This is a genomic window from Chitinivibrionales bacterium, from assembly GCA_014728215.1.
Classification (GTDB): Bacteria; Fibrobacterota; Chitinivibrionia; order Chitinivibrionales; family WJKA01; genus WJKA01.
On the sequence record WJLZ01000086.1, the window covers coordinates 1 to 57,671 of the forward strand.

General features: G+C 47.3%; 46 protein-coding genes (1 of these 46 running past the window's edge). 20 read left to right on the forward strand and 26 right to left on the reverse strand.

What is annotated here, in order from left to right; translation table 11 throughout:
• Positions 1–49: 49 nt before the first annotated feature.
• Positions 50–622, forward strand: coding sequence for a hypothetical protein (locus GF401_06355; protein ID MBD3344666.1), 573 nt, complete (start codon positions 50–52; stop codon positions 620–622).
• Positions 622–1,476: a prephenate dehydratase gene (gene pheA, locus GF401_06360; protein ID MBD3344667.1), complete on the forward strand. Its 855-nt coding sequence runs from the start codon at positions 622–624 to the stop codon at positions 1,474–1,476. The genes GF401_06355 and pheA overlap by 1 nt, the downstream gene beginning before the upstream one ends.
• A gap of 27 nt (positions 1,477–1,503) precedes the next feature.
• Here pheA and GF401_06365 read toward each other — a convergent pair whose 3' ends face one another.
• On the reverse strand, positions 1,504–4,041 hold the full coding sequence (locus GF401_06365) for a hypothetical protein (protein MBD3344668.1): 2,538 nt from the start codon (positions 4,039–4,041) through the stop codon (positions 1,504–1,506).
• A 94-nt stretch (positions 4,042–4,135) separates the two neighbouring features.
• On the opposite strand from GF401_06365, the gene mtgA reads away from it, so the two are divergent.
• A complete protein-coding gene (mtgA, locus tag GF401_06370) occupies positions 4,136–5,005 on the forward strand; it encodes a monofunctional biosynthetic peptidoglycan transglycosylase (protein MBD3344669.1) in 870 nt (289 codons plus the stop codon).
• Positions 5,006–5,058: 53 nt separating this feature from the next.
• Here mtgA and GF401_06375 read toward each other — a convergent pair whose 3' ends face one another.
• From GF401_06375 to GF401_06385, 3 genes are read right to left on the reverse strand one after another with little or no spacing between them, the layout of a single operon-like run.
• Positions 5,059–8,151, reverse strand: a complete 3,093-nt coding sequence (locus tag GF401_06375) for an MMPL family transporter (GenBank protein ID MBD3344670.1) — start codon at positions 8,149–8,151, stop codon at positions 5,059–5,061.
• Positions 8,148–9,176 (reverse strand): efflux RND transporter periplasmic adaptor subunit, encoded by a 1,029-nt coding sequence (locus tag GF401_06380; GenBank protein MBD3344671.1) that lies wholly within the window; start codon positions 9,174–9,176, stop codon positions 8,148–8,150. The genes GF401_06375 and GF401_06380 overlap by 4 nt, the downstream gene beginning before the upstream one ends.
• Positions 9,177–9,183: 7 nt before the next feature.
• Positions 9,184–10,656, reverse strand: coding sequence for a hypothetical protein (locus GF401_06385; protein ID MBD3344672.1), 1,473 nt, complete (start codon positions 10,654–10,656; stop codon positions 9,184–9,186).
• Positions 10,657–10,923: 267 nt separating this feature from the next.
• On the opposite strand from GF401_06385, the gene GF401_06390 reads away from it, so the two are divergent.
• Both GF401_06390 and GF401_06395 read left to right on the forward strand, forming a co-directional pair.
• Positions 10,924–12,963, forward strand: a complete 2,040-nt coding sequence (locus tag GF401_06390) for a hypothetical protein (GenBank protein ID MBD3344673.1) — start codon at positions 10,924–10,926, stop codon at positions 12,961–12,963.
• An 83-nt stretch (positions 12,964–13,046) separates the two neighbouring features.
• Complete coding sequence (locus tag GF401_06395; protein MBD3344674.1) at positions 13,047–13,841, forward strand: hypothetical protein; 795 nt, start codon at positions 13,047–13,049, stop codon at positions 13,839–13,841.
• Between the two features lie 122 nt (positions 13,842–13,963).
• Here GF401_06395 and GF401_06400 read toward each other — a convergent pair whose 3' ends face one another.
• From GF401_06400 to GF401_06420, 5 genes are all read right to left on the reverse strand, one after another.
• A complete protein-coding gene (locus GF401_06400) occupies positions 13,964–14,317 on the reverse strand; it encodes a YraN family protein (protein ID MBD3344675.1) in 354 nt (117 codons plus the stop codon).
• Positions 14,318–14,354: 37 nt separating this feature from the next.
• Positions 14,355–15,473, reverse strand: coding sequence for a protein kinase (locus GF401_06405; GenBank protein ID MBD3344676.1), 1,119 nt, complete (start codon positions 15,471–15,473; stop codon positions 14,355–14,357).
• A gap of 31 nt (positions 15,474–15,504) precedes the next feature.
• Positions 15,505–17,679 carry an FHA domain-containing protein gene (locus GF401_06410; GenBank protein ID MBD3344677.1) on the reverse strand — a complete coding sequence of 725 codons (2,175 nt, stop codon included), beginning with the start codon at positions 17,677–17,679 and terminating at the stop codon, positions 15,505–15,507.
• Between the two features lie 68 nt (positions 17,680–17,747).
• A complete protein-coding gene (locus GF401_06415; GenBank protein ID MBD3344678.1) occupies positions 17,748–18,326 on the reverse strand; it encodes a guanylate kinase in 579 nt (192 codons plus the stop codon).
• Positions 18,327–18,389: 63 nt separating this feature from the next.
• Entirely contained in the window at positions 18,390–18,572 is a 183-nt protein-coding gene (locus GF401_06420) for a hypothetical protein (protein ID MBD3344679.1), read from the reverse strand.
• 228 nt (positions 18,573–18,800) lie between these two features.
• Here GF401_06420 and GF401_06425 point away from each other — a divergent pair, with 228 nt between their 5' ends.
• A complete protein-coding gene (locus GF401_06425; protein MBD3344680.1) occupies positions 18,801–19,343 on the forward strand; it encodes a hypothetical protein in 543 nt (180 codons plus the stop codon).
• Positions 19,344–19,399: 56 nt separating this feature from the next.
• On the opposite strand, the gene GF401_06430 is transcribed toward GF401_06425, so the two are convergent.
• A complete protein-coding gene (locus GF401_06430) occupies positions 19,400–21,655 on the reverse strand; it encodes a TonB-dependent receptor (protein ID MBD3344681.1) in 2,256 nt (751 codons plus the stop codon).
• A 266-nt stretch (positions 21,656–21,921) separates the two neighbouring features.
• Here GF401_06430 and rpmE point away from each other — a divergent pair, with 266 nt between their 5' ends.
• The 10 genes from rpmE (at position 21,922) to GF401_06480 (ending at position 33,829) form a co-directional block, all read left to right on the forward strand.
• Positions 21,922–22,134: a 50S ribosomal protein L31 gene (rpmE, locus tag GF401_06435; GenBank protein MBD3344682.1), complete on the forward strand. Its 213-nt coding sequence runs from the start codon at positions 21,922–21,924 to the stop codon at positions 22,132–22,134.
• A 169-nt stretch (positions 22,135–22,303) separates the two neighbouring features.
• The gene (locus GF401_06440) at positions 22,304–23,269 is read left to right on the forward strand and encodes a DUF1385 domain-containing protein (protein ID MBD3344683.1); all 966 of its coding nucleotides are present in this window, start codon (positions 22,304–22,306) and stop codon (positions 23,267–23,269) included.
• Complete coding sequence (gene prfA, locus GF401_06445; protein MBD3344684.1) at positions 23,266–24,336, forward strand: peptide chain release factor 1; 1,071 nt, start codon at positions 23,266–23,268, stop codon at positions 24,334–24,336. The genes GF401_06440 and prfA overlap by 4 nt, the downstream gene beginning before the upstream one ends.
• A 23-nt stretch (positions 24,337–24,359) precedes the next feature.
• A complete protein-coding gene (gene prmC / locus GF401_06450; GenBank protein MBD3344685.1) occupies positions 24,360–25,271 on the forward strand; it encodes a peptide chain release factor N(5)-glutamine methyltransferase in 912 nt (303 codons plus the stop codon).
• Positions 25,202–26,305 carry a tetraacyldisaccharide 4'-kinase gene (gene lpxK, locus GF401_06455; GenBank protein ID MBD3344686.1) on the forward strand — a complete coding sequence of 368 codons (1,104 nt, stop codon included), beginning with the start codon at positions 25,202–25,204 and terminating at the stop codon, positions 26,303–26,305. Before prmC ends, lpxK begins: the two co-directional genes overlap by 70 nt.
• A 49-nt stretch (positions 26,306–26,354) precedes the next feature.
• Positions 26,355–26,711, forward strand: coding sequence for a hypothetical protein (locus GF401_06460; protein ID MBD3344687.1), 357 nt, complete (start codon positions 26,355–26,357; stop codon positions 26,709–26,711).
• Between the two features lie 25 nt (positions 26,712–26,736).
• The gene (locus GF401_06465; GenBank protein MBD3344688.1) at positions 26,737–27,963 is read left to right on the forward strand and encodes a DUF4388 domain-containing protein; all 1,227 of its coding nucleotides are present in this window, start codon (positions 26,737–26,739) and stop codon (positions 27,961–27,963) included.
• Complete coding sequence (ruvX, locus tag GF401_06470; GenBank protein ID MBD3344689.1) at positions 27,944–28,351, forward strand: Holliday junction resolvase RuvX; 408 nt, start codon at positions 27,944–27,946, stop codon at positions 28,349–28,351. Before GF401_06465 ends, ruvX begins: the two co-directional genes overlap by 20 nt.
• Positions 28,351–29,091 carry a hypothetical protein gene (locus tag GF401_06475; protein ID MBD3344690.1) on the forward strand — a complete coding sequence of 247 codons (741 nt, stop codon included), beginning with the start codon at positions 28,351–28,353 and terminating at the stop codon, positions 29,089–29,091. The genes ruvX and GF401_06475 overlap by 1 nt, the downstream gene beginning before the upstream one ends.
• On the forward strand, positions 29,078–33,829 hold the full coding sequence (locus tag GF401_06480) for a hypothetical protein (protein ID MBD3344691.1): 4,752 nt from the start codon (positions 29,078–29,080) through the stop codon (positions 33,827–33,829). Before GF401_06475 ends, GF401_06480 begins: the two co-directional genes overlap by 14 nt.
• 33 nt (positions 33,830–33,862) lie before the next feature.
• On the opposite strand, the gene GF401_06485 is transcribed toward GF401_06480, so the two are convergent.
• From GF401_06485 to GF401_06545, 13 genes are all read right to left on the reverse strand, one after another.
• Positions 33,863–34,633: a 4Fe-4S ferredoxin gene (locus GF401_06485; protein ID MBD3344692.1), complete on the reverse strand. Its 771-nt coding sequence runs from the start codon at positions 34,631–34,633 to the stop codon at positions 33,863–33,865.
• Positions 34,634–34,661: 28 nt separating this feature from the next.
• Positions 34,662–34,961: a DUF1805 domain-containing protein gene (locus GF401_06490; protein MBD3344693.1), complete on the reverse strand. Its 300-nt coding sequence runs from the start codon at positions 34,959–34,961 to the stop codon at positions 34,662–34,664.
• 102 nt (positions 34,962–35,063) lie between these two features.
• Positions 35,064–39,641: a hypothetical protein gene (locus GF401_06495; protein ID MBD3344694.1), complete on the reverse strand. Its 4,578-nt coding sequence runs from the start codon at positions 39,639–39,641 to the stop codon at positions 35,064–35,066.
• Positions 39,577–40,047 carry a flagellar export protein FliJ gene (gene fliJ, locus GF401_06500; GenBank protein ID MBD3344695.1) on the reverse strand — a complete coding sequence of 157 codons (471 nt, stop codon included), beginning with the start codon at positions 40,045–40,047 and terminating at the stop codon, positions 39,577–39,579. Before fliJ ends, GF401_06495 begins: the two co-directional genes overlap by 65 nt.
• 61 nt (positions 40,048–40,108) lie before the next feature.
• Positions 40,109–41,425 carry a flagellar protein export ATPase FliI gene (gene fliI, locus GF401_06505; protein ID MBD3344696.1) on the reverse strand — a complete coding sequence of 439 codons (1,317 nt, stop codon included), beginning with the start codon at positions 41,423–41,425 and terminating at the stop codon, positions 40,109–40,111.
• A gap of 20 nt (positions 41,426–41,445) precedes the next feature.
• Positions 41,446–42,315, reverse strand: a complete 870-nt coding sequence (locus GF401_06510) for a hypothetical protein (protein MBD3344697.1) — start codon at positions 42,313–42,315, stop codon at positions 41,446–41,448.
• 11 nt (positions 42,316–42,326) lie between these two features.
• Positions 42,327–43,394 carry a flagellar motor switch protein FliG gene (gene fliG / locus GF401_06515; GenBank protein ID MBD3344698.1) on the reverse strand — a complete coding sequence of 356 codons (1,068 nt, stop codon included), beginning with the start codon at positions 43,392–43,394 and terminating at the stop codon, positions 42,327–42,329.
• A 142-nt stretch (positions 43,395–43,536) separates the two neighbouring features.
• The gene (fliF, locus tag GF401_06520; protein MBD3344699.1) at positions 43,537–45,069 is read right to left on the reverse strand and encodes a flagellar M-ring protein FliF; all 1,533 of its coding nucleotides are present in this window, start codon (positions 45,067–45,069) and stop codon (positions 43,537–43,539) included.
• Between the two features lie 117 nt (positions 45,070–45,186).
• Entirely contained in the window at positions 45,187–45,492 is a 306-nt protein-coding gene (gene fliE, locus GF401_06525) for a flagellar hook-basal body complex protein FliE (GenBank protein MBD3344700.1), read from the reverse strand.
• 117 nt (positions 45,493–45,609) lie between these two features.
• On the reverse strand, positions 45,610–45,873 hold the full coding sequence (locus GF401_06530) for a hypothetical protein (protein ID MBD3344701.1): 264 nt from the start codon (positions 45,871–45,873) through the stop codon (positions 45,610–45,612).
• A gap of 12 nt (positions 45,874–45,885) precedes the next feature.
• Positions 45,886–46,395: a flagellar basal body rod protein FlgC gene (flgC, locus tag GF401_06535; protein ID MBD3344702.1), complete on the reverse strand. Its 510-nt coding sequence runs from the start codon at positions 46,393–46,395 to the stop codon at positions 45,886–45,888.
• Between the two features lie 67 nt (positions 46,396–46,462).
• Positions 46,463–46,888, reverse strand: coding sequence for a flagellar basal body rod protein FlgB (flgB, locus tag GF401_06540; protein ID MBD3344703.1), 426 nt, complete (start codon positions 46,886–46,888; stop codon positions 46,463–46,465).
• A gap of 415 nt (positions 46,889–47,303) precedes the next feature.
• Entirely contained in the window at positions 47,304–48,173 is an 870-nt protein-coding gene (locus GF401_06545; GenBank protein ID MBD3344704.1) for a hypothetical protein, read from the reverse strand.
• Between the two features lie 224 nt (positions 48,174–48,397).
• On the opposite strand from GF401_06545, the gene GF401_06550 reads away from it, so the two are divergent.
• The 4 genes from GF401_06550 to GF401_06565 all read left to right on the forward strand — a co-directional run bounded on the left by GF401_06550 (position 48,398) and on the right by GF401_06565 (position 55,983).
• Positions 48,398–50,272, forward strand: coding sequence for a hypothetical protein (locus GF401_06550; protein ID MBD3344705.1), 1,875 nt, complete (start codon positions 48,398–48,400; stop codon positions 50,270–50,272).
• Positions 50,269–51,819, forward strand: a complete 1,551-nt coding sequence (locus GF401_06555; protein ID MBD3344706.1) for a hypothetical protein — start codon at positions 50,269–50,271, stop codon at positions 51,817–51,819. The genes GF401_06550 and GF401_06555 overlap by 4 nt, the downstream gene beginning before the upstream one ends.
• 151 nt (positions 51,820–51,970) lie before the next feature.
• On the forward strand, positions 51,971–53,098 hold the full coding sequence (locus tag GF401_06560) for a hypothetical protein (protein MBD3344707.1): 1,128 nt from the start codon (positions 51,971–51,973) through the stop codon (positions 53,096–53,098).
• Positions 53,099–53,391: 293 nt separating this feature from the next.
• On the forward strand, positions 53,392–55,983 hold the full coding sequence (locus GF401_06565) for a hypothetical protein (protein MBD3344708.1): 2,592 nt from the start codon (positions 53,392–53,394) through the stop codon (positions 55,981–55,983).
• A 101-nt stretch (positions 55,984–56,084) separates the two neighbouring features.
• Here the strand turns inward: GF401_06565 and GF401_06570 are convergent, their stop codons facing one another.
• The 3 genes in view from GF401_06570 to GF401_06580 are tightly spaced (each overlapping or abutting the next) and all read right to left on the reverse strand, a layout consistent with a single transcriptional unit that may run on beyond the window.
• Positions 56,085–56,570, reverse strand: coding sequence for a hydrogenase maturation protease (locus GF401_06570; GenBank protein ID MBD3344709.1), 486 nt, complete (start codon positions 56,568–56,570; stop codon positions 56,085–56,087).
• On the reverse strand, positions 56,539–57,276 hold the full coding sequence (locus tag GF401_06575; protein MBD3344710.1) for a 4Fe-4S dicluster domain-containing protein: 738 nt from the start codon (positions 57,274–57,276) through the stop codon (positions 56,539–56,541). The genes GF401_06570 and GF401_06575 overlap by 32 nt, the downstream gene beginning before the upstream one ends.
• Positions 57,273–57,671: the final stretch of a Ni/Fe hydrogenase subunit alpha gene (locus GF401_06580; protein ID MBD3344711.1), read on the reverse strand. The gene runs 1,008 nt beyond the window's last position; 399 of the gene's 1,407 nt are visible here — the last part of the coding sequence; its start codon lies beyond the right edge, outside the window; the stop codon is at positions 57,273–57,275. The genes GF401_06575 and GF401_06580 overlap by 4 nt, the downstream gene beginning before the upstream one ends.

Below are 57,671 nucleotides of genomic sequence, written 5' to 3' on the forward strand. Positions count from 1 at the left end.
CAGTTCATGGCCCCCAAGTGGCGTGAAGACACCTTATTGAAACTGGCCTATGCATTGGAGTCGTAACAGTATTTGCTTTCGGATTTCTATTCGACCTTTCTTTCATATGCTGGCTGTTGCGACGGTAGCAGGTGCCGTTTCAGGATGTTTGAGTCCGAATGTGCGATATACCCGTGGCTCGACCATCCCGCAGAAAGAGTCTCGGAACCGACAGGTTCCCCGGAACTTGGATTACCGGAAGCATTATAAAATTCCGCAGGATAAGCTCAAACGTATTGTCGACTCCTATCTCGGAACGCCCTACCGCCGGGGTGGAATGAGCCGCAAAGGAATGGACTGCTCCGGATTTGTCAATGTTGTTTTCAAGGAGCTGAACAGCGCGAAACTGCCTCGCACCTCCCGCGGACTTCGGAGGAGCGCCAAACCCGTTATTCAGGCCCATGCACGGCCGGGCGACCTTGTTTTCTTCCGCGGGGGAACATTCAATACGATCAATCATGTGGGAATCTATATGGGTAATGGGCAATTTGCTCATGCCAGCCTGAAAAAAGGCGTTGTTTACAGTGATCTCGATAATACCTATTACAAAAAGCACTTTGCGGGAATCAGGAGGTTGTTTTAATGGCCATAGCATTTGCCGGAGAACGGGGTTCTTTCAGCGAACTCGCTGCAGTTGAATTCTTTGGAGGAAAACAGAAACCGGTTCCTGTTCAGGAATTTCATAATGTCTTTACAGCGGTGGCCAGTGAAGAAATCAAATACGGCATTGTTCCTATTGAAAATTCGATGGCCGGAAGTATTCATCAGAATTACGATCTTCTCCTCGAAAATGATCTTCACATATGGGGTGAAGTCTATCTCAGGGTTTCACACTGTCTTATTGCCAACAAAGGGGTATCTAAAAAAGATATAAAAACAGTCTATTCTCATCCCCAGGCCCTTGCGCAATGCAAAAAGTATCTGGCATCGATGAAAAAGACGGAACCTTTCCCTGTTTCCAACACGGCGCGGGGAGTCCGCAAGATCAAAGAAGAAAAGCTCAACGATGCCGCGGCAATCGCCTCAATGCAGGCCGCAATCGATTACAACATGCAGATACTCTCAAAGCGGATTGAAGACTATAAATTTAATACAACCCGTTTTTTGATACTTTCAAAAAATTATCGAAAAAAAATACCCGCAAAAGACAACACGAAAACATCGATTGTTTTCACCACAAAAGACATTCCCGGCGCGCTGTTCAAATCTCTCAGTGTTTTTGCCCTTCGTGACATCAACCTTTTGAAAATCGAATCCCGTCCTTTGCAAGGGAAAAATTTCGAATATCTCTTTTATCTGGATTTTGAAGGGAAATCCGACAGTGAGGCTCAGAGGAATGCAATAAATCACCTGCAGGAGATAACCTCATTTCTCCGCATTCTGGGCTCCTATCCAACAGGAGAACTGAAACACCCTGAATATCGAAAACGGATATAAACAGCAGTATTTCGAATAGGTGTTAGGTCAATCTTTTCTGATAACGAAATACTCGCTCCAGCCGTAGAGCCCATTGTTGTCGTATATTTTCAGGCGGAAATCATTTCCCGTGCCCCAGGATACCGGAATCGCAGCCTGACGGGAGAGCGTCTGCGTAGAATCGTATGGGCTCCATTCGATGACCGTGTCTATAAAGGTATTCCCTTTATAGACCTCGATTAAGACGCTGTCGCCGGCAAGAGTGGTGTCCAGATAATCCCATTCAACTTTCCTCAGTGTATCCTCGTGGGCCCATACAGACATGGAATCGGGATAGTGCACCACAATTTGCCGCGTGGAGTCTTCTTCGATGGAAAATCGGCCGCTTGTGCCGTAATAATGAAGGCTGCTGGAATTATCGACAACTTTTATGTAGAATCCATCGCCGGTTCCCCAGAGCGAGGGAATATCATTGGTATCGATATACACCCCGGTATCGGGCATCCAGTCCCCGATCACGGCGACAAGGCTGCTGTCGGCCTTGAAAAGCTTCAGACGAACGCTGTCTCCAGGTGCATCCTGCCACCGGACAGTGAGACTGTCCTGACCGTGATACATGACAGTTTCGGTATCGGGCGACATCACAACGATTCTATCCAGGGAATCTTCTTTGATTTCAAAATAACCCGGACTCCATCCATGATTCCGGTTGTTATCGATCATTCGGATTTTATACCGGTTATCGGCAGGCCAGAAAGTGGGAATAGCCGAACTCAACACAAAAACTGTTTCGCCACTGTCCAGGACCTGCCAGCCGGCGAATTCATCATAATATTGACCATCCTTGAACAGTTCGAACCGGGCACTGTCTCCCTCATATCCGCCGAACTGTACATAGGTACTCTCCTGACCGCTGTACCATATTGTCATTGAATCTGGGTGGGTAATAGTAATGGTGGCGGCAGTATCTGATTCCAGTGTAAATGGCTCACTCCACCCGTAATCACCACTCAGAGCTTCCACACGAACTCGATACGTATCGCCTTCGCCCCACTGGGCAGGTATCGGAATCGTAACTAAAAAATATTCGTTGCCATAGATCCAGGGGAACAGCTCATTGACCAGTGATCCATTTCTATAGAGATCACCCCTGACACTGTCTTCACCGGTTGCTTCCCACTCGATCAGCATTCCGGTTTCGCCGTGAAGCCAGATCGAGGAGTCTTCCGGAAATTCGACTTCAATAGTACCACCGCTGTCGACTTTAAAAGAACCGCTCCATCCAAAATCACCCAGCTTGTTTTCAAGCCGTAATTGATATCCGTCGCCGGTATCCCAGTCCACGGGAATACTGTCGGTGTGGATATACATACTTTCGGCAGTAACCCATGAAAAGAGTTCGGTGACACGCTCATTTTTGTAGTAAACATCGGCTTTGACAGTATAGGCATCGGCTGAGGTATCGATACTGGTGTCCATCGACCACTTCACTATCGTCCGCATCTGTCCGCGGTGCCATTCGGTTTGATTATCCGGCATCTCCACATAAATCGACTGTGCGGAATCGTAAACAATGGAAAAAGTGGGACTGTAACCGAAATTATTGTTATTATCGACTATCTTGATATGAAATCCATCGCCTTCGCCCCACCATTTATGCACGATCTGCTCGGTAGTGAATTCATCAGCGGTATCGACCCACGACTGTATCGTATCAATAAAAAACTGATTGGCGTAAAGAAGAAATACGACCGAATCGCCACAGCACATATCCCACCTGGCGGTAAAATCGATATGATCGCCGCTATACCAGGAAACCGATGAATCGGGGTAGGTAACCGTGATATTTTCACACTCTTCAGCCTTGATTTCAAAACCCTTGCTCCATCCGAAATAACCGAGATTATCGACAATTTTCACTTGAAACCCGGAGCCGCTCCCCCATGAATATTTAATATAATTACGCAATATATACTGTCCGGTATTGGGAATTTTACCTGCAATGGTATCGACAAAGCCTGTTTTATGATACAGCAGAATATCGACCGTATCACCTTCGGCGGCACCAACCGACCACCGGAGAGTATCGTCTGTTTCGAGGCTTCCATGATACCAGAGCGTGGCCGTGTCGGGATAGAGGACAAGAACAGTAGCCAGTGGATCTTTGGCAATAACAAAAGGATCGCTCCACCCCTCATTGCCTTTCTTATCAATTACCTGTATCTTAAAATTTTCGCCTTCACCCCAGGCCGAATCGAGAATAAGGTTGGAAGTATATGTTCCGGCATTAGGAACCCAGTGGGGATAAACATCAACAAGTATTCCGTTCTGATACAGCTTGATCTGGACACTGTCACCATAGGCCCCTTCCCATTCTACCATATTATTAAAATTCCAGTGCTGCCAGACAGTAGAGGAATCGGGCTTTGTAACCGAAATGGCGTCTTCGGATACCCCCGGACAGGTCGGGCAGGGTTTGGGGTCCTCCGAATCTTCGGTGCAGACAACAACCAGTGAGAGAGTCAGCGCCGCAGTAAAACTGAAAACAAACTTGCTTAAGCGATTTTTAACAGGGATTCTTTTCACGTCTCGACAGGTCCTTCGTAAAAATAAGAGGCAAACAGTTACTCATACGTTTTTAAAATAAGTTATTTTAAGTGCTTAACAACTATCTTCTCATATAAATATAGAAAATTTCAGTGTGAAAAAAGTAATCGGGATACTATTTAAAATCATAAAATCGATTTTTCTTCTTTATGCAGTCCTGTTTTCTCTTGCAGGAACGGCAGCTATTTTTTATGCCTATAAATTCGTAACCCGTCCTGTCAATGAAGTCAAATCTCTTGCCCATACCGCTCCCCCAGCAAGTGTGTATATGAAAAAACGGGAAGCGGACCTGAAAAAAGCGGCTAGGGGTGATTCAATACACCACACATTCATTCCCTTCGACTCGATATCTCCCTACCTTAAAAATGCGGTGATAGCATCGGAAGACGACGGTTTTTATCTACATCCAGGCTTTGACATCCGCGCGATTGCGAAGGCTTTTGAAAAAAATGTTTCCCGCAACAAGCTTAAATACGGCGGAAGTACTATTACCCAGCAGCTGGCAAAAAACCTCTTTTTAAGCGGTGAAAGAACATTTGCTCGAAAAATCAAAGAACTGATCTATACCATACTGCTGGAAAGATATCTGACAAAAGACCGGATATTAGAGTTATATTTAAATTACGCCCAGTGGGGAAAAAATATTTTTGGATGCGAAGCTGCAGCGCAGAAATATTTCAAAAAATCCTGTATTAATCTGACCCTCTGGGAAGCTGCCCGTATGGCGGCAGTACTGGCAAAACCGGCCACCATGACCCCTCACTACACAAAATCAAAATTCATGTGGAAACGCCTCAGAGTGATTGCTGAAAATCTCTATCAGCGAAAACTGATCGATGATTCCGGGTATACCACCCTTACCGGTATCAAACCACCCGAACCGGAAGTGAATTGGCAGGATACGATTACGGCGCCTGACACGGGGGAGAGTTTACAACCCTAACCTTACCCTCTTCACCCAATCGGCATCCGGCTTCAGCGGCCCCCTGCCCCTGTTTATCCTATTATCTTTTTCATCATTTTCTTGAGCCATAAACCGAAAACATCGAAATAGAGGTAGGCGACCGGAACAATGAAGAGGGTGAAGAACGTTGCGCTGAACAGGCCGCCGATGACAGTAAGTGCCATTGGTGAACGCAATTCGGAACCCTCGGAGCGAGAGAGGGCCATGGGAAGCATACCGAAGATTGTGGTTCCTGCGGTGATCAGCACCGGCCGCAACCGGGTCCGCCCAGCCTCAATCAGCGCATCTTTGATTTCCATGCCTTCCCTTCGAAGCTTGTTTACATAATCGACCAGAACAATACCGTTGTTAACAACGATTCCGGCAAGAATGACAATTCCAATGGCGGCTACTACCGACAAACTTTTTCCGGTAATGAGAAGGATTATTACAACCCCGATAATACTGAGCGGCATGGTACTCATTATTACCAGTGGATGAATCAGACTTTCGAACTGGGAAGCCATCACCATATACACCAGCAGTATCGCCACTAAAAGCCCCAGAAGAAGTTGACCGAATGTCTCTGTCATATCTTCAAATTCACCTTTGAATTCAATAGCATACCCTTGGGGTAATGCCTCTTGTATGGATGCCGTCGCCGTCTTAATATCCGCTATTGCCGAGCCGAGATCGCGATCGGCCAGATTTGCATCCACAACCCCCACCCTCATTTTATTGTCGTGCCTGATAATTGTAGGACCTGCAGTCTCTCTGATATCGACCACATGACTTAAAGGAACAGTTGTGCCCATGCGTGTTTGTAGGGGGATATTCCGGATTTCGTCGAGATTGTCCCGGTATCGTTTCCCCACCAGTACCCGCACATCGATTTCATCATCACCGGTCCGCAGTTGTGTAGCGATTTTTCCCAGATTTGCCGCTTCGAGTGTTTGTTGGATTTCGGTGGGGACCAGTCCGAAGGTCAATGCTTTCTGCCGATTGATCACAAAATGAAACTCAGGCCTTCCCCGGGAGAAAGAGGTTTCGATATCCCTGAGTCCTCTGATCTGCGAAATCGATGCAACCAGATTCCCGCTGATCTCTTCAATAACATCCAGATCCTTGCCCAGCACGTGAATATTGACCGGTTTTTCGCTCTGGGAGATCATACCAAGCGACATGAATGTGTAGGAAGTGTTTTTCAGCCTTGGCAGACGGCTTCTGAAAATATCCTGCAGATCCTGTTCCGAATGTTTCCGTTCCTTTGCATCGCAGAGACGAATAAATATCTGTGCCGAATGGGGGCCGGTAATGACCGCCTGATCTCCCCCCCGCTCCATTTCACTCCGCCCGATGATTTCAAAAACCGTCTCCACCTCATCGTATTCACGAAGCATTTCCTCTATCTGTCCGCAGAGCCGTGCGGTCTCGTTTAAAGGAGTGCCGATAGGAAGATCGATTTGAAGAACAAACTGATTACCATCGGCAACAGGCATAAATTCTCTTCCAAGATACCGTCCACCGACAGCACCGAAAAGCAATAAAACAACCGTCACGAGCAGTACCGTTACCCCATGGTGTTTCAATACCCACTTCAGTACGGTTGCATAGAGATTCCGGAGGGGGACAAACCATTGGGCCGTTTCCCGGAAACGCCGCTCTTTGAAAATGACCGATGCCAGCATGGGCACAATGGTCAATGCCACAAAAAGACTCGAAAGAAGTGAAAATATGATTGTCAGCGCAACACCCCGAAACAGCTGACTGGCCAGTCCTTCGGAAAAAATGATAGGAAGGAATACCACAATTGTTGTCATCGTGGATGCAATTATCGCCATGGCAACTTCAGACGCACCATGCTTTGCCGCATCTTTACGGGACAGGGATTTCTGTTCGAGATGACGGTAGATATTTTCAATCACCACAATGGAGTTGTCGATAAGCATGCCTACCCCGAGGGCAAGCCCTCCGAGGGTCATCAAATTGAGTGTATAACCTGCAATATACAAGGCAATAAAGGTGGTAATTATCGACAGGGGCATGGCTACGGCAATAGTAAGGGTTGGCCTGATATTCATGAGAAACATGAACATAAACGTTATTGCCAGAATGCCTCCTGTAAGGGCGTTCCATGCCGTTGCACCGGTAACTTTCCTGACCGGTCTTCCCTGATCGATTATTTCAACAAACTCCATATTCGGGAAGAGTTCCCGGACCTTATCGAGTCTTTCCCCTACTCTTTTGGATACACGGAGCGTATTTGCTCCGCTCCGTTTATTAACGACAAGGAATGCGCTTTCTCTGCCGTTCATGCGGATTCTGTTCCGCTGTTCCCTGAATGTATCCCTCACCCTGGCGACATCCCTGAGACGAATCGGTGTCCGGTCCGGCGACATCCCGATGATCGTATTCTCGATATCTTCGATAGACTCAAACTGGCCGATAGCCCTGAAAAGATAATCGGTGTTGTTATCGATAAAATAGCCTGCCGGAGTGTTCATATTCTGCAGACGCAGCGCCTGAATAACCGCGGTAATTCCGATGCCACGATGTTTGAGCCTGGTCGGGTTGCAGGCGACCTGTATTTCCCGGTATTTTTCTCCAACAGCCGCTGCCGCAGCAACACCATCGATACGCTGAAGACGGTCCTGGACATTATCTTCAATAAACCGGGTGATTTTATAGGCATTATAGGGGCCCGACACTCCAAAAATCATAATCGGAAACGCAGAGGGATTGAATTTGAAAATCACCGGTTCGGTCATTTCATCGGGAAGGAAATCCCTTAAAAAATCGATATTGTCTTTGATATCCTGGGCGGCATAATCGAGATTGGTCCCCCATTCAAACTCGACCAGAATCGTCGAAATCCCCTCCGAAGACTGGGAGGTAATTTTTTTAACACTGTTAACTCCCGAAACCACCCCTTCCAGAGGCGCCGTAATCAACTGTTCGATTTCTTCGGGAGCCGCGCCGGGATATTGAGAAACGACACTTACCATAGGAAACGTAATGTCGGGAAGCATGTCGAGACCGAGTTTCGATAAGGCGAGTAATCCGAAAACAACCACGATAAGGATAAACATCGTGATTGTCACCCGCTTCTCAACCGAAAATTCCGCGAGAGGATTTACTTTTTTCATTTGCTGCCGACAACCTTGACAATAGCACTGTCCGGAAGAGCCCGGTTACCCGATACGACAACCTGATCATTTTCCGAAACCCCCGAAACTATTTCGACATAGGTATCACCGATCCAACCGATTTGCACCTCCCGGGAAAGAGCAACCGAATCGGAAACGACAAATAGTTTGTTGTCAATAACCGCATTTTTCGGCACGGCAAGAACATAGTCTTTCTTATCGATCACAATATGGGCCTCCATGAAATAGCCGGCTTTAAGAAGCTGCTTTTTATTTGGAACGGTCAGGCGTACCTGAAAGGTGTGGCTCGATGAATTCGCCAGTGGATTCACCCATAGTATCGTGCCGGTTATTGTGGTGTCGAGCAAAACATCGGTGGAAAGCTCAACGTTCATACCTTTCTCAACTTTGGAAACGGTGGTTTCATCGAGATCAAGGTCGAGTTTAAGCGGATGGAGCTGAGTGATCTGGACCAGTCCGGAAGGGGCACCCGGCAGGCCGCTTACTCCCGGTGAATACAACTCGCCTTCTTCAACAGCAACCGATGTAACAAGGCCCGAGAAAGGGGCCTTGATAGTGGTGTTTTCTTCGAGATTATCCACCGTCCTTTTTACGGCAAGATATTCCGCTTCAATCTTTTCATACTCGGCCTTTGATATAGCCTTGTTTGCAAAGAGATTCTGTGACCGTTCGTACTGTTTTTTCAGGGGTTGAAACCGGGCCACTGCAGCCACAAGACCGGCATCGTTCATAACAACAAGGGTTTGTCCTCTTCTTACATAGTCACCTATTTGAAAGGGAATCCGCTTGACTCTTCCCGGCTGCAATGGCGCCAGATCCGCTTTTTTGTAGGCCTCGAGTACCCCTGAAAAGGAGCGTTTTTTATAGAGAGTCCGGTTCTCCACCCGGGCCACCGCGACACTCATCCTGATCGGGTCTGTTTCCTTTTGGGACAAATCTTTTTTCCGGCTGCAACCGGCTGTCAATATCAGAAGAACACCAATTATACCCACAACGTATTTCATATTTATCTCATTTCTCAAGCAGAGGACCAATTTTATATTCTTCGAGAGCAAGCGTCAGTTCAATTCTGGCGGCACTATATGCCATACGGGTGTTGGTAAGGTCTTTCCGGGCATCCAGAATATCTCTGTTTGTCGCCATTTGCTGATCATACCGTGCCCGGGCGATCTCCAGGGCTCTCCGGGCAACCGACACCGCCTCTTGTGCAATCTCCACTTTTTTGCGGGTTTCATCTATCGTTCGCACCAGCGCTTTGATTGCCGAAACGACTTGTTGCCGTTGTAAATCGAGCCGCATCTCCGCAGCTTTTTTATGAAGAGTCAATTTCTGCATCGAACGCCACGATGAGCCCCAGTCGAAAATATTCCAGTTAAGTGATACCCCAACAGTCCATTGATCGTCAAAATCACTCTCATCCATCCCATACTGATTAGTATAATCGACTCCGTAAAAGCCGACAATTGAAGGCAGATATGATGCTCGCTGAATGTCTTTCATTCGCTCCATTATTCTCACCTGATATTCCATGGCCCGGATATCATACCGTCTGAGAATCCTTTCTTCAAGCGTATCCGCGGTTGGATAAACGAACCGGTCATGCTCTTTCCATAACGCATTTGTATCGATCTCGATTGTCAGTTCCGGTGATAAGCCGAGGAGTATCAGAAGCTGTTCACCGATTTCTCTTATCTCATTCTGTGAACTGATTTCATCGATTTTCTTTCTGGAAAGGGCCAGTTTTGTCTGTAAAAGATCGAGTTCGGTGATCATTCCATTTTCCAGAAGCATGGTCTGATTGTTAACCAGTTCTTCAAGCCACACCCGCTCGTCGTTGACAGCCTGGTAGGCCTCACGGCCAAGCACATAGTACCAGAAAAGTTTCAGGGTGCCGAAACCGGTTTCCTGAAGTGTTCTTTCATGCTGCAGCCGCCGTGATTCGTGGGTATACTCGGCGATACGATAGCTGCTCCAGAGTTTCCCTCCCATGAAAAGGGGCTGAGTGAGTTTAAGACCTGCAGATTTGACTGTCTGAGGAGCTATCTGCAAGGGGCCTGTCCCAAAAAGTGCATTCATCTGTTCTTCTGCCTGCACGGAAGACAGGCTGTCGAAAAATTCGATCAAACTGCGCCAATTCTCATATTCGGGAGGAAGAATCAGTGTGTCGGCCGAATCCGGGGACGCTGTCTGTTCTCCGGAACCAAAGCCCGATAATGTGGGGGGTTCATCAAGACGGGTATATGATCCGGTGACCGATAATGAAGGAAACAATGCTGCCAGTGCACTTTTACGGGCATACTCTTCCCCTTCAACCTCGAGCTTCGATGCCCGTATTACGGCACTCTGCGTTGTGACCAGTTCCAAGACTTTTTGCGGGGAAAGAAGGATTTTTTCGGCAGCTAAAACACCCGAAACAAGCAGCAATAAAATTATAATAATTCTAAAATGAAAGAAAGTGGCGATATGACGGGGTGCAGAGAGCATATGAATTCTATATAACTATGTTTAGCTTAAAATGTATTGTGGCTCTGTAAAAATAAAGACTGCCCCCAGGTTTGAGGCCGTTTTATTTAAAAGTATTAGACAAAAAATGATAATAAATGCAATAGATTATACCGATTTAACGGGTTTAAGTGTATTATATTAAGCTAGAGTCGATAACCGTGATCATGCTATGCTTTATATCCTCAGCACCGCCTCAGTTATAATTCGATACCATTATTTCTTGATATTATCAGGAAGGCGACGAAGGTGAAAAAATATCCGGGCAAGTGGCATGGAAATAAATATTATGTTGGCTTGCATTATGATCTTCACGGTCATCACAATGAGCCGGACATGGGGCGGCGTGCCGACCTCAAAACACTTCTTCCTCAGATAAAGCGGCTGGGGGTTGATTTTGTCCAGACCGACTGTAAAGGCCATCCGGGTTATACCAGCTGGTCCAGCAAAACACCGGGAGCATCCATATGCGACAAAATGAAAAAGGACCCTCTCAAGGGATGGCGTAAAGCGACCCGCGCTCTATCATTGCCGCTTCACTGCCACTATTCGGGAATCTGGGATGCAGCCGCAGCCGGAAAGCATCCGTCATGGCGTGTCGTTAACCCCTGTACCACGGTCCCGCAAGACTCTATGGGCCAGAATATAGGAGGTCCTCCCGGCCAGGCAATCTGCCCCCGAAGCCCCTATCTGGAAAAGTTAATGATCCCCCAGCTTATCGAATTGATTGACCGGTATCAGGTTGACGGGTTCTGGATCGACGGCGATCTGTGGGCAGTGGTCCCCTGTTATTGCAAACGATGCTTAAAGGCCTTTAAAGAAAAAACCGGCCTTTCCCGGGCACCAAAAGACAATTCGTCACCAAACTGGCCGGTCTGGATCAATTTTGTACGGGAAAGCTTTGAAGAATTTGTTACCCGGTATTGCGATGCTGTCCATAAGCATAAGCCGGGAGCTATTGTCTGCTCCAACTGGCTCCAGACCCTCCGTCATCCCGGCCCGCCAAAGGTACCCACCGACTGGATAAGCGGTGACAATACCTGGGTATTCGGCCTTGATGACTGCCGGTGTGAATCACGGTTTATCTCAACGAGAGGAAAGCACTGGGACATAATGATCTGGACATTTTATAAAATGCACCGGATGCTCGATAAAACAGTCTCCTGGACTGCCAAACCGGCACAGATGATTCAGCAGGAAGCCGCGGTGGTATGCGCTTTCGGTGGATCGGTTCAACTTTACGACAACGGCCATGGGGTGCGGGACGGCCGATTGATATCCTGGCACCAGTATCATATCGGGCCGGTGGTGTCCTTTATCAAAAAACGAAAAAAATACTCCCAGAATACCACGACAATCCCCCAGATTGCAGTCCTCCATTCGGAGACCCATGCCCGTGAGCATCCGGGCGCCAATCTCATGTGGGGTGTCGATGTCACCTCGATCAGGGGGGCAACATTGTCACTCCTGGAAAACCATTATGGCGTCGATATCCTCGATGAGTGGGCGCTCATGCAGCATATCGACAAGTTTCCTGTTGTTGTGGTACCTGAACAGGATGATCTCTCATCTAAAATGGTACACCGTCTCAAAGAGTATGCTGATGCCGGTGGCAAGTTGATCATTTCCGGTGCGCGGGCATACAACCGGTTCGGCTCTTCCTTTCTTGGCGTAAAATCTACACGGAAAATAGCATCACGGAATTTTTATATCAGCACCCATGATAAAAGCGCTCCGGTCTATAGCTCCGAATGGCGCATGATAAAACCGCAAAAACAGGCCCGTCCATTCGGACGTATCGGTAAAACACCGCTTGTCGATGAAATGTTGCTTCCCTACCCCGCAGCGTCGATTCGAAAATACGGCAAAGGAGCGGTTGCTTATATCCCCTCTAATCTGTTCAAAGACTTCGACCACAACCACTACATTCGCATACGTAAATTTATCGGCATACTGACAGCCGCAGTAGCCGGAACACTCGATTATACCGTCAAAGCCCCATCGTGCATTGATATCGTTCTCAGGAAAAAGAAAAACCTGCGCATCATCCATTGTATCAATCGAAGTTCGGGAATTGCCAACCGACCCAATGATGGGGCGGTTGATGAAATCCCCCCGGTCGGGCCGATAACAATCAAGGTCCGCTCCCCCAAACGCCCACAAAATGTCAAAATCGTATTTGAAAAACAACCGCTTAATTGGAGCCATAAAGGAAAAACACTCAGCATAGAGGTTCCCCGTATCCATATCCATGCCGCGGTAGTGATAGAAGATGGAGTAATGGAGTGATGATCCACCATCACCCCATTCCACTATCCCCTCTTCCCCCCACATTAAGCACTGCAACTGGTCCGTGGTTTATTTTTGAGTAAATGAAAAAGAAAAACGGTTCAACGAGAATCCTTAAAGTTTACATAATGCGTCACGGCCCATTGCTGGCAAAGGGAATTGCCTACAGTCTTCTGATGGGATGTATGCCCTTTCTTTTCCTTTCTTTTTCTCTTGCGAGTCTGCTGTATCAGGCTCTTCCGGACCTTCACAACACCGTGCACATGCAGATTGCCGAACTGCTCCCGGCCCAAACCGGGGATTTTATCATCAATACGATCGATTCGGCTGCCAGAGGATGGGCCTCGGTGGGCGCCCTGGGTATCGCGATCCTGCTCTTTGTGGCCAAAGGCATTTATGAATCCATGGAAAGCGGCATCTCAGCCATTATGGGAATCAGCAAGCAAAGAATTATCTGGCGCAATCAGCTCTATGCAATACTCTTTACCCTGATCGGCATACTCTTTCTCCTGACCGCATCGGTGGGTGAAATGCTGATCACGGCAAAACTCAAACGATATCCCATCCCGCCGGTTGCCTACACTCTTATGATCAAGGCTTTTTCGGTATTCCTTCTCGGCTTCGTTATTTTCACCATGTATCTTATTGCAGGAAGCGGCCGGATCGATCTGCTGTATACATTCTGTGTTTCCCTCTCCATAGCCGTAATCTGGAAACTGATCGGTGTCGCCGGCCAATTTGTTATCATCCAGTCCGGGCGACGGGCGGTGATTTACGGTATTTTGGCAAGTACGGTACTCTTCCTCTTCTGGCTCAAAGTATTCGCCCATCTGGTGCTCTTGGGTGGAGTGCTTATTTCGAGGAAATTTGATGGATGAGGAGTAAGGGAAAGAAAATCGTGAGTCTTGTATATTTCCCGACAATCACTGCCTTTGACTCGAAGAATAGTATGGCCGGTAATTATAAAGCTCGATTTACTTATCTGAAACAGGAGTACCGTTCAGGCTAAAAAAGCATTCTTCAGGTGATCGACCTTGTCTTTCTGAAAAGCGATAACATCAAACCGGCAGGGCTTGTCTTTTATTTCGTGTTCCATCAGATACCATCTGGCCATTCTGATCAGATTTCGTTGTTTTGCCCGTGAAACCCGGAAGAGTGGATTGCCGTACCCCGGACCAAATGACGCCTTGACTTCAACAAAAACAAGCACTCCCCTGGAGTCTTCTGCAATAATATCGAGCTCTCCCCCCCGGGTCTGATAATTGCGGGTAACAATCTGATATCCTTCAGAAATCAGATACTCCGCTGCCTGATTTTCGGCGGCCCGTCCTTTTTTTCGGGTATTTTCCGGCATAATTTTTGTTCAGCGTGTCGAGTGGTGAACCCGTAACTCAATGTCCCGATAAGATGTGCAACAGGAAAAGCATGGCCAGGGCACCGATAAGGACCAGTGAGAGCCATTGATTATTCCAGGTCTCGATCCAGAATTCGGTATGAAAAGGGACCGCCCACCACGGAACCCCCCACATGGTGCTTCGATGTCGCCGGCGGTCACCGCTTCTCCGGTCGGTAATCCGCTTGTCGACAACCGTATCGCCCTTATGGTAACTTTTTGCTTTCACCTTGAACCCGGAAATCGACAGAGTGGGCCGTTCGATCTTTTCATCGATATCGACCGAGTCCAGGTGTTCGAGCATTTCGGTAATTGAATGGTACCGCTCTTTTTTATCTTTTTTGAGGGCCTTGAGAATAATAAGCTCAAGCCGCTTGGGGATATCTTTTCGTTTTGCCGAGGGCGGCGGGGGTAATTCATGAACCTGCTTGTAGGCGATGGCAACGGCATTGTCTCCGGTAAAAGGCGGGAGCCCGGTCACCATCTCATACATCACAATCCCCAGAGAATAGATATCTGTCTGAACATCGGGAGTTTTCCCCTCAGCCTGCTCAGGAGACATGTATTCGGGTGTGCCGACAGCGACACCGGTCATGGTTATGGTGTTGTGGGTAAATATTTTAGCGATTCCAAAGTCACTCAAAAGCACCGTACCGCTTTTATCAATAAGGACATTCTGCGGTTTGATATCACGGTGGATTACATTTTTTTCGTGGGCATACCGCAATGCCCTGCATATCTGCTTGGAAATGTCGATAATATCCGAATAGGGCATACTCTTTCTCTCGGCGATACGCTGAGCCAGATTTTTGCCGTCCACATATTGCATGGCAAAATAGCGATAGGTGTTTTCGATGCCATACTCATAAATATTGATAATATTCTGATGCTGGAGCATGGATATCGCTTTTGCTTCAATTTCGAACCGCATCATGGATTCTTCACTTTTTGAGGTCACCGGGAGAAGAACTTTCATCGCGACAATACGGTTCAGAGGTTCCTGTTCGGCCTTATAGATGGCGCCCATTCCTCCCATACCGAGCATGCCAAGAATTTTATAGTGCCCGATTCGTTCAGGCATCCAGTCGAATTTATCTATCGGGTGCTCTTTACTCATGACAAATCACACATTTCGATCAGGTTGAATATTATATAATCCGTCGCCAACGGATCGAGACTACCATTAAAATAATTAATCCTGCAAAGAGACAGAAGAGTGAGCGCCATTCGGTCCAGAGCCAGATCGATTGTTCCAGCATGGCCTGGCGCTTGAAAAGGGTAAATACCGGTTTTGACACGGTTAAGAGTGACAAAAACCGTCCCGGCGCAGTCATTCTGTCGAAAGGGATCAGAATCCCCGAGTAAAAAATCTGAGGAATCAATATGATCGGAAGCCAGCTGATCGCCTGCCGTACATTACCGGAAAAGGCACTGATACACAAACCAAACAACACTCCTCCACAGGAAGCGGTAATGATCAGCAGAACAGTGCTCAATGTTTGATTGATATTTTCAAAAATCAAAAAGAGACAACCACTGAATACCAGTGCTTGAATAACGGCAAATAGGCCCAAAACCACTATTTTGGAAAGGATATAGGCGCCAATAGATAAACCAACACTGTATTCCCGATCAAAACAGAGCCATTCGCCGGCAATTTCACGAACAGAATTCATTCCGCCGAACCAGAGAGCCGAAATAGTAAGACAGAAATAAAAGGAAAGGGGAAGGAAATTCATATCCCTGGAAAAAACAAAGGCGAGTAAAACAGCAATGAGTGCCGGCTGAAGAAAAAGAAGCCCGAGATTACGGACATCCCGTGCCAGTACTTTGGCATATCTGATCACCAGCATTCCCAGCTGTTTTAAAAAGGAGGCCGATTTGGGATGATAAAACCGAACCTCTTTCTGATCTTTTCGAAGCATTTGCTGATCGACCCCTTCGGAGGTCCTCGTAAGTCGCTTTACCGGCCTGCTTTCCATTGGTGCTGTTGATTTTTTTGTAACTTCGTAGGCCTGGGCAATTGAATCGACTCCCAGCTCATCGATAATAGCACCGGGCGATCCGTTGAATTCCAGCGTACCTTTGTTCATAAAGATAATTCGGTCACATTGATCGATCTGCTCCAGAAGATGGGTTGTAATAATCAGAGTATGCCCTTTATCTGATATTTTTTTGAATAGAAGCATAAACCGTTTGATCAATGCAGGATCCAGTCCGGCAAGAGGTTCATCAAGAAAAATCAGGGTTGGTGAAGAAAGAAGCTCTATGCCGAGGTGGACTCGTTTTGCTTCTCCTCCCGAGAGTTTCGAGATACGGCGATTGGCGGCGCTTCGCAGCTCTAAAAGATCCATTACTTCGTTGATCCTGTCCAGACGCTCGATTTCGGCACTGTCTCTGGGAAGGCGCAGAATGCCCTGCTCTCTGAATGTTTCGAGCACCGTTAATTCCCGGTGAAGAAGGTTCTCCTGGGCTACATATCCTACGCTGGTACGGAATGCCTTGAAAAAGCGTTTTAAGGGAAGGCCGTTATAAAAAATATTGCCGTCCTGCAACGGGATCCGGCCGGTAAGGGCCTGAGCAAGGGTGGTTTTTCCCGCACCTGAAGGTCCCAGAACAGCAACAAATTCTCCCGGATATATTTCAAAGGATACATTATTCAAAAGCACGGATTTTTGAGTGCGAACAGTAATGTTTACCACCTCGAGCTTGACACGGTTAAAGTCATCGGTCTGCATCAAACGGCCGTCAATAAAAAAGAATCGGTAGGGACCAATCTGAATTATGTCATCTTTGGACAGTACAATATTCTGCGCAGGATTACCATTAACAAAAGTGCCGTTATTGCTTCGAAGGTCGGTGATAGAATACTGCCCCTCGTCGTTCATGCTCATCCGTGCATGGAACCGCGATACCAGTGGATGATTTATCTGGATATCGTTGCTGCCATCCCTGCCGATCGTAATCTGCCGATCTTTTATTTGCCTCACGAATGTACGATCTTCAGGATCTGTCGAATATCGCCGTGCCAGAATGAGTGTCGAATCGTTCAGAGAGATATCAAAAACGGCAATTCCTACCGCAAGCACATCGCCGTCACTGATGGTATGCATTCTTACCTGTGAATTATTGACAAAGGTACCAAAAGAGCTGTCGTGGTCGTTCAATACCGGCACAGGGCCGGTTAAGTCGATTTTTACATGAGTTCGTGAGACACCCATGCCGTCAACGATGATATCACAGGATGGATCCCGGCCGATTGTGATGACGCCGCCGGTTAAGGGGAAAGGAAATGTTTGCGGCCTGGTTGATTCTGAAGACATAAACCGTTTTAAAAACCGGGATTTACATTAACACACGTTGCCTGGGGCATGGAACCTGCGGGGGGCCTCTATTTTCCCTCGATTTCCTTTGTGACTATTTGGATCAACTTCTTTTGTGCATCTTCAAGTTTATCGTTATGCACAGTATATTCATATTTGCCCTCTTTTTCGGCAAACTCAATCTCTTTTCTGGCATTATTCAACCTGATACTGATTGTTTCTTCGCTGTCGGTCCCTCTTTTGTGCAAGCGGCGTTCCAGAACTTCCAGTGAAGGCGGCAAAATGAGTATGCCCACGGCTTCAGGATAGACAACATCAAATTTTTTCTTCCCATAAACATCGATGTCCATGATAATATGATCTCCAGAACCGGTAACCCTGTCGACAAACCCCTTTGGTGTCCCATAATAATTGCCGTGAACGACCTGCCATTCGGCGAATTCATTGTCTTCGATACGTTTCTTAAATTCCTCATCAGAAAGGAAAAAATAATGAATACCATCGACTTCACCGGCCCGTGGCTTCCGGGTTGTGGCCGAAATGGAATAGACCATATTTGGTATGGCTGCTTTGAGATAATTGAGAAGCGTTGTTTTCCCCGCACCTGATGGGGCCGAAACAACAAATATTTTTCCTTTAGAACTCAATGAGTATCCGCCTTGGTAAATGAAATCATGCCTGTGGATGAAAAAGGTGAGCGAATCCCGGTGCTACTCCTCATTCGATTCCCCGGAATTATCTTCATCCAGCTTGTCCCGTTCTTCCTGCTTCTTACGGTCTTCTTCAGTCTGCTCTTCGATCATTTTGCGAACTTCAAGCTCCCGCTGGGCAAAATCTTTCTCCTTTAAGAGCAAATACTGCGATTTGGAGAGGTGATTGATGATATTATTCATTGTCTTGCTGATCACAAGAAACAAAATAAACATCACCACAAAGGAAGAGAATGCAATTACATAATGTAAGATCATATATGTATAAAATAGTTTTATGGCATGTTCGGTGAAGGCTAAATCCGTATTTTACCTGCAAAAATATTGAGCAGCTTTTCATTCCGAATTCAAACAGGATAGAGTATATTATATAAATTGAAAGATCAACCACTTTTTTGAAAGGAGTCGGCAATGAAAGGGACTATTGTACTCTGCACTGCGATCCTGGGTGTTTTTATTTTATTGATGAACTGTGGCGATGATGATGGTAACCCGGCAAAAGCATCTCCAACCACGACCGATACCGCTATAGTCAACACCGGCGCCTGGACATCTACCACCGATTCGGTATTTCTTCATTCAGAAGTATGTGCTGTCTATGACACAACTTCCGGGGTCGATTCGCTGGTATACGGTCCCTGTCCGACCGAACCATCCGGCGTGCCGATCAATATTAATGCCACTACCGGTCTCTGGTCAATCAGGATCACCGACCTTGCGCCGATTGCCGAGGCATTTGGTATAGACGTTTCCGACCCCATGTTCGGCTATATTTCACTGACATTTTCCAAAACCCATACTCCTCAATCCTCCACCGCACTACCCGAGTTTGTGGGAACATGGCAGGACACCTTTCCCGCAATGGGTGATATCGTCCCCCGGGATGTCTATATGTATGTCAATTTCGAGATCGATTCGAGCTATCAGATATACGCATGGTATAAAGGGGAATAACATTAAAGAAAAGGGAACGAAAGGTTTATGAGAAAAGTGTATAGAAGACGATTTGTCTAAAAGGCAATACCAAATCCGATGGAAGCAAATCGTTTCGGGGAGAGCGTTCCCTTGCTTTCAAGTATGGTTGCATTGAAAAGGTTGGTGGCGACAAAGTCGATCCGGTATCGTTCTCCGAATTCTGCACTGAGTTTTACATCGGTCCGCCAGTAGGACTTGAGAGTATCGGAGGGGACGTTATCCAGAACAAGCCCATCGCTGCCAACAACAATCATACTGTCTTCTCCGAGCCATTGTTGTATATCGTTATTTTCCCAGTCGAGATAGTACCGCTCCCCAACATAGCCTTCGGCTACAGAGCCTTCAATAAAAACATTGCCGAATTGTTTCCTGGTGCGCCATCCGAAATTAATCATGGTTTTGGGGATATAATCGAGGGGATAATCGTATTCTTCATCCCACGAGGTTTGGTAAACACCATTCAGAAAAGGCATGAACCAGGGCACCGAAGCCCACGTTAGCTCCCCTTCAATCCCCTTGGACCAGGCTTCGGAGATATTCCGGTGGGTGACCGCGACAACAATATCATTCTTATCCTTGCCCCATGAAAAATTTTCAGGGTCGGGATTGGGAAGTATCAGATCACTCATCCAGTTGTGAAAAAGACCCAGGCTCAGGGTCAGCGAAGAAATCGGAAAGACACTGATACCGCCGTCGACAGCCCACAGGTTCTCCGGCTTCAGTTCGGGATTGGAAATAATCCTGGAATCATCGTTGAGAAGCAATACCGGCATAAAGAGTTCGCTGAATGCAGGCGCCCGGAACGCCCGACCGGCCGAGAGACGAAACCGCAGATGATCTACAGGCTTATAATTGATGCCTAGTTTCGGAGAAAAGGCGCTGCCAAAGGATGAGTGATAATCGAAACGTATCCCCGGCACTATATCGATAATTTTTCCAAAGGATATTTCATCCTGGAGATAGGCGCCGAAATTTACGATCCCCTTATCAACGCTGTATGCCTTATAGGCGAGCCGGCCTGTTTCCCGTTCCCGAGCGGCGCCGAATGAAACCGTGTTCCAGAGATTTTCAACACCGGCAGTGACAATATGAGACCGCCCAAGGGTAAAAATCCCCTGAGCTTCAACCATCCAGTCATCCGAATAAGAGCTCCATACACTTGCAATAGTTCCATCAACCATATCATCGGGGAAACCGCTCCATTCATTAAAGAAATCTCCCTTTGTTTTCCGGTAATACCCCCCGATCTTCAGGTCAAGCCAATCGGCAGCCCTGATTTTACACCGGGGACCAACAAGAAATTTTTCGCCCTCAGTGACAACATCATGTGTATCGGGAATTGCCTTGGTTTTTCCAAAACCCAGGTTGCTGTTGAAATATCTCCCATGGAACTCGAGCCGAACACGGTCGTTGATCCGGTACCCCGCCTTTGTGAACAGCCGGAAATCCCGATAATCATAATTTTCGGCAGGAATACGATACTCTTCATAGGGACCTTTACGAAATGCACTGTCATTAACAAGATAATTGCCGGTATTGCGGAATCCGCCCGAAACCAGGTAATCGAAGTCCTCGTTTCCGCCGTTACTCTGCGCTTCGATGTTCCAGTAGGTTTCCCGGGCGCTCTTTTTCAGGATAGTTTTTGTGGATTGGTGATTATCATCATCGAAAACCTTTTTTGCCACGGTAAAAGGATAGCTGTTTTCAAAATATACCCTGTGAGATGGAGGCCCATCACCGGTAACCGTAATCACATTGATACATCCGGCAAAGGCATTGGCTCCATAAAGTGAGGAGTATGGCCCTCTGACAATCTCTATGCGCTTAATAGCATTACGGGGGATCTCATTGATAATAAGGAAGGGGGTTCCGGACACATTGGTAGGGATACCATCCACGAGAACCAGCACGCGGGTGGCGGCATAGGAGCCGGGAATTGCACGCATGATTATATCCGACGGCACTCCTTCACCAATACCCGCAAGCCGTTTCAGTTGAACACCGGTTTCATGCTGTATCAAATCGTTAACGTCTCTGGCCGGTGAAAGGTCGATTTCATCTTCAGAAATCGTCGTGACACTCGCCGGCGTCTCCGAAATCTTCCTTTTGGTTCGGGTTGCGGTAACGACAATTTTATCCAGATCGGTTATTTTCTGTTCCTGTTCCTGCATAGCCAGAGTATCTTTATGTTCAATGCTGTCGGTATGAATCTCGCCGGATATACAGAGCCCGGGAAAAGGAAGCAGGACAGCCATAGTCACGAAAAAAGTATTTTTAAGAGAATTGTTCATTTTTTCCGGTGATTTTTCTTCTTAAGAGAGGTAATTCATTAACCCTGCGGCATAATTAAGTGCCCGCTAATTAAAATATAATAGCTTCTTTTACGTTATATATATAAAACAGGATTTTTTTTTAAAAGTGGTTGTTTATCTGAATAAATACCGCTAATATTTTGTGATCAGTATTTTTGACGGCAGATTTCTTTGACCTGGCAACATTTACGATTGTATATTAGAAGGTTCGAAAAAGCATAATAAAACGATAGAGGAAGGCCATTGTGAAAGCAAAAACTCATCCCAAATATGATCCTACGAAGTTCACCTGTTCTTGCGGCAATGTTATCGAAACCCGATCCACATCCAAGAGCATGCATATCGAAATCTGCAACAAGTGTCACCCCTTTTACACCGGGAAGCAGAAACTTGTGGATACAGCCGGACGGGTAGAACGTTTCCGCAAGCGCTATGAAAAAGCAAAAAAAGAATCATAGCTGAACCCAGAAAATAATTACGGGCGGAAAGGGCTGGTGTATGCCTTTTTCGCCCATTCTTTATTATAATAATTTAAGTGACTACTCAGGTTCCTATGAACGATTTCAGGCGTCATTCCGGCCTGATCGAGTAATGACACATTAATCCGATTTTTTCAAAGGATATGGTATGTTCTTAAAAAAGGTTGCCGGATATTTTCATTTGCTGGTATTCGGTACGGTGCAGGCAGTTTCAAAGCCAAAAAAGAGCAAAGTCGGCGGGCAGGCGATAATCGAAGGTGTTATGATGCGTGGCAAGTCGAAAGTTTCATGGGCGGTTAAAAAGCCGGACAGTGAGATTGTACTTGAAGCTTTTTCCTTTGTTTCGGTGGCCCGGAAATACAAGTTTTTGAAATTGCCGGTTTTTCGAGGGGCGATAAGCCTTTTCGAATCGCTCAAGCTGGGCTACAAAGCACTCACCCGATCGGCAGAGATTGCCTATGAAGAAGAAAAAAGCGAAGAAGAGCGGAGCTGGAAAGATACCATGGCATCGATTGGTACATTTGTCTTTGCCTTCGGCCTTTCGATATTTCTTTTCATGTACCTTCCCATGCTTGTTCTGACTTTGCTGGGATTCGAAAAAAGCGCTTTTGCTTTTAATTTGGGGGCGGGAACTATTCGAATTATTCTTTTTCTCGGTTACCTTCTTGGAATCAGCCTATGGAAAGATATCCGCCGTCTGTTCGAATATCATGGCGCCGAACACAAGGCAATTTTTGCCTTTGAGGACGGCAAAGAATTGACTATCGAAAACATGGGACCTTACAAAACCTTTCACCCACGGTGTGGAACGAGTTTCATTATTCTCGTCTCGCTGGTCTGCATTCTGCTCTTTTCGGTAATCGATGCACTCATTCTGAAGTACATTCTCGAATCCAGCTATCCGATCTGGCTTCGTCTGATAGTCCACCTGAGCCTGGTCCCACTGATTTCGGGGATATCCTATGAAGTGCTGAAACTTTCCGATCGTTTTCGCCACCTATTTCCTTTCAATGTACTGGTATTACCGGGACTGTGGCTGCAGCATATTACCACCCGTGAACCTGATAATCATCAACTGGAAATTGCATCAAGGGCATTAAAGGCAGTTATATGAGAGATAAAGTAAAAAAGACTCTGGCTCGTCATAAAGAACTTGAAGAGCTCATGGCATCACCGGAGGTTATCGGTGATACCGGGCTCATGGAAAAGTACGGAAGAGAGTATAATTCGATCGCCAAAAATCTTCCTGTATTTAACGAATATCTGAAAACTCTCGAGCGGTACCAGGAAGCAAAGGAACTGACTGAAAACGACTCCGACCGGGAGCTTCTTGAACTGGCCCAGGAAGAACGGGCCCAGATTGAAGAAAACCTTCCCGAGCTGGAACAGAGGGTCCGGTATCTCCTTGTTCCCAAAAATCCAAACGATCTTAAGAATGCGATTATGGAAATCAGGGCCGGAACCGGCGGTGTTGAAGCTGGTATTTTCGCATCGGATCTTTATCGCATGTACAGCCATTTTATTGAGCAGAAAGGGTGGAAGCAGGAGATACTCAGTTCCAGCTACGGCGAAATTGGCAGTATCAAGGAAATCGTTTTTATGGTCAGCGGTGAAGGGGTCTTTGGTTGTTTGAAATACGAATCGGGTATTCATCGGGTGCAACGGGTTCCTCAGACCGAATCGCAGGGCCGAATTCATACATCGGCGGCCTCGGTTGTTGTTCTTCCCGAGGCTGGTGATTTCGAGATGCAGATCGATCCCAACGAGCTTCGTATCGATGTCTATCGTTCGAGCGGTCCCGGAGGCCAAAGTGTCAATACCACCGATTCGGCGGTACGGATTGTCCACGAGCCTACCGGTCTGACGGTGACCTGTCAGGATGAAAAATCACAGCATAAGAACAGAGCCAAGGCACTGAAGGTTCTCAAAACCCGTCTGTACGACATGAAATTGAAGGAAAAGGAAGCCAAAGAGAGCGCAACGCGCCGCAATATGGTGGGAACCGGCGACCGGAGTGAAAAAATCCGCACCTACAATTTCCCCCAGGGACGGGTTACCGACCACCGGATCGGCCTTACTCTTTACAAACTCGACTCAATCATGGGCGGTAACCTCGAAGAAATCACCGACGCTCTCACCAATGCCGATCTCAACGAACGAATTAAGGTCGTTAAGGTATAGCGATAGAGAAAAAACAATGATAAATGGTTCTGTTCGTTCTGGGCCCTCTGTCCTCTCCCCTCGAATTTCGACCTTCCACCTTGAACCTTTATCCCCCTTTCCCCATGACCTTGAACATAATATTACACTCTGTTAACAAAGCGCTCCTTCCGGTGGCGGGTGAACGGGCACGGTATGAGACTGAGTTATTGCTCGAGCATGTTCTCTCCTGTTCGCGGTCGGACCTCTATTGTGCGGGAGACTGCACGATCGATAATGCCACCGAAAAACGAATTAAAAAATATGTCGCAGAACGCCTGAGGGGAACACCGATCGAATATGTGCTGGGAGTTGCATATTTTTACAACCGGGAGTTTACCGTTACCTCCGATGTCCTTATCCCCCGCCCCGAGACGGAAGTCATTGTCGAGACGATCCTCGACAATGAGACCGATGAGGGATCGTTTTTTCTGGATACAGGAACGGGGCCGGGAACCATAATCGGAGCACTTGTCAAAGAACGACCTTCATGGTATGGTATCGGAACCGATATCTCCTTTCCCGCTCTCCGTGTCGCACACAAAAACCTTGGTAATCACGCTGCACTCCTCTGCACCGATCTGACCGCCGCGCTCACCCCCGCGGCAACCTTCGATTTCATAGTCTGCAATCCTCCCTATATTGCGCTTCATGAAGCTCCGGAACTGGATCGAAGTGTGATCGATTATGAGCCCTCTATCGCCCTGTTCGGTGGTAAGGAGGGACTCGATTATTACCGCAGGATGGCCAACCTAGCCTTACCCCTCCTTAAAGAACATGGATCGATATATTTTGAAATCGGAGCAACACAAAAAGAACAGGTTACAGTGATTTTCACTGATGCAGGATGGCACGACATACGCTGCGTTCAGGACTTGGCCGGAAGAGACAGAGTTGTTGCCGCAAAGAAAGGTTGAGAGTGTCGATACAACCCTTTAAGAAAAACTTTCTCACGTTCATTCCCGGGTTACTCTACCGTATCACTGTTCACCTGCGCAACAAAGCATACGACCGGCTCAACGTCATCACTCATATTGTTGACCGGCCGGTAATCAGTGTGGGATCGGTGACCGCGGGAGGATCGGGGAAAACCCCCTTAGCCCTTCGGATAGGAGAATTCATTCATGCCCAGGGCCATCAGGAGATTTTTCTCAGCCGTGGCTATAAACGGAAATATTCGAAGAATGTTATTGTTACCCCCTCCATGGATGCATCATGGGAAGCTATCGGTGATGAACCTTCTTTACTTCGCAATCGACTTCCTTCAGCATGGCTTGGTATCGGCAAAGACAGAGTGAAAAATGCCCACGCTCTCTCCGCTATCACTCCAAAAAATTCGGTGTTTATCCTCGATGATGGTTTTCAGCACAGAAAGCTCCACCGGGACCTGGATATCATCGCCCTCCCTACAGGGGTGGAAAAGGAAAACATGATCCCCTTTGGTTTCCTTCGGGAGCCGCTGGAAAACAGCAACCGTGCGCAGGTAATATGTTTGATCGGTACGCCGGAAGAGCGGGAATTACTGCAGCAGACAAGAGATGAAATCATAAAAATTACGAAAAACAGCTCTGTTTTTATGCTCTATCAGGCTGCAGAGGAATGGGTTAACTGCCAGACCGGTGAGTCCTCCAAAAAGCTTCCCTGCAAAAATCCTTCACTTATTTCTGGCATTGCACGGCCAGAAAGGTTTATATTATTAGTAGAAAAGGAGGGGGTTAAGCCTGTTTCAATTTCCAGATTCGACGACCACCATATCTTTTCTGCCGAACAGATTAGCGGGGCAATAGCGGACAATTGTGATGGAATTATCACCACCGAAAAAGATTCATGCCGTATAAAAGAGCTAAATCTTGTAAATTGCCCGGCAATTTGGTATCTTAAAATAGGGCTTGCATTTTTTAATGCAGCTGAAGAAAAAAATTTTAACGACTTGATTCTCACTAATTTATAAGGTTAGTTGCAAAATTAGAGGAGGTTGTTGCATGAAGAAGGGAGCCTTCTTGACGTGCCTAATTTCCATGGCGTTCGCCATAGTTACATCCCTCTACGCAGAAGAGGGCCAGTTTGTCCGGGTGACCGAACCCTTTGCGAATGTCTATGAGTTTCTTGATCCCCAATCCAAAATAATTATGCAAGCGAAAAAGGGCGATCATTTTGAGCTGGTCTATTCCGGAACATCATGGTTCCAGGTCAAAGTCAAGAACAAAGTCGGCTGGATTGAACGCAGGGCCGGCGAAGTTGTGAGCGATCAGAGTGGATTTCCGGTTCTTTCGATCACCTTGTTGCTCATAATGATTGCCGGAACGTTTGGGGGCGTATTTGTGTTTATTCAAAGGCAAAAAACAGCAGAGTTTTAAGACACCTCAATCAATTGCGGTACTAATGAAACCAGAAGCATCCTGCTTCACTGGGCTTCTTCTAGTTATAACATTTACTCTTTCCGCCCAGCAAACCGCCCCCCCAAAAACCATCTCGGGACAAAGAGCGGATTCTTCAGCTGTTTCTCCCGAAGATACCGCTCAGTATATAACCATTTCCCAAGGTCCTGCTCCTGTTCTCAAATCACTGGCTCCGAATTCTCCCATCCTGGGCATGGCACAGCAGGGGAAGATATTCCGGTTAATTAACCGGGGTAAATCATGGCACAGGATTGCCTTTAAGGATACTATCGGCTGGATCGAAAAAAGGTATACCAAAAGTGTGGTGAACAACCGATTTTCATCCCTTACCCGCAATCTTCCTGCATACGGTATCGGCGCTCTGTTCGGAGGCGGTCTGATTTTTCTTCTGGTACTGGCCGCGATCTTTTTAGGCGGTCGAATCCTTATTGCCGGCCTGAAAAAGAGATCTTCCGTTAATGTGCCTGCAGGAAAAGGCTGCCTGATTATAGCCCGTGAAACAAAAAAAATCGAATATTCTCTGTCATCACGGGTTGCCGCTCTTGAAACCTGTTTCACGGAAATCGGTTTTGAGGTTACCAATGCCCATGAACTCAATGTGGCCAGAAATATCCTCTGGCATTACAATCCGGATGTTATCTGTGTTGACTGGCAGCTCGAAGACAATATTCATAAAAAGGTTGGAAACCTTCTCCTGGGTAAAGCATCGACAGCAAATATTTTTGTGATTTTTTACAACGTACCCGATCCGGCATCGGTGCAGCAAAACAGCGGCATACCCAATGTCAGTTATCTGGGGATATCTTTTACCGACAGGGATATTTTCAAATTTGTCACTCCGCTGATAATGACCGACCGTAAATCCAAAGAGGTGCGCAGGAGCGTCGAAAGCCATGCCCTCGAAGGCGACATTTCCAACGGCAGCCTCTCCGAAGTCTTCCAATTTCTTGAAATCGGCAAGAAAAGCGGGTGCATGCTTATCGATAAAAACGGCCCCTACGGCATGATCTATTTCGAACAGGGCCAGATTACTTCGGCCTCAACACCATCTCAAAAGGGCAATGATGCCGTGTACTCAATGTTGAACATTCCGGAGGGAACGTTCCGGTTTCTTTTAGGAAAATCATCACAGGCCAGAAATGTCACTATCGGTACCCTCGGTCTTCTTATGGAATGGGCCCGGCTGAACGATGAAGCTTCTCGGCATTGATTACGGCAAAAAACGGATCGGTTGTGCGGTCACCGACCAAACCGGTACTGTTATTCGAAGCCTCCCTACCATTGTCAGGACCCGAAAAACCAGCCTTCTTGATGAAGTTTGTACATTAATAGAAAACGAAAAACCCCATGCTCTTGTTTTCGGCGTGCCCTTAGGGTATAATGAACAGGAAACAGCGATGTCCCGGGAAATCAGGGCCTTTGCCGCTGAAGTGCAAAAAAGAACCGAGGTTCCCGTGCATTTTATCGATGAAAGCCTGACATCCCAGGCGGCAGAAAAAATGCTTCAATCTCGAAAAAAGAAACATCGGAAAGATAAAAAGAATATCGACCGGATCGCCGCCTGTCTGATTCTTGATGCATTCAATAAGGAACAGTAATGCGGTTGCTGAAATCATGTGCAGGCACTTGCATAGCAGGTGCACTTCTCCTGAGCTCGACCTGCCCCACGCAGGATGACTTTTTTCCACCACCACTCGAAGCGCCTGTGTTTGCCGATATTACCGCAGGAGCAGTACGCCAGGGCGGACGGTACCATCCATCACTGTGTATGACCTGGTCACCACCAGCCCAGGATTCAAACCAGGTGGATTATTACTCCATCCTCAGAAACGCAGTTAATTTCAGCGACACCCTGTTCAGTATCGCCCGCCACTCGATTCCCGGAAGTATAACATCCTACTGCGACCGGATTGATCAGTTCGGCTTTCCCAAGGAAAGTATCAAAAAGATTTCTTACCGGATCTGCACCCTCGACACCGCCGGACAAAGCGGCGATACCTCGCAGACCGACACGTTCTTTCTGGCCGTTCCTCCACGTTTGAGGCGCCCTGCAATCGACGACACCCTGACAGAAAACTATTTCGAATGGTCTATGCGCGGCGTATTCGGGCAATACCGTACATTTATGCTTTTCTGGAACTCATCCGGACTCCTCTGGCAGAGCACTCCCGATTCTACCTACGGCAATGAAAAAAACGATGTGTTCACCGCCGCACTCCCCGATTCACTCTATAATTCGCTTACCGGCGACACCTGTTTCTGGGGGGTTAAAATTGAAGCACTCTCATTGCCCTATCAGGAATCCATAGATATCCGGTCGGTGTATGTTTCGAAATAAACTTGCTTATCCATTCAGTCTGCTCTGGATCTTACCGATTCTGCTCTTTTGTCAAAAAGCAGTATCAGTCGGTTATTCGCTCCAGTCCTTTTCATCCGATCAGGTAAAAATCCAGTTCACGGCCACTGGACGGGAACTGCAGGGTTCAGCAGCAAAATCTGAATTTACTCTTGGCATTGCCGGCTACACCCCTCTTGGACCTGATGTGCGGATATCTCTCCATTCTCCATTGACTCCATCCGTTATGCACCCAGAAGTGGTTTCGATCAGCAAAGGATGGGCTGGGACTGATTTCTATCACTGGATTGTCTTTTCATTGGGGAGGCCATCCGGCGGCAGTATTCCGGATACAATTCAGGGAATGATAGACCTCAGTTTTTCATCGCCGGTATTTGCCTCCACTCCCCCGCCTTTTATCCGTAACGGCGTTCTCCATGCAATGCCGCTGCACCGACTGAGCAAGGCCGCAGGCAATACAGTTCTTCCGGACCTTCCCTACACCAGGGGGATTCGAATTGAAATCGATGAAGACGGTATTTACGAGATTCCCGGCGCCCGGCTTGAGGAAATGGGGGTGGCGATCGATCGTATTTCCTCACGGTATTACCACCTCTTTCAGCAGGGAAAGGAAATTCCGATCTATATCACCAATTCACATCGTGAACACCTGGCCCCACAGGAAAAAATCCTGTTTTACGGCAAACACCTCAGAGGAACAAAGTCTTTTTACCCTCAGTATTCCAATACCAATGTTTACTGGTTGACCTGGGAGAGCAGTCGTGTAGGTCTTCGTATTGCCGAAGGCTCGGTGACTCCCCGCATCGATGAAACCGCGTGGACACCCGGCGATACGGCAGAACTTTTTGCCCGGGAATTCAGAGATACCCTTCATTTCGAAGAAGACAATGATATCCGCTGGCTGGGCGATATCAACGCACCACAGGATATCGCCGAATCACCGTCCGAAACCGACGTTGTCGATAACTGGTACTGGGGTGGTATCGGCGCCGAGGAGATCACACAATTCACCATCGATATTCCTTCACCATCAACCAGTGCACAGGTCCGGATGCGATTCTGTTTCATGGGGATTACCAGTGTTGCCGAAGATCAGCAGGACCACCGTATTTCGATTCTTGTCAATGGTGATTCGCCCGGCGGTATCAAGCAGACTGCAGTGTGGGACGGCCAGACCGGCCATATTTTCGAAACCGGTTTTTTCTCTCTCCCCCAGTTGAAACACGGCGCTAATACAATAACATTTATTACCGAGCCGCGTTCCTATGAAGACCGGGTGTCGCTCAACTGGATTGAAGTGGAATACAACCGCACATTCTCCGCTCTATACAACAGGATTCTTTTTAAAAACAATCCCTCCGATATCAACGCGTTCAAGCAGTTTACCGTTACGGGGTTCACTACCGACAATATCGACGTATGGGACCTGACCAACTCCCGGGTACTGCACGGCTTTACTGTCCGCAATGAGTTTGTTGAAAGAAAAAGTTCCTTTGCCCTGGTGTTTCAGGACAGCCTTATTGCCCCTACCCGGTTTCTTGCCCAAGCAACCTCGCTCCGCAAAGAACCACTGGCCATGAGTCCCGACGCGATCAGAAAGAATTTCGATTTCTCTGAAGGACTCGACTACCTGATGATCACCTCCCGTGACCTGAAGCCCTCACTCGAACCGCTTGCCGCCTTTCATGCTGCCCGGGGATTGCGAACCGAAATAATCACCATTGAAGACATCTACAACAGGTTTACTTATGGCATTAAAAATCCCGAGAGTATCCGCCTGCTGGTTGCTCACATTTTTTCGAAAGCCGGCAGCAATGCACCCCGTTATATACTGCTGGGCGGCGACACATCACACGATCTCGATAAAAATCAGGAGCGAAAGGCCCTCAATATCGTTCCTACCCACCTTTCCCGGATTCCCGGCTGGGGGCCCTGTTCCGATGACAGCTATTTTGCCACGGTGCGGGGTGATGACAATTTTCCCGATTGCTATGTCGGCCGGTTTCCTGCACGGAACAGTGAGGACATGGAGACACTGGTAAACAAAGCAATCAAATATCATTCGGGCCTCGAAACCGGTTACTGGCGCGATAATCTTCTTTTGATTGGTGGATTTGAAGAACCCTTTTCTTCATTCAATGATGCGGTCACTTCCGATCATGTCGGTCCCGCCATGCATACGGTCCGCCTTGATGCCTATCCATCATCGAAATACTACCAGACCTCCTACACGGGATCCAATTTCATAATCGATCATCTCAATGCGGGTGTGTATGCCGTCAATTTCAACGGCCATGGAGGCGGCAACGTATGGTCGGATAATAATTTCCTGGGTATCGATAAACTTTCGAGACTTCATAACGATCAATGGCCAGATGGCGGACGTCTTCCGTTTATTTTCAGTTTTACCTGTCTAACCGGATTTTTCGAGAGTGTGTTTTACCGTTCTCTGGGCGAAGAATTCATTCGCCGGGGTATGGAGGGAGCGATCGGTTTTTACGGAGCCTCGGCATATACTTCTCAGAGCGGTAACCTGATCATGAACGGCATTATGCTTCGTGATGCGGTCTCCGGTACATTCGAGAGTATCGGCGAACTTCTGTGGCTGGCAGAGATGAAAATGCTGGTGCGCGATGATATCAGATATCTTCCGCTGGTGCGACAGTACAATTTGCTGGGCGATCCCTCGATCCCTTGGGAGCTGCCGCCCGATTCTCTGGTGCTTTCACTTAAAAACAACTCCCTTGCACCCGGTGATTCACTTTCATTCACCGGTATAACCACTCCCCTCACCGGGGGCAAAGTCAAACTACGGGTTATGGGAGACAATATCACCTGGAACGAGCGTCTCCTCGACTTCGGAAATTCGTCTTTTTCCGCTCAGATACCGGTTAAGGATTCCTCGGTTGTTGCCGAGGGCATGGTCAGGGCCTATGCCTGGAATGACAGCATGCAAATCACGGGATGGACCGGATTTTCAAAAAGCCTCCTGAATGTTTCTGATATCACACTCCCCAGAGATAAACCTCATTACGGTGATACGGTTTCTGTCGCCTGCAAAATAGCGATACCTCCGTCAACTTCAACCCCAACAGTCATGTGTATGTATGCAATCGATTATCCCTATGCGGAAAATCCGGATTTTAACCGGTTTTCTCCAATTCTCATGCATTCAGACAGCGCGGGCAACTGGACTACCGAACAACCACTTCGTCTCGAGTACACGGGTAAACCTGACGCCAGACTGCTGGTCAAATTCCGACTCTCGGGATCCTCCAGTGAATCATCGGTTTACTCCTTCGACATAGCGGGAACACCCGATCTCAGATTTACTACCGATTCACTTGTCCCCCTCTGGATCAACGATTCGCTGGGTTTGAGTTTTGAAATCGTCAATAGCGGCAATCACAAGGCGCCGCCCTTTACCGTATCGCTGTTCATGGGCACGCCGTTGCAAACACCGTTTCGTGAAATCCCTTTCGGCGATTCACTGATGCCCGGAAAGACCGTACGTTTTACCCCAACGCTCCCGGACACTCAGGGCGTGCATCCCCTTTCGGCATGGATTAATTACGATGCAACATTCACCGAGATTTACCGGGACAACAATGAAATCAACGGCACGCTGTCGGTGCATTACACCACCCTTCACGCACCAACCGATACGCTCTGGTCAAAGGGGAAAGGAGTACATATCACCCCTCCGACAATGCTTGCATTACCTCATGTAGTATTTCTTTTCGGTACTGCAATATCCGTACCCTCGCCCTTATCGACAGAATCGTCATGGATACCCCTGATCGGTGATTCGGTGAAACATTTTTCAATCGGCACCCGTCCATCCCTGTCCCCCGCCGATTCGCTCCGGTGGACTTTTCATCCCGATTCGGGACTCTTCCAGCCAACCCTGGCAAAAAAGTCGGCGCCCAGAGCAATAACGAAAAAGGGTGTGATGTCCTACGATTCAACGGCGGAGCGGTGGCAATATATAACCCGCCAGTGGAATTCTTCAACCCACGCCTTAACAATAACCAGTGTTGAGTCGGGTCCCTTTGCTCCGGCCAATTGCAGTGATATGTCCCCGCCGAAAATCAGTGTTGCCGTAGCCGGAAGGAAACTCGTTTTCCTCGATTACGCTGCAAAAGACAAACCCTTTGACATCTTTATCACCGACCCCTCGGGTATCGTGCCCTCATCGGTGGAAATCAGTGTCAACAGCCGTGTGATGGACCAGAATCTCATCTCCCCGATCCCGGAGTCCGGTGACCTGGAAACCGTGCGGATTACCGCATACCCGCAAAAGCAGCGAACCACCGATTCTATTTCGATCTATGCGCAGGATTTTGCCGGCAATGATACCTGCGCAGTCTTTGCCTATCTGCCCGGTGAAAACCTCTCGATTAAATTCCTCGCCTGTCATCCCAATCCATTTACCGCCCGTCAAAATGCCGACGGCGAAACAGCACAGACAACCCGTCTTGCCTACCTCCTTACCGATGTTGCCGATAAAGTGAACATAACGATCTTTACGATTGGTGGTAAAAAGGTGCGTACCTGGTCCTTTGAAGATATAATCGGGTACCAGGAGGTCGAGTGGGACGGCAAATCGCAACACGGGTATCGTATCGCCAACGGGACCTATTACGTAAAATTAACAGCAAGAAATGACAGGAAAAGGGTAAAAAAGTTTTTAAGAATCGCAAAGTGCGAGGGATATTGAGGAAGAATAACGACGAGGGTTAAAGCCGGTTTCTTACATCATATCTTTTAATTCGATATCGGGATGATGGTACCGTGACCGGGAGGCGGTTTTCTTACCGCTCTGGATTGCCGCCTGGGGACACCAGTGGAAGCAGGCCAGGCAGCTTTCGCATTTGTGACGCCACTGAGGTTTACCATCGATCATTGTGATATTCTGAACAGGACAGATTTTTTCGCAAATACCACAGGAGTTACATTTCTCATCGACAAAAAATGCTTTATCGGTTTCGTTGATCTTTTTCATCATTACACCGCTGGTGGAAGAAGCCAGTGAACCCAGGATGCCAAGGTTGGTATCTACAGTATGATTGCTTTTGTTTTTAACGGTTGCAGCAATCTGCTTAATTCTCTCTTGTTCTACTTTATACATGCCTTCCCGTTTTTCCGCTTTCGGAACATCATACACCATCGTGGCATTTCCCGGCATACGGACTGCAAAGCCGGCATTGAGCGAAAGATTTCGTTTAGCAAGGGTCTTTTTCATTAATTTGCCTGAAGCGGTCAACAGACCACCATAGGAGGCCAACCCGAAAGTATAGGCATTTTTATGAAATTGCACCTTTTCAATAAAATTGACAACAATATTGGGGAGCCCGAAACAATACACCGGATACGCGATACCGGCAACGTTGCAATCACTCTGATCAAACTCCATGGTATAGGATATTTTTACCAGTTCAACACCGCCCACTTCCTGTGCCAGATCTTTTGCAAGTTTCAAGGTATTTCCTGAACCGGTGAAATAAAATATTTTTGAAACCATAATTCTCTCCTCGGAATTATCGTGTGATTTACATCTTTTCCAGAGCGGTTTGCCCGTTCTGGCCAATTTCAATCCCCTTCTGTTGCGCGGCGACGTTGACTTCTTTGACTGTCCCTTTCAAAAGGTCATCGACCGTAATGATCGATGCACCTTCGGCGCCGGCCATTTTCACGGCAGGATAGCTGAATTTATCGAGAGCAGCAACATCAAAGGCGCCGCAACCGATCATTCCTGTACCGGTATCGGCAAAAACGACATTGAAAGGACCGCAGGGAATGACATAAGCATTGATCGGCCTTCCATTCAACTCCAATTGTTCATGAATCATAGAGGAACTCCTTGTGTGACATACTAATATACGTGTTGGGTATTGGGGGAAAGAAAGGATTCGGCACCCAGAATCATTTATAATTCACCCATACACTCACCCCTATCTCACGATCATCAGTTTTCCCTTAGTCAAAGCATCGCCCTCCGCATCATAAATGGCAAAAAAGTAGAGTCCCGAGGCGACGTCCTCCCCTGCCTGATTGCGGGTGTCCCATTTCCATTGGGGTTTACTGTCGGGATCACCTTCCCTGAAAGTGATAGCGATATTCGCTTTATCGGTATCGAAAACAGGATATCCTTTCATGTTCATAATAACAATCCGGACACTGCCGCTGTTGGCCCAGGAGTGGAGATTTTTAAACCAGATCCCGCAGGGCGCGTTGGGTAAGCCGCAGTGACGGCTGTTTTTGCCCGATTTATAAGGATTGGGATACACATAGAACCCCACTTTTTTCGTAAAGAAATCCCATTCCATTCCTCCCATGATTGCGCCCATTGCCTGCGGAAGATTGCTGCTGCTGTCGTATGAGAAATCACGGGAAAAACCGATAAATCTGCAGTGTATGCTGTCGACACTGAAAAAGGAACTTTCGGGCAGAAAGGTAATGCTCATGCTGTCTGAAGCGATATCGATACTCGAGTAACCGATCGGTTGGCCGGAGCTGTAACGGGTAATCGCGGTAAAGCTCCGGTTGTTATGCAGTGAATCGGTATCGATAGTGCCGGGATAAATCTTGTTTGAAAAATGTAGTGTAATCGGTGAATGGATATCGGCATTTCTGCTTCCACTATCGGGTTCAATTGAAGCGATTTCGATTTCTTTTACAAAATAGGACCAGGAAAAATCATCCTCGGTTCGTGATGAATCGATAAAGGTAACCGGTATGCCGTCCTGATCGGTCTCCAGCGGATACCCCAGAGAATCCCGTCCGGTAACCGAACGGTACCAGCAATGGACACTGTCGCCGAAATAGAGTGTTCGCGCCAATGTAAAGGTAGCCGAATTGCCGTCGATAGTGACCGAAGAAAAATCGTGCTGTTGACCCCGGCTGTAGCGTGATGTTACAATCAGGCTCCGGTTACCGGTACTCGACGTGTCGAGTGTGCCGGGATAAAGGGGGCCGGAAAAGGTTATGGTTATCGATGAATCGGGGCGGATATCACGGGCATCCGCCGCAGGTGAAGTGGAAATAATTCTGAAGGTAATACTGTCAACTTTGAAAGCAATGGTAGTATCCTCCGAGGTATCCCGCAGGTAATCCCGGTCAACATCGAGGCTGTTTGGTCCTGAGGGAGTTGTTGCCCGATCTGTAAGGTCCGATGCAATTGTAAGGGCAATCGAATCGGTAGGGAGAAAGGTCCCCGGCGGGGGGCGCATGCCTGAAAAATGTTCGCTGGGCTGCTGATAGTACGCCGCGCAGAAAAGACGGGTGTAATCGTTGTTCCAGGAACGCTGAAGCGTAATCGGCGTAACCCCGCCTGTGGCCGCAGAGTCGAAAATTGAATAGACTGTTATGGCACCTGCGGCCGAAAGGGTATCGATCGGTTCCGAAAATCCCAATGCTATCTTCGCATGGGGAGGAAAATTATAGGGCCCCGATTGTTTCTTCGCCAGCCAGTAGGGGCTCGATGAAGCAAAGTCGAAGGAAATTTCCTGCAGTTGGGGGAGATCATTGTATTCCAGCTGTATCGGAAAGGTATCGTACGGGTGCACCGGATCAGTGGTTTTCAGGATCAATGTATCGTAAATGAGACTGTCGCCGGTCAGACCGGAAGGATCAAACCAGGCATAGAATGTATCGGCTGCCCCGGGGCCCAGAGCAACAGGATCGATACTGTCGCTGAATGCCGCAGAGTCGAAAACAAGCAAACTCTCTGCCTGAGGGACACCGATTGCCAGCCACCCCGGGGAATTTCCAGCAAAAGAGAGCCCGGTAACCGACATGGTATCGTTACCGGTATTCCGAAGGGGAATATAAACCGTGTCCTTTGCTCCTCCGCCGAGAATCAAGGAGATATCATCACGAAGTGTATCTTTGGCTGCGTACAACGCCGGATTGTCGGCCGAATCGGAGCTGAACCAGGGGTATTTGAAATGTGTTTTCATGGTATCAGCCTGACCGAAAATATCGGTGACAATGATTCGAAGGGAAGAATCCTGCCGGGAGGGACTAAAAACAAAACGAGATTCTTTCTGTGAGGTATCGAAAGCTTCGGTTGTAAAGCGGTAGATTATCGAATCCCAGTAGACAACATCACTGTCGTCAACCGTCACATCAATTTCGGCGGAACTCCCGACCAATATCCTGATCGTATCCTCGTCGGGAAGAGAAACATCATCGAGAGTGGCGCCGGTGATAATCGGGATATGATTTACCCCTACCATTGCCCGGCGTTCGATTGTCGTGTCAGGATCGTTTGCCCGGAAGCGGATGTCCTGAAATCCGTAGGTACTCGATGAATCTCCTTTGAGAACATAATGACCTTCCAAACCTGCAGAAGCAAATTCCACTGTCTCGTTATCGAGAACCAGATATACACTTATGGATGGATCGTTGATATCGGAAACCGAATAGAGAAACTCGATGGAATCGCCTTCCAGGACATTGAAATTCATTATGCCACTCGTAAAGTCAGTCGTATCGATGGTACCATCCTGAGCACTGTCCCACACTGCCCTTACACTTACCTGGGGAAGTGCGTTCTGTGGATTAACAATCAATGTCTCGGGTTCGGCATCCCACCCTCTCCTGTCCTCGAGTGTAAAAATGGCATTAACAAAGGTATCGGAGACCGATAGAGGGGAGAATTGCGCAGTGCCGATACCGGTATCGGAGTGCAGGCCGACCACCGTATCGGATGTCTGGTTCATAATTGCAACGGTGTAGTAAGCACTGTCGGTATCATCGGCATCCTTACTCTTGAAATAGAATGTCAGCGGATCAAGCCGCGAATAGCAGGTAATAGCGCTGCCGAAAGCGACACTGTTTGACACATGAGCACCGGCTTCTACCGAATCGATGGAGATATATTTCGGTTTTACATTCCAGGGAATATCTACCTGCCGTCCGATCGGTGTGCGCAAAGAATCGTCTTCATTGCGATAAAGGGTCATTTTGTACTGAAAATATTGCCAAGGTCCGGCATTTGCGTCAAGCGAGCTACCATCATCGAGAGCGATCCAGTCATTCCATGCTCCCGCTGTAGCGGCAAAACGGAGTGAATCCTCCGACCTTCCATTGACCGTGTTGTTTAGGCTTATGGTTCCGGGATAAAAACGGACTGAATCATCGGTATCCACGCCAATCGTCTGCGATTGTGATACCCAGTATCCTGAAGAATAAAGGATGTCAAGTTCATCCCAGATACAATTCCATACATTATTGACACCCGGCCAGGCGATCGCCATGGCACCGGTTGAATCGACCGCCACGTTCAAGGCCGAACCATACCGATCGGTAAGGGGAACATCCGATGAAGGGTCTGAGAACAGAATGGTGTCGTACGCGGTGGCAGCTATATCACCACCCGGAGTGAACATATACCGGATACCCCGGATTCTGCTGGTGTTATCACTTCCCAGTCCACCTTTCCAGGCCACAACCAGAAAACTGTCATTGCAGGCAAGGGCCGGGAATCGTGCCGAATCACCGGTGGCAACACTTTTTATCTGCCTGCTCATTGTGGAACCATCCCATTCGAATGTATGCAACGAAATTTCATCATTGTCCCAGCTTGCAGCTGCAAATTTATTGTCACCATAGGCGATCACCGGAGCGTCTTCATAATAATAAACCGAGTCCGCTCCAACATCATTCGAAAAAACATCACTATCGAGTTGTGACATGGACCTGTCCAAAAGCACATATTCCAACTGCTTCTGGCCAACTCCGGCCTGCCGGGTAAAGATAACGAGTATGTTTTTCTGCCCGGATTCGACTGCAACCGCACTACCGAGCATGGCTTCCAGAAAGTTATTTATCGATGCTGCGGTGACGCTGTCCTTGACATCAATTTCCAATGATGAAGAATGTACTTTTTTAAGCGATAGTTCCTGATTTCCCTTTCGATGAACAACCAGGAACGTATCTCCTTCAAAATGGCAGAGCGAGCCAAATGGACGCATACCGATAACGCCGTAGAGCATTTTCTCATGATGCTCGTTTGCCGCGCGGACCGTATCCATCTCGTGATCGACAAAAACGCAAAGGTAGTTATTTTCTCCCATTGCCGCATGAAGATTCCCTGTCCGGTAATAGGCTCTCCAAAATATTCGAGTGGAATCTTCACGGGTTATATTGGGTCCATAGAACCCGATTTCCCTCACGTAAATATCCTCATAATCGGGCGCCTGGGTATTGGTATCCGCCCAGAAGAATGAAAAACGGCGAGTATCAACCGTGATAACCTCGGGACATCGGGTGTGACCGATACTTACCGCAGGAGCACTATCTCCATAGAGCTTCGCCATTTCAAAGTCTTTGGGGGCAAGGATCAGACTGTCACCGGATTCTACCTGGGATGACGCTGAGGGTGAAGCAAAGTCGGAACCGGTATAACTTCCGGCATGGAGACTTCCCGCAACCATGCAGATGAGCATGAATGAGAAAATTTTAGTCGTGCCGGAAATCGAGCATCCCATGTTTTTTGCGTGAATATCCTTGTTGTGATATATCATCGGTTATTGCCTGCTCTTCAGCTATGACTTTTTTCCGCCATTCATCAAAACGCCGTTCTTTCAGAAGTTCGACAGCTTTCTTTTCTTTGGATGCTATCTGGAGAGAGACTTTCAATGTCCTGGCGTCACCCCGCATACGATCGATCTGCCGCCCTTTACTCAGCATTTCCTGTTTGAGCTTGTGACGGTACGCTACGGAGTGTTTCAATCCTATAATATTGGAAGTATGGGCACGGGTTCCTTTTTGAGTAGCCTGTAAATTGGTAAGTTCATCATGTATGCTCGCCAATTCATTGCGTGCCTGGTTTATTTCCCTGTTTCTTTTTGCCAGTTCGAGTCTAACCTGCTCTTCCTTACGCATTCGTAACTGAAGAAGGGTTTCGAGGTTGAATTCAAAGCGTCGCATGGAAAAGGTGTTTCAGGTTGAAATTTAACGGTCATCCCGATTCAACGAGAGCGGACATTATTCATTGTCCTGTGATTTGTTTTAAAATAGCCAAGCTCTGTTTAAAGGAGCATTTTTCTTTTCTATCCTGCCGGAGGAATTCATCGACAGGCCTGAAGAGTTTAATTGCTTTATCGACCCGTTCACTGCTCCCTTCAGCATAGGCGCCGATTTGAATAAGGTCTTCATTCTCCTTATATGCGGCCAGATAATCTTTGACATATCCGACAAGTTGACGGTGATCGTCGGTAATAACATCAGTCATGCAGCGGGAAATACTTGAGAGTACATCGATAGCAGGAAAATGGTTTCGATTTGCCAGTTGACGGGAGAGTAGTATGTGGCCATCAAGAATACTCCGGGCGGCATCCGAAACCGGCTCATCCATGTCATCGGATTCTACCAGAACGGTGAACATGCCGGTGATGGTTCCCTTATCTGAAGTCCCTGCCCGTTCGAGCAGTTTTGGCAGGAGTGCAAAGACCGATGGGGTATAGCCCCTGGTTGCCGGGGGTTCGCCGACAGCGAGGCCGATTTCCCGCTGGGCTGTTGCCAGGCGGGTCAGGGAATCGATCATAAACATGACATCTTTGCCCATGTCGCGGAAATATTCGGCTATGGTCGCGGCGACGATTGCTCCTTTCAGACGGATCAGTGCCGGCTGATCGGAAGTTGCAACAACAACAACCGACCGCTTCAGGCCCTCCTCACCAAGATCACGTTCGATAAATTCCCGAACTTCCCTGCCCCGCTCACCAATGAGAGCGATTACATTGATATCAGAACGGCAATTCTGGGCAAGCATGCCCAAAAGAACACTTTTTCCTACACCGCTTGCGGAAAAGATCCCGATTCGCTGTCCTTTCCCGATAGTGGTAAAGGTATCGATTGCTTTAACGCCGGTTTCGAAGGGTTCGCTTATTCGCTTGCGCAGCAGTGGATTTGGAGCATTGCTGAATACCGGACGGTAATTTTCCGGCCTTATGAGACCTTTGTTGTCGAGTGGATTTCCCAGACCATCGAGAACCCTTCCAAGCAGATGAGGACCGACACCAACCATATGGGGACGCTTGGTACCAACAACCGAGAGCCCCGGGTGAATACCTTCAATCGGCCCGAGGGGCATCAGAAGTGTCTGGTTTTTGCGGAACCCGACCACTTCGGCATGACCGTGGAATGTTCCGTTGCTTTCCAGTATGCAAACATCACCGATTGATGCCGCCGGTCCGGTGGATTCGATTAAAAGACCGATTACTTCGGTCACTTTTCCATGAATGCGCATGGGTTCGGCATTCGCCAAAGCAGAGAAATAGGGCTGAAACTGGAGTTCGGTATTCATTGACAACAGTAATAATCCGGTTATTCGGTACTTTGATTATTATTTGGTGTATCCCCCGCCGGTGATACTTGGTCGGGAGAATTGTATATGCTTTCCCACACCCGCTCCACAAGGCCGGTGAGTTCGTCAAACTGTATCCCCAGCCTGCCGTCGGCAATACCCGAATTCGATTCGATTATACACCCGCCTTTATCAACATGATCGTCGGGAATGATCTCGATATCGGCAACTCGCTCCGAAATGGGCATCCAGAAGTCTTTTTTGCCGGTAACCGTCTCGAGATCGTCCTTTGCCACCCGGACGGTCAATGTCTCTTTGTCGGCAATATAGGAGAGAGCTTTTTTCACTACTCCCAAAACGATATCTTCATTAAGGGTCAGTTCGGTCTGGATCACTTTTTTTGCCAGCTCAAAGGTGAATTTCAGAAGAACATGCTGGGCATTACCGTAAATCTCTTTTTGGGATTTTTCGAGATTGGTAAATATTTCACTTACATTTTTTTCGATTTCCTCGAGGGTGGCTTCATAGGCTTCCTGCGCCCTTTTTTCACCAACTATTTCCCCCTCTTCTTTTCCTTCCGTGAGCCCCTTATTGAAGGCGACTTTTACGGCATTTTCGGCATTCTTCTTTGTTTTCCCGATTTCAGCTTTCAGAACACCGATCTGTTTTTCGAGTTCGATGATCCGTTTTTCATTTTCTTCAAATACCGGTTTTGATTTACCTTCAACATAAAAGCTGTCGAAAGCAACTTCACGTAAAGGGAACTGGTTGCCTTCTTCCTTTTTGGTTTTCAGGATTTTCCGGAGCCCGACAACAGCCGGATCCTTTGATTTGAGGAGATGATCGATCAGATTGGAAACTTCATTTTGAGAGAGTTCGCGGTCGGCCATAAACTATCCTCCTAGACAATGACTTCTTCTTCTCCGCCGCGGCCGCTGATAATAATCTCACCATCTTCTTCAAGACGGCGAATTACATCAACAATACGCTGCTGGACATCTTCAACATCTTTCAACCGCACCGGTCCCATATATTCCATTTCCTCCCTGATCATCTCGGAGGCACGTGAGGACATATTTCTGAAGAATTTTTCCTGCAGTTCTTCTGATGCGCCTTTGAGAGCCATCGACAGTTCTTTGGTATCGATTTCTTTCAGTACCCGCTGCATGGAACGATCGTCAAGAAGCATGACATCTTCGAAGACAAACATGAGGTTTTTGATTTCGGTTGCGAGTTCGGGATTCTCCCGTTCCAGATTCCCGAGAATATTCTTTTCGGCGCCCCGGTCGACACTGTTGAGCATCTCTGCCACCGCTTTGACGCCGCCGACCCGGGAAACATCGCCGCCAAAAAGCGATCGCACCTGTTCGGCCAGGACCGACTCCACCTGGGTCAAAGTGTCGGGAGAGATGGATTCCATAGTCGCGATACGGGTGGCCACATCAACCTGAAGTTCCTGGGGAAGGGCCGAAACGACCGCCGCGGCATTCCCTGCCTCCATATGGGCAAGAAGAAGCGCGATTGTCTGGGGATGTTCTTTCTGGATAAAATTGACAAGCTGTTTGGGATCGACATTTTCCAAAAGATTGAATCCGGTAGTCCGGATTGTCTGCTGCACCTTATCGAGTATCTCCCGTGCTTTGCGCGGCCCCAGAGCCGATTCCAGGATCTCCCGGGCGTAATCGATACCTCCCTGGGAGATATACTGCTGGGCCATAGCCAGGTTATGGAATTCCTCGAGTACCGCCTCGCGGACTTCGTTTGGAATATTTTCGAGCTTTGCGATTTCGGTTGAAAGCCCTTCAACCTCTCGCTCGTCAAGATTTTGGAATATATGGGATGAAGCTTCCGAACCGAGAGCCACCATAACAATGGCCGCTTTAGTCGGTCCCGATAGATTTGCCGTAAGCGAAGAGGGACTGTTCTTTTCGGAATTGCTGTACTTTTCTTTATAAAATCCTTTTGCCATATAAAAATTCTTCCATGATAAGAAAAAGAGCCCTGGTGAGGAACAAACTGTATGCGTCTATGGTTCTTCTCTAATTATATCCTTTTCGCATTAATATGTATAGCATCAATACCGATAATTTTATTGATGCAGGATATCACGTTCAGGACCGTGACATAGGCGCCGGCTCGTGGAGCCATTGCCTAATTATCGATGCGATATTGGTCGGCTCTTCTCTCGACAGCATCTCCACCCGTTCCAGAAGTTCAGAGCTTTTCTTGAGGTCTTCGGGAACCTCTTCAGTAACTTCCTCGGGCAGTCCGAAAGTTTCCACCGACGGCACCGGTGGATTCATTGCCTCAGCGAGTGTCCTGGCCATCGATCGCAGGAACAGGAGAAAGAGGATACCGATAATAAAAAACATCCCGATTTTGACATACTGGATGATCCGGTCACGCATCTCCTGCTTCCGCATCTCTTCTTGCTGACGACGGAGGTATTCGTTATCGAACTGTAAATTAGTAACGACGATTTCATCTCCCCGGGCCAGATCGTAGCCAACGGTGTTTTTCACTATGTCCTCAACCGCCTGAACCTCTTCGGCGGTACGGGCGACATACACGTCCTCGCCATTTTCATTTTTGTCATATTTACCGTCTACAGCAACCGAAATTGTCAATCGTTTGACATTACCAACTTCGGTAACAATATGCTCGATCGTCTTGTCGATCTCGTAATTTGTCAAAGAACGCTCCCGCAGACGATCGCCGTCGGGTGCATTTTTAGTATTGTCATCGGTCCGTTCTTCAGAGCGGATAACCCGGCTTTCCGGATCGTACATTTCCAGGGTCCGTTCGACCATATCGAAGTTCATATCCACGGCTACCTGAGTCTTTGCTTTACCCGGTCCCAGAACGCTGACCAGCATGCCCTCGGTCTTTTTTTCGAGATAACGTTCGACTTTCTGCTGTAATTCAAGATTTCGTGACGATGCCAGGGCGGTTTCATCGCCCGCAAAGGGGTCTGAAAGCAGTTGACCATTATAATCGATAATCGAAATGTGCTCCGGATCGAGCCCTTTGACACTTGCCGATACCAGATAGGAAATGCCCCGGACCTGACCAGGAGTAAGATTCTGCCCCGGAGTGGTTTTGATTACTACCGAAGCTTTGGCCTCTCTCTGATTATCAAGAAATATCGTGGGTTCGGGAGTAACGATATGAACTCTGGCCGATTTGACCTCCTCGAGCCCCTCAACGGTACGCTGCAACTCTCCCTCCAACGCACGTTTTGCATTGAGTTTCTGAGCAAAATCGGTCATAGCAAGATTAGTCTTATCGAATAGCTCATAACCGATACCGTGAGATTTGGGAAGTCCTTCCTTGGCAAGAGCCATCCGGGCTTCATGGAGCCTTTTCTGTTCGACCAGAATCGCCTTGCCGTTATCTTCAATCTTATAGTCGTATCCACTCGCTTTGAGCATATCAGTCATGGCGCTCGCCTCATCAACCTCCAGATCGGAATAGAGAAGCTGATAGCCCGACATTGAAGGTGTTCCTCGCGACCATATTAACAGTCCTGCCAGACCGATAATTGTAAAGGCGATCAGCGATGTAGTGATTATTTTCTGCTGGAGCGATAACTTCTGCCAGATAGCGGTGAGTTGTGAAATAAGCTGTTTGAAAAACTCAGCCATACGCTTCCCCTTGACCTCCGTGTATTAAAAAAATTGAATGCTCCCGATTGCACCCCGGGACAGGTAGAGTAGTGAGATGGCTATGCAATTCTCCCGACTCTCCACGACACTAAATCTTTACAATCTCATTCTCATTACTTCCTGATAAGCATCCATTACTTTGTTCCGAATTTCCATCATCATATTGAATGCTACATTGGCTTCTTCAACTGCGCTCATCACCTGATGAACATCGGTAATTTCGCCGGCAACCATTTTTTCGATCGACTTATCAGCCTTAACCTGCATATCGTTGACATCTTTCATGACGCCTTTGAGAGTATCTTTAAAGGTTGGCGCATTTTTATCTTTTGCATGGAGCCGTGAAGCCCTGCCGGCTTTTTGGCCGTCATCAACCGGGCCGATCGGATTTATCTGGGCCATGTGGTGCCTCCTGAAAGATTGATTTGCTCTCGGAGAAGTCTCTTTATCATTATATTATTTATATCGTTTGTTGCAGCAATTTTCTATAGATATATTTAAATTACCTTCATTTTACATTTATGCGTATCCATCAAAATTGTTTCCCAGTATTTTTGACGGCGTCGTGGACCGCAATTGCCTTCCGTAACCGGCAACTGTCGGGGTTTTCTGAGGATGTTCTGCCGCCACACTGTTGCTTAACCGCTCAAGTGCACCTTTTAACTGGGTCTGTTTGTTTGCCTGAATTCCGGCCAGTCCGGGATTCCGAGCCTTCGCTGCGTTCGTTAGCGCCATAAACCGGGCCCACTGGTCGGATCCGCTATTAATCGATTGAATACTCAAAAGTCATCCCCCTTATAACTGTGATGCCTGCTGGAGCATAGCTTTCATGGAATTGAATGCAGTCACATTGGCTTCATATGCTCTGCTCGCAGCTATCATATCAGTCATCTCTTCAACTACGTTCACATTCGGCATCGCTACATAGCCCTTTTCATCGCTGTCCGGATGCGAGGGATCATATACCAGCTTTGCCTCACGACTGTCTTCTCGAATTTCCGCAACCTGAACGCCGTTGCCGAAAAACCGTTCATCCCGAGGAAAATTATTTGCGGGAACGGGAAGATGATTTATCAGATTTGAAGTGCCCTTCAATCCCTCTTTTTTGTTTATCAGCCGTGTTTCTTTGGTGTCGGTCCCCGATTCGAAAACCACATACTGACGCCGGTAGGGTCCCCCCTTTGCAGTACGGGTTGTCTCGATATTGGCCAGATTCGATGAAATGACATTCTGACGGATTCGCTGGGCCCGAAGCCCCGATGCGCTTATTCTGAGTCCTGAAAATATTCCCCCAATTAACGGCATATCACATTCCTTCTCTTAATGACCATCTTCAACATTTCAACTCTTCAACTTTCATTTGACCATCGACCTACTGTATCTGAAGGCTTCTGGCCTGCACCGCTGCACTCAATTTTTTCAGTGCTCCTTTGGTAAAACGGATACCAAAATTATATAAAATCTGATTTTCTGCCAATTTAGCCATCTCAGAGTCGATATCGACATTATTTACTCCACTGGAAAGCGTTGGATCAACCGGCCGTTCTACCAGGGGATTGACCCGGGAAATGTCTTTTCTTCCGATTGCCAGATGTTTTGATTTGGTTTGTGTACCTTTTAATCGTGTCTTATCCAATGCTTCTCGAAGATGTTCTTCAAAGCTTACTTCGAGGCGCTTGAATCCGGGAGTGGTGGCGTTGGCGATATTATTGGCGATAACCCGGGCTCGAAGCATTCCTGCATCAAGACTTTTTTGAACCGATGGGTAGGCTGTTTTTTGAAGAATTCCATTAATCATTTGACAGCTCTTCTCTGGTTAATTTATAACGACCGTTTGAATATGACGCCCTAAAGAAAAGCAATCATAATGCCAACGGCGGCGAGATAATTAACCGCATAAAAACCGTTGGTTTGAATCCCTGTAACCTTTTGAATTAAAGCAAATTAAAAGGATGGTGAATACAACCTGGCCGCAGAAAATATTTTTTTTTCTAAAGTCCCGATAAAATGTGCCGATAAAGACAGGATCAATTTGCCTAGTCGATGAGGAATATTTTGCTCGGTAGCGGATTGCGTAGAGGGGCAAAATTTTAAGACAGGATAACCCAATCGCTACATCATAGGGATTACCCTGTCTCTCCGGTAAAAACAATCAAGAGGATATAATCCGCACAATCATAAAAGCATATGCGCAGATTCAGATCACAGTTGGGTTATCTTCGATAAAATTTCTTCAGATATTCCCAGGTCATGAATTTATCTTTTTTACCATCGGTATAGGTGGAATCATAGGTTGGCGCTTCAAATTTATCCCACACCATTTTGCCGTTCTTTTTTTTATAGTTCCAGTAGAGCTGACGAGGACATTTTTCCTGGGTAACAAACATATAGATTGTATCGCCCTTAAGATCATAGGTACCGTAGGAAATAAATTTCCAATCCTCCTTTAGAACCTCGGAACTTTGCCCCTTTTTCTCTTCAACACCCACAAAGCCGCCATTCTTCTTGTAACGAAAGGTCTCTTTCCGAATAGCGTTACCTTCCCTGTCGGCCCGTTTCCAGGTTCCAATCAAGCGAGATTTGAGCTTTTGAGCGGTTTTTTCATCTTCCATAAGCCCCGGCATGAGCGTATCGAGTTTGTCACACTGCCATTTTGCCTGAAGAAGCCAGTTGACATTCGTAAAAGAATCGATCTTTGCGACATATTCTTCGATAACTTCACGCTGCATCCCGGTCAGCTCATTCTTTTTCTTCTCGTACTCTTCCTTTTTCGCTGCAATCACCGGTTTCAGCTCTGCCATTGTTTTGTCATACCAGACTTCAGCTTCTTCGAGAATGATAAGCATGGAATCATAATGGCTGCTTGCTCCGCTTGCGTTTCCGAGCTTGTTCTTGGTCCGGGCCTCATAGATATGAACCTTTGCTTTTGACAATATGCTGTCGGGTACTCCTTTGCTCGCCAATGCCGTTATTCTACTCTCGGCTTCAGCAAGCTTTTTCTCGCTTGGTCCGCACCCGATCAGAATCAGAGTCCCAACGAGTATAACCGCTCCTGCTATACATCCGCTGCTTAAGCGTTTCATCACCAACCTCCTTAAAAAAGTGTGCTTGCCAGGCCAATTCATTATGAATAAACTAATTCCAGACTGAATTCCAGTCAAGAATTTATTGTCGCTGTCCATTTATGCTTTAAATCCCCAAAATCTTCCAATTCTTCAATTTTCAGTTACAGGTATTATTTTACTGATATATGATTGTTTCTGATAAAATGGGTTTAATTATGTTATTTTAAATTAGTAGTGACAATATGAATAAACGTAGAAATTTAACAATCGCTCAGACAGCTCCTGCGCTGCTCTTTTTCATTCTCGCCTTTCTCTATATTTATTTCAAAATTGATCCCCGGCTGGTCTACCACTGGTGGCATGGATTCAATCTTGATTTCTCCCATACACTTCAATACCTGGCACAAAGCCTTCAAAATCCCGGTGGATTTGTCAAATATACTTCATCGTTGAGTCTTCTCTATCTCATTTCACGGTTCCAGGGTTCTCTTATTTTAACGGGTTTGGCGGTACTGCTCTATTTATCAACCCGAATGCTGTTCAGAAATACCCGCAATGGTCTGCAATACTTAGTTACCTTTACACCTTCAGTCGGTTTTATCCTGATACTGAATCAATATAATTACCCTGTATCGATGGCTCTCAAATGGAGCATTGCCGCACTGAGCGCTTCGGTTTTTATCCACAGCAAAGTGGAGAAAATCTCCATTCGTACGCTTTTCTTTATCCTGGGCGGTTGTGTCACGTTTTATCTTGGAAGAAGTGCGCTGGTGCTTTATTCCTTTCTTTGTCTCTTTTTCTCTTTGCGGAAAAAAGAGTGGCAGGCTGCGGTGATGGTCACACTTGTCGGCCTTATAATACCGGCAATTGTGGGTCATTTTGCCTCCCAGAACACACTTGACGCCTACCGCTATTATTTCGGTTTATGGCACAGGGGAGAAGAAATTGTTCCAAGTAACATTCGTACGGTTTCGATAATTCTTCCCCTTACCGCGTTTTTGATTCTGGTTGGGATCATTTTCGACCGACCATTCAAACCGTTAAAAACCGGTGTGCCGGGCGACGTTTTCAACCGTCCTATTGTAAGGACATCACTGTTTGAAGCAGTACTCTTTTCCTTTTTATTAATTCCCGGTTTTTTTCTGTTTCGTCCCGATGTAAAACTGGGCCTTCAATTCGATTACGCGGCCTATTATAATGAATGGGATGTGATTACCACCACTGCCCGGCGTATACCGGATTCCGGCTTTCACCCCTATACATGTGCGGATATCAACCGGGCACTCTATGAATCGGGAAGGCTCCTCGATGAAATGTTCACCTTTCCTCAAAACCCATCGGGGCTATTTGTTCCCCTGCGTCATTATACTCAAAAAGATACGGTTCTCGTTCCTCCGCTTATCGGTGTGCGGAATGCGGAGACCTGTCTCAGGCTCGGCCTGGTGAACCTTGCCGAGCAGATGGCCCATGAACTGCTCTCGGCCTACAGCGATTATCCCTCGCTCTACCTTCTTCTTGCAAAGGTAAATATTATTAAAAAAGAGACGAGAGCTGCACGGGTATTTCTCAAGCATCTCCTGAGCCTTGAGAATGACCGTTATCGACGACAGCAGGCTGAAGCCATGCTCACCCGCCTGGACCAGGATTCACTTTTTACCGATGACCCCATGATTGACCGCATACGAACAATGTCTCCCGACAGCGATTATGTCCGGATCGAACGATGGCCCGAGGAAATGCTTACAGACCTGCTCAAGTCGAACCCTGAAAACCGGATGGCTTTTGAGTACCTGATCGCCCACTATCTCCAGACAGGAAAACTGGAAAAGGTGATGAACCACATTAAAGAATTGAATGTCTTTTTCCCTGAACAATATCCCCGCCATGTCGAAGAAGCACTGGTTGTTTACAGATACGGCACAGACAGAGAATTGCCTCCTGCCGCAAAGAAACCATCGAGTAACGTTGTTGAACGATACGAAAGGTTCCGCAAGATCCTCGATCACAGCAGACGGCACGGTTTAAGTGCAGTTAACGCAGCAAGAGCTGCCGCCGAAGAACATCTTGAATCCTATTTCTTCTACTTCTCACTCGGTAATGTAAGAAAAGCGTTATGAAAAAAATACTTCTGATAATCCGATTGCTTACTGTTACAGCGGCCCTGTTTATTTTTATTGCCCTTTCGGGATGCTCAGATCCTGTCGACCGAAGCCGGAAGACCGGCGCGGCTCCTCACATCATGCCCGACTATACCGATATAACTATCCCGCCGAATATTGCCCCACTCAATTTTACAGTCAAGGAACCGGGCACGAATTTTATGATCCTTTTTTCATCACAAAAGGGTGAGGGATTTACAATTAAAAGCACAGATAATAAAATCTCTGTTCCAGAGAAAAAGTGGCATTCCTTTTTGAAAAAAAATAAAGGAAACGATTTTGCGGTCACGGTTTATGCCAAAGATACGATCTGGAAGCAATACACTCCCATAACCAATCATATAGCCCAAGAACCGATCGACCGGTATCTCGCCTATCGCAAACTGAAACCGGCCTACCATCGGTCGGGTACTCTGATTTTATCTCAGCGCAATCTGGAATCTTTTAGTGTCACCCGCCTGCTTCATAACGATTCGCTGGAAAAAGGTGCGGGATGTATGAACTGCCATACCTTTCTCAACAACAATCCCGACAAGATGAGCCTTCACATACGTGGTGCCTACGCAGGGACCATGCTTTTAAATAATGATTCGCTTTTCAAAGTGGACACCCGTACCGAACGGAACAAGAGGCCCGGCGCCTTTGCGTCATGGCATCCGAGCGGGAGCATGCTTGCCTTTTCCATCAACAGTGTCCGCCAGCTCTGCCATACCGCCCGTCAAGAAGTCCGTGAGGCTTTTGATGTCGATTCAGATATTTTTCTCTATTTCATCGATAACAAAACCGCCCTGTCTCCTCCCCTTCTGAGGCAACCCGACCGCCTTGAAACATTTCCGGCCTGGTCTTCAGACGGGAAATGGCTTTATTTCTCCAGCGCACCTAAATTATGGGATGATTTTGGGGATGATGAAAGAGAAATTGTTGACTATGTGGAAAAGGTGCAGTACGATTTGATGAGAATCGGATATGATCCCGCGACAAAAGAATGGGGTTCGCTCGATACGCTGCTCAGCGCAGACGCCACCGGCATGAGCATTGTCGAACCACGCATATCACCGAGCGGAAAGTTTCTTGTTTTCTGCATGACACCCTGGAGCTGGATGCCCTCTTTCTCCTCCCGGTCGGACCTTTATATTATGGACCTGACGAATATGATCTATAAAAAGCTCGAATGCTCCTCGGAAGGTGCTGAATCATGGCACTCCTGGTCGAGTAATTCCCGATGGCTTGCTTTCAGCTCGAAACGGTATGACGGTCAGATTCTGCGTACCTATTTCAGCTATATCGACACCGGCGGCACTGCCCGAAAAGCATTCCTTCTCCCCCAGAAAAAACCCGATCATTATGAATCGAGTATCTGGATGTACCATCTTCCCGAACTGATCACCGGCGCAATACCGATAACCGAAAAAGAACTGCTCCAGGCCATACGTTCATCCCGCCTGCAGGAAAGCGAAGCCGTCACCGGCGCAACAATAAAAGCGCCAACCGGACCGAGGCATTGAGGGGGAATCGAAGGTCAAAAGTCACCCCTCACCTTTAACGAGGTGCAATCGCGATTTCTCAATTATTCAAATATTCCATTTCTCCTTTAAATTAAACTCAATCCTCCGTTCATTTTGATTATATTATAGACCATAACCTTATAAATCCAATATAGTTCTCAGGAATATCGTTTTTATCCAAACCTCGTCATGGATAATCAATCATATAAATGGGTCCGATATATGGGGAAATGCTGTTTCAATCACTGCTCCGGGAGATAGCGGGGCTGTCAAGCCCGAAAATTTGATTGTAGAAAATTGCAGTTTCTACAATAACAATGCCACGGCCATTAAGATATCTCGATACAAAAATGTCACCTTTCGTAATTGCCCGGTAGAGCGCAACGGATGGAAAGGTATTGGATTCGGACGGTGCGAGAATAGCCTGATACAAAATTGCACGGCTAAATTCAATGCCTGGCGCCAGGCCTGGGGACACCATGCCGGACACGATGCCGCGGGATTTAAAATTATCCCGGAAAACCGGATTATGACCCTTTCCAATGTGGAAGTGGAAGACAATAATGCCGCCTATAGCTTGTGGATTGACTGGGACAATACCGACATGCTTTTGGAAAACTGTTCGGTGATCAATAACAGCGCCGATCCGGTTCATATTGAAGTCAGCCCGGGACCGATAACAATCAGAGGTATGCACCTCAACAACAAGTACGGTTTTAAAATCCGGGGTGTCAAAAATGTCAGGATCGAAGACAGCTATATTCATGTTTATTCGGGCGTACTCTGGAACCTTATCGAAGAAGATCGTCAGTTAAACGGAGAAGATCTATTCAATGAACAATGGTTCTTTCGCAACAATACTTTTTCTTCGGTCGGTAACGGGTTTTTCTCATGGATGAGCAGCAACGACTGGAACCATTTTTTCACCACCCTCGATTCGGATTCCAACACCTGGTATCGCAATGGATTCCCGGCCGGGTCGGGTAACTTTTCAGATGCCAATGGTGACGGATGCAGTTTTATTGAGTGGCAGGGACTGGGTAAAGATGTCCATTCGGTATGGATAACAGAAAAGCCCTCAGTGCTCAAGAAACATCACTGCCAATACACGATACATCCTTTGAACAACGTTGTTGAATCGAAAGTATTTATGGTGAATGGAAGGATTCTTAATCGTGGCGGAAGCAAAAGTCTCCTGTTCAATAATAATCAATACCCCTCATCCGGCATATTGATACGAAAGGGACTCCAGACAGAGAGGTTTCTTGAAATTAAATAGATTTTTCATTCTCTTTTTCCCCTCTCTATTCAAATGCATTTGCCCTTTCATGGCAATTTAATGGACCGGCAAACCCTGTACAATCGTCAGTTTAAACAACAGAAATGACTGAATACCTTCCTTATATACTCTATTATTATATAATTAAATACAATTAATGTAATTGTTTTAGCTGTTATCTTTCATGGTATTTCTTATATTATATCTAATCTTTAATCCGAATTTTTTTAAAATTCAAAAAATTGCGCACTATTTTGCTGCCGCTCTTTACGCATAATGAAAGGAGGAGTGCGGTGTTACGATTTTTACCCATAACCCGTTTTGTCTTATTTATTCTTCTGGTTGCCCCTTTATCTTTTGCCATCACGGTATATGTTTCACCAACCGGCGGTGATGATGGAAACGCCGGTACCGAATCGGCACCTTTTGCAACCCTTCATCATGCCCGGGACCAGATCAGAGCTTCTAATGATTCTCAAAAAGAGGTGATTCTTCTTGAGGGAGACTATTTCCTCGAAAACACCCTGACCCTGACTGAAGATGATGGTGGAACCGAACAGAATCCGGTGGTATGGAAAGCTCAGGACGGCGCCGAGGTGCGTATTTTCGGCGGCCAACGGATCACCGGCTGGACGGAAGTAAGCGGAAGTATTTACAAGGCAAATGTCGGTTCATCAGACACCGAATTCTGGACTCTTTCGGAAAACGGCAAACGCAGCCTTCCGGCCCGTCACCCCAATCATATGGAAAACGAAATTCATGGTGCGACAAAAAGCACACTCGATTCAAAAGCCCAGGCTGATTATCCTGCAGATCTTTTTCCTTCCAACTGGGACTACACCCATGCCCGGGTGAATGTAACCTGTTACGGCTGGTTTTCTCAGTGCCGTCCTGTAGAATCGGTTGATTTCGGAAACAGGGTAATTACCTTTGACGGTCGAACCAGAGACGAAGTCGGAGTTTACTGGGTCGAAGGCTCAAAGGATTTTATCGATATCCCTACCGAATGGGCGCTTGACGGCAACGGCGATGTTTTTTACTGGCCGGCACAGACGCCGATCGAAGACCAGGTTATTGTGGCCGGAACCCTGAAACGGGTGATCGAATTTAAAGGAAGCTCTCAATCCGACCCGGTAAAACATATCATTTTCGAAGGGATACTGGTATCAACATCCGATTGTACCCGCCACGGCCTCAGTAACAAGGAAGCGGTTGACGGCGACAATATTGTCAACGGTGAAGCCAACTGCGAAAGCGATTACAGTCGTCACGGCCTTATCCACCTGGAAAACGCCGAACATATTACAATCCGTAAATGTCGCATTTTCAATGCCGGTATTATGGGCGTACTTTTCAACAACTATGCCCAGTATAACACCCTTACCAACTGCTGGATTGAGGGGGTCAACTATTGCGCGGTTTATCTTACCTCCTATTGCATCGGCTCCGGTCCATGGGATTATATCAATCATCACAATACCATTACCAACAATTTCATTCATGATTTCGGCAAACTCTGGAGTAACGGTTCGGGAGTTCAGATCTACCAGAGCGGCGACAACGATATCGGACACAATCTTATCCGCCGGGGACCGCGCTATGCAGTATCGATGAAAGGAATGAGCGATACCACGTTTATTAAAAGCAACAACAATAACATCCATCATAATGAAATCTGTCACACCCTCAATTCGACCTGGGATACGGGAACGCTTGAAGCCTGGAATGCGGGAACCGGCAACAAATGGGATACCAATCTGTTCCATGACATTTTTCATATAACCATTCCTACCCGTACCTATAACGCCAACGGAGATCCTTTTCCGGTGGGCATCGGAATCTCACAACGTCACTGCATGTACCCCGACGCCGGTCCGGCAATCGAAATCACCGACAATGTGGCATATAATATCATCGATTATATCGACTGGCATCATAATGCGCCGGGTGGTGGGAAAACATTTCCGAACAGCTTTTACCCCCATCCATACACGCGCGCCAAAGCAAAGGCCATGGCGGAAGATCTCGGTATTGCCTTCGACGATATCGGGCTTTCCGACGACTTTCCTTTTCCGACGCCCCAGGTCAGGGAGTATGAATATCCTGTTGAGGCGGAAATCAATCCAATTTACGAAGAGGATATCTATTCCCTCCTTGGTGACGGCGCCGGTTTGACGGGAGTTTACTATTCAGGCGCAGATTTCGATCAGCAGGTGATCGCCCGGGTTGATCCTCTCCCCGCCAAGCTCTGGTCTACATCACCGGCCGGAACCAACACCTGGTCGGCACGCTGGACAGGAAAAGTCGTGCCGATTTATTCGGAAGAACACCGTTTTTGTGCCACAACCAACGGCGGTTGCCGTATGTGGGTTAACGGCGCCAAGGTATTCGATGAATGGGAAACGTTCTCCCCCGGCGAACCTTGGGAAGCAAAAGATACCCGGCTGATTCTCAGTAGAGAGTTCATTCCTCTTGAAGCAGGTGAGGAATATGAGGTCACCATAGAATTTTTCTCTCAGTCGAGTGACGCCAACCTGGCTATCGACTGGTACTCCCACAGCATGCCGACCCAGGTAATCCCCACCAGTCAACTCAAACCCGATCCGGCAATTGAAGTTGGAATCGGTGGTCCTGTAGCCGGTAATTACAACGATAAAAACATCCGGCTATCATTAGCAAAAAACAACGCCCTTATTTCGGTTCCTTTCAAAGGCAAGCACTCGGTTAAGCTTATAGCACCCAATGGTGTTGCAATCAAAACGTTCAAAGGAGCAAAAGCCGGAAATTATTCGGTTAGTACCCAGCATCTTGCTGCAGGCGTCTATCTTGTTTCGGTACAATCGGATAAAGGATCGTCTGTACAGCGAATGGTAATACGTAAATAAACTCGACTGTCACCGCAGTACTTATAAAAAACCGGTCAGGTGCGAAAGTACCAGACCGGTTTTTTGTTTTTAGATTTGTAATGAAACTTGTCTGCAGATAATCATCGTAATTTCTCGACTAACCTCTCGACCAGTTCATCAACAGCCGAATCAATCACCGGACTTAACCCTTCACCCAGATACTCGGGGATTTCGATAGTTACGCCCCATATTTCCCACTCCGGGAAGGGCGAGACAATATCGAGTTTGCGAAGGGTTTCCATTACCGAGGCAATATCGGTCTGATGGAGTGAGGGAGCAAAGGCGCGGGAGGCTTTTTTTACAATGCGAATATGCCCGGGTTTTGCGCCTGCCAGCGCATCAAGAAAAACAAACCGGCCAGCTTTTTCCAGAAGGTCGGCAATCTCATAAATATCACCACTTAAAATGTGGAAAAAGATGTCATTTCGCCTGCCTAAACGTTCCTGCAAACGCCGAACCGCAATCACCCCCGCGGCGTCATCACCGACAAGTGTGTTACCTATTCCGATTATACCCAGAGGGGTATTTTTTTTATCAGGATGAAGGCTTGTAGAGTTTGACCTCATAAACACATTGCTCCTGGCCTCTGCTTGCTTTTGTTAAACGGGGACGAATTCCGCTGATTTTGTTAAAATACCCCGCAAGATAATTGTAAAAGAGCACGCAGAGATCTCCCCCCAGCGAAATCCCTTCACGGCCGCAGAGATCACGAATAAAGCATTTGCCCACAGTGAGGGTCAGTTTATCATCGCTCAACTCAGGCTCTATCTCCCATGCTCCGGAGAACATATGTACGATCATTGCAAGAACATCCTCTACCGATTCGGGGTGTTGATAGCGGGGTAGCTGCGTTGCCAATGATCTTCCGGCCATTGTTCCAACCGCAGGCAGACTCTGGCCGAGAGTCTGTTTAAGCACCGAAGCCACCGAAAGCAGACGCATACCAAGGTCTTCTTCAGCCTGTTTCAGGCTTTCCTCTTCTTCGATTACGTTATAAACAAGAGCAGTTTCACCGGTCTTTTTTGCAAGGGCAAGGGCCTTGGGATCATGATAAAAAACCTGTGACATCCTGATATTGGAATGGGATATTGCCGTGGCAGGGCATATCTCCGTGCAGCTTAAACAGCCAAAACATTCATGCGCTTTCACTACCCCGGGAACAGCATCGGATTCACTGTATTCAAATACCTTTGTCGGACAGATATCGGCACACAGGGCACAGCCCACGCATGCCTTTTCATCGATAGTAATCTCTGGAGCACTGTTATTCATTCCATCACTCCCCTTGTCAATGTATTAACAATTGTTCCTGCTTTTCGCACCTCCACTGTCATGGGCATTTTTCCCGCTGCATGCGTTGCACAGGCAAGACAGGGATCGAAACACCGTACGGCGAATTCGATCCCGTTCATCATGAGCTCATCACCACCCTGCTTTTTCATTTCCCGCGCCGTCAGGGTAAGTGCGGTATTAATAGCATCATAGTTATTCTGTGTCGCAACAATAAGGTTGGCGCCGGTAACTTTACCCTTACTATCGGCGGTATAGTCGTGTACCAGAATTCCACGGGGGGCCTCAATCGCCGCGATATACCGTCCCTCCCCTGGAGTAACGTTTTCGAGTAATATATCACCGGAGGGCAACTCCGAAGGGATAGCCGCGATTCG

What these genes read in the sequence shown, in the direction of transcription:
- GF401_06495 (MBD3344694.1), bottom strand. Translation starts at nt 39,641, where the DNA reads ATGATATATCACAACAAGGATATTCACGCAAAAAACATGGGATGCTCG.
- GF401_06380 (MBD3344671.1), bottom strand. Translation starts at nt 9,176, where the DNA reads ATGAAATACGTTGTGGGTATAATTGGTGTTCTTCTGATATTGACAGCC.
- prmC (MBD3344685.1), top strand. Translation starts at nt 24,360, where the DNA reads ATGGTTCTGTTCGTTCTGGGCCCTCTGTCCTCTCCCCTCGAATTTCGA.
- GF401_06475 (MBD3344690.1), top strand. Translation starts at nt 28,351, where the DNA reads ATGCGGTTGCTGAAATCATGTGCAGGCACTTGCATAGCAGGTGCACTT.
- GF401_06425 (MBD3344680.1), top strand. Translation starts at nt 18,801, where the DNA reads ATGAAAGGGACTATTGTACTCTGCACTGCGATCCTGGGTGTTTTTATT.
- GF401_06430 (MBD3344681.1), bottom strand. Translation starts at nt 21,655, where the DNA reads ATGAACAATTCTCTTAAAAATACTTTTTTCGTGACTATGGCTGTCCTG.
- fliI (MBD3344696.1), bottom strand. Translation starts at nt 41,425, where the DNA reads ATGAATACCGAACTCCAGTTTCAGCCCTATTTCTCTGCTTTGGCGAAT.
- GF401_06395 (MBD3344674.1), top strand. Translation starts at nt 13,047, where the DNA reads ATGAAAAAGAAAAACGGTTCAACGAGAATCCTTAAAGTTTACATAATG.
- GF401_06405 (MBD3344676.1), bottom strand. Translation starts at nt 15,473, where the DNA reads ATGAGTAAAGAGCACCCGATAGATAAATTCGACTGGATGCCTGAACGA.
- GF401_06550 (MBD3344705.1), top strand. Translation starts at nt 48,398, where the DNA reads ATGAATAAACGTAGAAATTTAACAATCGCTCAGACAGCTCCTGCGCTG.
- GF401_06510 (MBD3344697.1), bottom strand. Translation starts at nt 42,315, where the DNA reads ATGGCCGACCGCGAACTCTCTCAAAATGAAGTTTCCAATCTGATCGAT.
- flgB (MBD3344703.1), bottom strand. Translation starts at nt 46,888, where the DNA reads ATGATTAATGGAATTCTTCAAAAAACAGCCTACCCATCGGTTCAAAAA.
- GF401_06385 (MBD3344672.1), bottom strand. Translation starts at nt 10,656, where the DNA reads ATGCTCTCTGCACCCCGTCATATCGCCACTTTCTTTCATTTTAGAATT.
- GF401_06545 (MBD3344704.1), bottom strand. Translation starts at nt 48,173, where the DNA reads ATGAAACGCTTAAGCAGCGGATGTATAGCAGGAGCGGTTATACTCGTT.
- GF401_06465 (MBD3344688.1), top strand. Translation starts at nt 26,737, where the DNA reads ATGAAACCAGAAGCATCCTGCTTCACTGGGCTTCTTCTAGTTATAACA.
- GF401_06575 (MBD3344710.1), bottom strand. Translation starts at nt 57,276, where the DNA reads ATGAATAACAGTGCTCCAGAGATTACTATCGATGAAAAGGCATGCGTG.
- prfA (MBD3344684.1), top strand. Translation starts at nt 23,266, where the DNA reads ATGAGAGATAAAGTAAAAAAGACTCTGGCTCGTCATAAAGAACTTGAA.
- pheA (MBD3344667.1), top strand. Translation starts at nt 622, where the DNA reads ATGGCCATAGCATTTGCCGGAGAACGGGGTTCTTTCAGCGAACTCGCT.
- GF401_06480 (MBD3344691.1), top strand. Translation starts at nt 29,078, where the DNA reads ATGTTTCGAAATAAACTTGCTTATCCATTCAGTCTGCTCTGGATCTTA.
- GF401_06375 (MBD3344670.1), bottom strand. Translation starts at nt 8,151, where the DNA reads ATGAAAAAAGTAAATCCTCTCGCGGAATTTTCGGTTGAGAAGCGGGTG.
- ruvX (MBD3344689.1), top strand. Translation starts at nt 27,944, where the DNA reads ATGAAGCTTCTCGGCATTGATTACGGCAAAAAACGGATCGGTTGTGCG.
- GF401_06490 (MBD3344693.1), bottom strand. Translation starts at nt 34,961, where the DNA reads ATGATTCATGAACAATTGGAGTTGAATGGAAGGCCGATCAATGCTTAT.
- GF401_06555 (MBD3344706.1), top strand. Translation starts at nt 50,269, where the DNA reads ATGAAAAAAATACTTCTGATAATCCGATTGCTTACTGTTACAGCGGCC.
- GF401_06355 (MBD3344666.1), top strand. Translation starts at nt 50, where the DNA reads ATGCATTGGAGTCGTAACAGTATTTGCTTTCGGATTTCTATTCGACCT.
- GF401_06400 (MBD3344675.1), bottom strand. Translation starts at nt 14,317, where the DNA reads ATGCCGGAAAATACCCGAAAAAAAGGACGGGCCGCCGAAAATCAGGCA.
- fliJ (MBD3344695.1), bottom strand. Translation starts at nt 40,047, where the DNA reads ATGCGACGCTTTGAATTCAACCTCGAAACCCTTCTTCAGTTACGAATG.
- fliE (MBD3344700.1), bottom strand. Translation starts at nt 45,492, where the DNA reads ATGGCCCAGATAAATCCGATCGGCCCGGTTGATGACGGCCAAAAAGCC.
- lpxK (MBD3344686.1), top strand. Translation starts at nt 25,202, where the DNA reads ATGGCACGACATACGCTGCGTTCAGGACTTGGCCGGAAGAGACAGAGT.
- GF401_06410 (MBD3344677.1), bottom strand. Translation starts at nt 17,679, where the DNA reads ATGTCTTCAGAATCAACCAGGCCGCAAACATTTCCTTTCCCCTTAACC.
- GF401_06440 (MBD3344683.1), top strand. Translation starts at nt 22,304, where the DNA reads ATGTTCTTAAAAAAGGTTGCCGGATATTTTCATTTGCTGGTATTCGGT.
- GF401_06420 (MBD3344679.1), bottom strand. Translation starts at nt 18,572, where the DNA reads ATGAATAATATCATCAATCACCTCTCCAAATCGCAGTATTTGCTCTTA.
- fliF (MBD3344699.1), bottom strand. Translation starts at nt 45,069, where the DNA reads ATGGCTGAGTTTTTCAAACAGCTTATTTCACAACTCACCGCTATCTGG.
- GF401_06570 (MBD3344709.1), bottom strand. Translation starts at nt 56,570, where the DNA reads ATGAGGTCAAACTCTACAAGCCTTCATCCTGATAAAAAAAATACCCCT.
- fliG (MBD3344698.1), bottom strand. Translation starts at nt 43,394, where the DNA reads ATGGCAAAAGGATTTTATAAAGAAAAGTACAGCAATTCCGAAAAGAAC.
- flgC (MBD3344702.1), bottom strand. Translation starts at nt 46,395, where the DNA reads ATGCCGTTAATTGGGGGAATATTTTCAGGACTCAGAATAAGCGCATCG.
- GF401_06485 (MBD3344692.1), bottom strand. Translation starts at nt 34,633, where the DNA reads ATGGTTTCAAAAATATTTTATTTCACCGGTTCAGGAAATACCTTGAAA.